This window comes from Paenibacillus monticola, from assembly GCF_009664975.1.
Taxonomy (GTDB): Bacteria; Bacillota; Bacilli; order Paenibacillales; family Paenibacillaceae; genus Paenibacillus_AQ; species Paenibacillus_AQ monticola.
In genome coordinates this window covers 173,015-226,013 of sequence record NZ_WJXB01000008.1, presented here as the reverse complement: position 1 = coordinate 226,013, position 52,999 = coordinate 173,015, and the positions used below count along the sequence as shown (strand labels likewise).

The 52,999-nt window shown below is 47.3% G+C and carries 36 protein-coding genes, 1 tRNA gene and 2 riboswitches (1 of these 39 only partly in view); of the genes, 14 read left to right on the top strand and 23 right to left on the bottom strand.

Annotated elements, in window-relative coordinates; genetic code table 11:
- Positions 1-402: 402 nt before the first annotated feature.
- From GJB61_RS20815 to GJB61_RS20765, 10 genes are all read right to left on the bottom strand, one after another.
- On the bottom strand, positions 403-1,287 hold the full coding sequence (locus tag GJB61_RS20815; RefSeq protein WP_154120938.1) for a UbiA-like polyprenyltransferase: 885 nt from the start codon (positions 1,285-1,287) through the stop codon (positions 403-405).
- A gap of 18 nt (positions 1,288-1,305) precedes the next feature.
- Positions 1,306-2,628 (bottom strand): aspartate aminotransferase family protein, encoded by a 1,323-nt coding sequence (locus tag GJB61_RS20810; RefSeq protein WP_154120937.1) that lies wholly within the window; start codon positions 2,626-2,628, stop codon positions 1,306-1,308.
- A 101-nt stretch (positions 2,629-2,729) separates the two neighbouring features.
- Positions 2,730-4,655 (bottom strand): peptidase U32 family protein, encoded by a 1,926-nt coding sequence (locus GJB61_RS20805; RefSeq protein ID WP_154120936.1) that lies wholly within the window; start codon positions 4,653-4,655, stop codon positions 2,730-2,732.
- Between the two features lie 183 nt (positions 4,656-4,838).
- Positions 4,839-5,630 (bottom strand): energy-coupling factor transporter transmembrane component T family protein, encoded by a 792-nt coding sequence (locus tag GJB61_RS20800; protein ID WP_154120935.1) that lies wholly within the window; start codon positions 5,628-5,630, stop codon positions 4,839-4,841.
- Positions 5,623-6,498 (bottom strand): energy-coupling factor transporter ATPase, encoded by an 876-nt coding sequence (locus tag GJB61_RS20795; protein WP_154120934.1) that lies wholly within the window; start codon positions 6,496-6,498, stop codon positions 5,623-5,625. Before GJB61_RS20795 ends, GJB61_RS20800 begins: the two co-directional genes overlap by 8 nt.
- The gene (locus GJB61_RS20790; protein ID WP_154120933.1) at positions 6,489-7,346 is read right to left on the bottom strand and encodes an ATP-binding cassette domain-containing protein; all 858 of its coding nucleotides are present in this window, start codon (positions 7,344-7,346) and stop codon (positions 6,489-6,491) included. Before GJB61_RS20790 ends, GJB61_RS20795 begins: the two co-directional genes overlap by 10 nt.
- Before the next feature lie 29 nt (positions 7,347-7,375).
- On the bottom strand, positions 7,376-7,927 hold the full coding sequence (locus tag GJB61_RS20785; protein ID WP_154120932.1) for a Gx transporter family protein: 552 nt from the start codon (positions 7,925-7,927) through the stop codon (positions 7,376-7,378).
- Positions 7,911-8,300, bottom strand: coding sequence for a NusG domain II-containing protein (locus GJB61_RS20780; RefSeq protein ID WP_154120931.1), 390 nt, complete (start codon positions 8,298-8,300; stop codon positions 7,911-7,913). The genes GJB61_RS20785 and GJB61_RS20780 overlap by 17 nt, the downstream gene beginning before the upstream one ends.
- An 873-nt stretch (positions 8,301-9,173) precedes the next feature.
- Entirely contained in the window at positions 9,174-10,115 is a 942-nt protein-coding gene (locus GJB61_RS20770; RefSeq protein WP_154120929.1) for an alpha/beta hydrolase, read from the bottom strand.
- 237 nt (positions 10,116-10,352) lie between these two features.
- Entirely contained in the window at positions 10,353-12,245 is a 1,893-nt protein-coding gene (locus GJB61_RS20765) for a choice-of-anchor A family protein (RefSeq protein WP_154120928.1), read from the bottom strand.
- An 82-nt stretch (positions 12,246-12,327) separates the two neighbouring features.
- Positions 12,328-12,417: riboswitch (cyclic di-GMP riboswitch) on the bottom strand.
- 777 nt (positions 12,418-13,194) lie between these two features.
- On the opposite strand from GJB61_RS20765, the gene GJB61_RS20760 reads away from it, so the two are divergent.
- Complete coding sequence (locus GJB61_RS20760) at positions 13,195-14,040, top strand: alpha/beta fold hydrolase (protein ID WP_154120927.1); 846 nt, start codon at positions 13,195-13,197, stop codon at positions 14,038-14,040.
- A gap of 71 nt (positions 14,041-14,111) precedes the next feature.
- The gene (locus GJB61_RS20755) at positions 14,112-14,630 is read left to right on the top strand and encodes a hypothetical protein (protein ID WP_154120926.1); all 519 of its coding nucleotides are present in this window, start codon (positions 14,112-14,114) and stop codon (positions 14,628-14,630) included.
- 30 nt (positions 14,631-14,660) lie between these two features.
- On the opposite strand, the gene GJB61_RS20750 is transcribed toward GJB61_RS20755, so the two are convergent.
- Positions 14,661-15,593, bottom strand: a complete 933-nt coding sequence (locus GJB61_RS20750) for a ketopantoate reductase family protein (protein WP_154120925.1) — start codon at positions 15,591-15,593, stop codon at positions 14,661-14,663.
- Between the two features lie 161 nt (positions 15,594-15,754).
- Between GJB61_RS20750 and GJB61_RS20745 the strand changes: the two genes are divergently transcribed.
- From GJB61_RS20745 to sigJ, 3 genes are all read left to right on the top strand, one after another.
- Positions 15,755-16,348, top strand: coding sequence for a TetR/AcrR family transcriptional regulator (locus GJB61_RS20745; protein ID WP_154120924.1), 594 nt, complete (start codon positions 15,755-15,757; stop codon positions 16,346-16,348).
- A 246-nt stretch (positions 16,349-16,594) separates the two neighbouring features.
- A complete protein-coding gene (locus GJB61_RS20740; protein ID WP_154120923.1) occupies positions 16,595-17,782 on the top strand; it encodes an NAD(P)/FAD-dependent oxidoreductase in 1,188 nt (395 codons plus the stop codon).
- 43 nt (positions 17,783-17,825) lie between these two features.
- Positions 17,826-18,692 (top strand): RNA polymerase sigma factor SigJ, encoded by an 867-nt coding sequence (gene sigJ, locus GJB61_RS20735; protein WP_154120922.1) that lies wholly within the window; start codon positions 17,826-17,828, stop codon positions 18,690-18,692.
- A 69-nt stretch (positions 18,693-18,761) separates the two neighbouring features.
- On the opposite strand, the gene GJB61_RS20730 is transcribed toward sigJ, so the two are convergent.
- The 5 genes from GJB61_RS20730 to GJB61_RS20710 all read right to left on the bottom strand — a co-directional run bounded on the left by GJB61_RS20730 (position 18,762) and on the right by GJB61_RS20710 (position 22,364).
- A complete protein-coding gene (locus GJB61_RS20730) occupies positions 18,762-19,160 on the bottom strand; it encodes an aminotransferase-like domain-containing protein (RefSeq protein WP_195724419.1) in 399 nt (132 codons plus the stop codon).
- A 327-nt stretch (positions 19,161-19,487) separates the two neighbouring features.
- The gene (locus tag GJB61_RS20725; RefSeq protein WP_154120920.1) at positions 19,488-20,048 is read right to left on the bottom strand and encodes a hypothetical protein; all 561 of its coding nucleotides are present in this window, start codon (positions 20,046-20,048) and stop codon (positions 19,488-19,490) included.
- Positions 20,049-21,040: 992 nt separating this feature from the next.
- Positions 21,041-21,112 (bottom strand) — tRNA-Thr (locus GJB61_RS20720).
- Positions 21,113-21,218: 106 nt separating this feature from the next.
- Entirely contained in the window at positions 21,219-21,992 is a 774-nt protein-coding gene (locus GJB61_RS20715; protein WP_338115994.1) for a sugar phosphate isomerase/epimerase family protein, read from the bottom strand.
- Between the two features lie 63 nt (positions 21,993-22,055).
- Positions 22,056-22,364 (bottom strand): MTH1187 family thiamine-binding protein, encoded by a 309-nt coding sequence (locus GJB61_RS20710; protein WP_154120919.1) that lies wholly within the window; start codon positions 22,362-22,364, stop codon positions 22,056-22,058.
- Positions 22,365-23,023: 659 nt separating this feature from the next.
- Positions 23,024-23,255, top strand: a riboswitch (cobalamin riboswitch).
- A 187-nt stretch (positions 23,256-23,442) separates the two neighbouring features.
- Between GJB61_RS20710 and GJB61_RS20705 the strand changes: the two genes are divergently transcribed.
- From GJB61_RS20705 to GJB61_RS20690, 4 genes are all read left to right on the top strand, one after another.
- Positions 23,443-25,428: an anaerobic ribonucleoside triphosphate reductase gene (locus GJB61_RS20705; RefSeq protein WP_154120918.1), complete on the top strand. Its 1,986-nt coding sequence runs from the start codon at positions 23,443-23,445 to the stop codon at positions 25,426-25,428.
- A complete protein-coding gene (nrdG, locus tag GJB61_RS20700) occupies positions 25,425-25,940 on the top strand; it encodes an anaerobic ribonucleoside-triphosphate reductase activating protein (RefSeq protein ID WP_154120917.1) in 516 nt (171 codons plus the stop codon). The genes GJB61_RS20705 and nrdG overlap by 4 nt, the downstream gene beginning before the upstream one ends.
- A gap of 55 nt (positions 25,941-25,995) precedes the next feature.
- A complete protein-coding gene (locus GJB61_RS20695) occupies positions 25,996-28,329 on the top strand; it encodes a ribonucleoside-diphosphate reductase subunit alpha (protein WP_154120916.1) in 2,334 nt (777 codons plus the stop codon).
- A 234-nt stretch (positions 28,330-28,563) separates the two neighbouring features.
- Positions 28,564-29,595: a ribonucleotide-diphosphate reductase subunit beta gene (locus tag GJB61_RS20690; protein ID WP_154120915.1), complete on the top strand. Its 1,032-nt coding sequence runs from the start codon at positions 28,564-28,566 to the stop codon at positions 29,593-29,595.
- 87 nt (positions 29,596-29,682) lie between these two features.
- On the opposite strand, the gene GJB61_RS20685 is transcribed toward GJB61_RS20690, so the two are convergent.
- Together GJB61_RS20685 and ssuE are read right to left on the bottom strand one after the other, a co-directional pair.
- Positions 29,683-30,090 carry a GNAT family N-acetyltransferase gene (locus GJB61_RS20685; RefSeq protein ID WP_154120914.1) on the bottom strand — a complete coding sequence of 136 codons (408 nt, stop codon included), beginning with the start codon at positions 30,088-30,090 and terminating at the stop codon, positions 29,683-29,685.
- Positions 30,091-30,114: 24 nt separating this feature from the next.
- Positions 30,115-30,669 (bottom strand): NADPH-dependent FMN reductase, encoded by a 555-nt coding sequence (gene ssuE / locus GJB61_RS20680; protein ID WP_338115992.1) that lies wholly within the window; start codon positions 30,667-30,669, stop codon positions 30,115-30,117.
- A 431-nt stretch (positions 30,670-31,100) separates the two neighbouring features.
- Here ssuE and serS point away from each other — a divergent pair, with 431 nt between their 5' ends.
- The 5 genes from serS (at position 31,101) to GJB61_RS20655 (ending at position 42,752) form a co-directional block, all read left to right on the top strand.
- Positions 31,101-32,387, top strand: a complete 1,287-nt coding sequence (gene serS, locus GJB61_RS20675; protein ID WP_154120913.1) for a serine--tRNA ligase — start codon at positions 31,101-31,103, stop codon at positions 32,385-32,387.
- A gap of 420 nt (positions 32,388-32,807) precedes the next feature.
- Positions 32,808-39,059: a 5'-nucleotidase C-terminal domain-containing protein gene (locus GJB61_RS20670; RefSeq protein WP_154120912.1), complete on the top strand. Its 6,252-nt coding sequence runs from the start codon at positions 32,808-32,810 to the stop codon at positions 39,057-39,059.
- Positions 39,060-39,282: 223 nt separating this feature from the next.
- Positions 39,283-40,317 carry a zinc-binding alcohol dehydrogenase family protein gene (locus tag GJB61_RS20665; RefSeq protein ID WP_229522121.1) on the top strand — a complete coding sequence of 345 codons (1,035 nt, stop codon included), beginning with the start codon at positions 39,283-39,285 and terminating at the stop codon, positions 40,315-40,317.
- A 213-nt stretch (positions 40,318-40,530) separates the two neighbouring features.
- Positions 40,531-41,436 (top strand): ArsR/SmtB family transcription factor, encoded by a 906-nt coding sequence (locus tag GJB61_RS20660; protein WP_154120911.1) that lies wholly within the window; start codon positions 40,531-40,533, stop codon positions 41,434-41,436.
- A gap of 41 nt (positions 41,437-41,477) precedes the next feature.
- Positions 41,478-42,752, top strand: a complete 1,275-nt coding sequence (locus GJB61_RS20655; protein ID WP_154120910.1) for an MFS transporter — start codon at positions 41,478-41,480, stop codon at positions 42,750-42,752.
- A gap of 26 nt (positions 42,753-42,778) precedes the next feature.
- Here GJB61_RS20655 and GJB61_RS20650 read toward each other — a convergent pair whose 3' ends face one another.
- From GJB61_RS20650 to GJB61_RS20630, 5 genes are all read right to left on the bottom strand, one after another.
- Positions 42,779-43,579, bottom strand: a complete 801-nt coding sequence (locus GJB61_RS20650) for an AAC(3) family N-acetyltransferase (RefSeq protein ID WP_154120909.1) — start codon at positions 43,577-43,579, stop codon at positions 42,779-42,781.
- 199 nt (positions 43,580-43,778) lie between these two features.
- Complete coding sequence (locus tag GJB61_RS20645; protein ID WP_154120908.1) at positions 43,779-49,826, bottom strand: hemoblobin-interacting domain-containing protein; 6,048 nt, start codon at positions 49,824-49,826, stop codon at positions 43,779-43,781.
- Positions 49,827-49,866: 40 nt separating this feature from the next.
- Positions 49,867-50,085 carry a hypothetical protein gene (locus GJB61_RS20640; RefSeq protein ID WP_154120907.1) on the bottom strand — a complete coding sequence of 73 codons (219 nt, stop codon included), beginning with the start codon at positions 50,083-50,085 and terminating at the stop codon, positions 49,867-49,869.
- 95 nt (positions 50,086-50,180) lie between these two features.
- Positions 50,181-51,764 (bottom strand): response regulator, encoded by a 1,584-nt coding sequence (locus GJB61_RS20635; protein ID WP_154120906.1) that lies wholly within the window; start codon positions 51,762-51,764, stop codon positions 50,181-50,183.
- A protein-coding gene (locus GJB61_RS20630; protein WP_154120905.1) for a cache domain-containing sensor histidine kinase crosses the window boundary here: on the bottom strand, positions 51,761-52,999 show its 3' portion. The gene runs 660 nt beyond the window's last position; 1,239 of the gene's 1,899 nt are visible here — the last part of the coding sequence; its start codon lies beyond the right edge, outside the window; the stop codon is at positions 51,761-51,763. The genes GJB61_RS20635 and GJB61_RS20630 overlap by 4 nt, the downstream gene beginning before the upstream one ends.

Here is a 52,999-nt window from a genome sequence, read left to right as displayed (position 1 = left end):
CTTTATCTTTATCTTTATCTTTATCTTTATCTTTATCTTTATCTTTATCTTTATCTTTATCTTTATCTTTATCTTTATCTTTATCTTTATCTTTATACGCTCTTACGCTTTTTATGCTCTATACGCTCTTTACGCATTTAGGGAAAGCAGCATAGCGTACTTTCCCTTGCTCTTTCCAGCCCACCCCCGTTGGGTAGGCTGGTTGTCTTTTGTTGTTAGCCCTTGCTTGTCAGGTTAGGACGGAACGGAGAGGAATTTTGGAACTGGAGAAGCGTCAGCGTTCGCCTTTATCCTCGGAATCCTACCGCGAAGGCGGTTTAATTCAGGGATTCCGAGGATAACAGCGATCGTAAGTCCAAACATTCCGCGTAGTGCAGCCCTCTCCTAACCTCCCATCCTCTTTTAGCTAACATAAAAATAATCAACCAGCGTACACAACAATATCACCATACTGATCACCTGATTCAGATTATAAGAAGCCACCTTCATCATCTTGCGATTTGAGGGCTTAATAATCTTATGCTCCGTCATTAGGAGCAGCGTAGCGATGCCGATTCCCACCAGATACATCCAGCCAAGATCACGCCATAAGTAGAGGAATAGCAGCAGCATTACCATAATAAAATGCAGGCCCTTCGAGATTAGCAGAGCATTCTCCAGACCGAAGAAACTCGGGATGGACCAGAGGCCATGCCGTCGGTCAAAATCAATATCCTGTGTGCCGTAAATAATATCAAAGCCAGCGATCCAGAGCATCACGACAGTACCAATAACAAACGGTGTAAAGGCGATGTTGCCCGTCACGGCAAACCAGGCACCAATCGGTGCTGAGGCAATGACAAAACCTAAGTAAAGATGGCTAAGAAAGGTAAATCGTTTCGTGTAGGAATAGCTGGATATCAACACGATCGCCACTGGCGACAGCAACAGGCAGAGCAAGTTCAGCATGCCAGAGGCTACAATAAACAAAGCATAGTTGATGATGACAAATAGGACGACTTCTTTCTCAGCAAGCAGCCGTTGCGGCAGATGCCGATGTGCCGTACGTGGATTCTGTCCGTCAAAGGTCCGATCAACCAGGCGGTTAAAAGCATTGGCACCATTACGCGCCCCAATTAGGGCTATGAGTCCCCACAACATTAGATGGCCTGATGGCCAGCCTCCTGCCGCCCATACCATCGATATGATCGCAAATGGCAGCGAGAACAGGGTGTGTGAGAACATGACCAGTTCGCTGAACATTTTTAGTTTAAGAGCAGTGTGTTTAAAAGCATTGAATATAGCCATAGCAATCTTCCTTTATATTCATTTCCTGACATCTGCAGAGGCTTGAAGCAGCACTTCATTCAGTACAGTAATCATACCATCAATATCTGCTGCTGTAATGATCAACGGGGGCTGAAAGGCCAGCACATTGCGGTTGATCCCGTTTTTGCCGATCAGGTATCCACGGTCCTTCATCTCTTCCAGTACGTAATCAGTAAGCAATGCTGCATCAGAAGTACCTGTACCTATTAATTCCATGCCCAACATAAGGCCGGTTCCCCGCACATCGGCAATCAGTACCGGATAACGTTCCTGAAGAGACTTCAGGCCTGCCTTTAGCCGGTCCCCCAGCTGTGCTGCACGCTCTGGAAGGTGCTCATCCCGAATATAATCAAGCACAGCGAGTGCCGTAGCCGCAGAGACAGGATTTCCTCCAAACGTAGAGGCCGATGGCCGGTTTAAGGAGAGGGCAATTTCATCCGAAGTCGCGAAGGCCGCAACCGGAACTCCGTTGCCCAGAGCTTTTGCCATACTTATAATATCTGGAACTACATCGAAATGCTCCATGGCGAACATAACGCCTGTACGACCGAAACCAGTCTGGATCTCATCCGCAATGAGCAGGACACCATATTGGTTCAGCAGCGCCTTTACCTCACGGAAGTACCAGGACACCGGCATGATCATGCCTCCATTACCCTGAATCGGCTCCACGATCATTGCTGCTATAGTATTACCTTTTTCTTTTAGGACGCGTTCCAAGCTCTGCAAAGACTGGGTGGCAGCCTCTTCTAACGTAAGCCCAGGCTGATACGCCCGCTCGATAAAGGCAACATCCTCATCCAGATACTTATCTGTTCTCCACATTGGCAGCCCAGTTACACTCATCGTAAGATTCGTTCGTCCGTGCAATCCACTCTCCAGCGCGATAAAACCTTTACGCCCTGTATGCATTCTCGCCAGCAGCAGAGCACCTTCATTGGCCTCGGAACCGCTATTCACAAAAAAAGTCCGGCGCAAATCTCCAGGCAGTAACTCCGCTAGCCGCTCGGCTAGATCCACACTTGGCTGGGTAAGATACACAGTCGTCGTATGTTGTAGCTGCTGCAGCTGTGCTATTGTCCGCGATGTAATCGCAGGATTACAGTGGCCACAAGCCACTACTGATACCCCAGCAAAAAAGTCCGTATACTCCTTACCCAGTTCATCATAGACAAACTGCATACTTCCACGTACCAGCTGTGGCGAGTTTTTGTAAAAGTGTACGGTACAAGGATAGAAATATTGCTTACGCTTGGCGGCGACTGCTTCTCTTCCAATGAATTCTTGTTGTTCCAAAACGGTTCCCTCGCTTTCTGGCATAAAAGATATTAATCTGTCCGATACTTTGTGAAAATAATAACTTATAAGTGCAACAATTACTGCTGGCTCAATTATATACTGCTTATTTTAAATTTAAAACATTAATTAAATTGTAGCGCACCTAAGGTATAACCCGCATATACAGGCTTCAATCCGCCCAGCATATCCTCTTGATCATTAGATCCATTAATTGCATGCTGATAAGAAACAATAATAGAACGCAGCTGCTCAGCACTATAAGTTGCTCCTTCAATACGGAAGCTAGAAATGCCCAATCCACTCATCTCAGCCAGCATAGGCAAATAACAAAGCTCCTTGGCGAACAACAAATGGTTGCGGCCGTATTGGTCACGATAGACCGGATTCTCACCCTTATCTGTTTTTAATACCAATACCTCATTGCTTACAAAAAGATTATCTTCCTCACCAATCGGCTCCATCACCTCGGTATTCTCATACAGGTCATGCTCCATATACATCAGCGCCGGTGTGCCATGAACGATAACTTCCAGCGGTAGATCGGTCAGCGAGGTAAAAGCAGCAAAATGCTCCATTGTCATCTCTGGTGATACTGTAATTTTGCTCAGCCCTAGATTCGCATATAGTGTGGCAGATAGATGATTATATACGTTCAGATTGGCATCCCCGATCATAGGGTACCCTGCCGTTTTGTAACGACGAAGTGCACCCAGATTGGTAACCAGCAGCCCGTCAATCGGCAACCGTTCTCCACCCAGTAATTGATCATATTGTTCGAAGTGCAGTTCTGTCATCATCCGCGGCATCCCGAGGTATAGCTTGGTATTCCCTTTTAGGTTTCCTAGTATTTTAATATCCCGCTTCGTAAAAGGTTGGTCTGGTTCGTACACATCACCCGGCAGGTATAAATGTTCTACTCCCAGCTCCAGCACCAATCTAGCCTGCTCCATGTTATTCACACGTACCGCCAGCTCAGGCTTCACTCTCTCTGGACGTTTTTCTTTCCCCAGCCGTTCCCGCAGCTGCTGTACACGACCCTCAGACAACTCGCGTTCTTCTGTTGGTGTACTGAACACTTTTCCCGTACTATAGAACTTGCCTGTACCCTCGTAACGACGGTTAATGTTGCTTAGTCCAGGCTTTCCAAAAGCATAGGCCGTGGAGAAGTCACGCTTGCGGTTATTAAAGAGCTCCTTGGAACCAACGGTACGGTCAAAGCCCAGGGGATCTTCAATGTAACGGTCAATCGCCTCACTATAGCTGTTAGCCAGCGAAACCATAAATTCCTTTTCACGCATCCGGCCTTCAATTTTGAAGGAAGTAATGCCTGATTCAATCAGCTCAGGAAGATATTCGTACATGTTCATATCCTTTACGGCCAGCGGATATTCCGCCGGGAATACATAGCCTTCTCTCTTAATCCGGTAATCCCACCGACATGGCTTCATACATTTGCCCCGGTTGCTGCTCATGCCGAATACCTGAGAGCTAAAATAACAATTTGCGCCGTGCACAGAACACATATCGCCATGAATGAAATATTCCAGTTCCATTCCGCTCTGCTGCCCCAGCATTTTCGCAGTCTTCAGATCCATTTCGCGTGAGGTTACCACCCGGCTAACGCCCAGATCACGAAGTGCATGCATCATCTCCAGGTTGTGCACATTCATCATTACCGAGGCGTGGATAGGAACGGAAAGCTCCATCTCGCGAATCAGTTCAAGCACTGCCATATCCTGCACAATCAGCGCATCCGGACGAGCCCCATCGAGAAAACGCAAATACTCACGCGCCTCTTCCACATCATCCTCACTGAACAGGTTGTTGACGGTGACATATACTTTCTTATCTAGGCGATGGGCGATATCAAGTGCCTCTACAATTTCCTCATGAGACAAGTTATACCCCTTGCGCATCATTCTCATATTAAGTACTGGACCCCCAAAATAAACGGCATCACAGCCCGACTGTACAACTTCCTTAAAAATATCAAATGTGCCCGCCGGAGCAAGCAGTTCGATCTCTTTGCCATTAAAATAACGTGCCATTCTTGTTGCCTCCCAAAAGTTTTGTAAAGCATAGGCTTCACTGTTCTCACTTCGTACAAAACTACTTCGTAAGCAATCGCTAAGTTTTGTAGCATACGCTACATGGATTACTTCGCAAAACTACTTCGTAAGCAGTCGCTAAGTTTTGTAGCATATGCTACATTGGATTACTTCGCAAAACTACTACACTAACGAAACTGCAACTCCCATAACGACAAACATGATAACAAAAACAGTATCAGCAGCGCCCCACCTTAAACGGTGATACTGACTGCGCGGTGCATCCATGCGGAAGCCACGGGCCTCCATGGAATAGACCAGATCCTGTGCGCGCCGAAACGCGCTGGTAATAATGGGCACCAGCAGCGAGACGAGCATTCGCCCCTTTTCCTTCAAGGGCAGCTCATTCAGATCGGCACCGCGTGACGCCTGTGCCTTCATAATGATCTGCGCCTCATCGAGAATCGTAGGAATGAAACGAAGCGCAATGCTGAGCATAAGCGTAATCCGGTCCGGCGACAGCCCAAGTTTTTTGAACGGAGACAGTATGCCCTCCAGACCCTGATTCAGCTTCCCAGGCGTTGTCGTGAAGGTGAGCAGCGCCGTAAAAGTAATGAGGAACAGCATGCGAATGACCGCAAATGACCCCAACCGCAATCCCCCATCATGAAGCGAGAGTGAACCGATGGACAACCAGACTGAACCTTCTTTAACAGATAGCAGCTGCACGATAAAAATAAATAACATCAAGTAACGCAAAGGCTTAGCCGCTTTGAGAAAATATTTAAGGGGAATCCGTGTAGAAATCATCACAGCAATTGAAAATAGGGCCAGTAGCGCCATCGCCATCCATGAACGGGACAGTAGTATAACGGCTACATATAATAACATTCCGGTGATTTTGGCTCGGGCATCCAGCTTGTGCACCCATGAGCCAGTCTCGATACTGCGGCCCAGCAGCAGCTTATCATTCATGCGCATCCCTCTTTCCTGCGGGCAGTGAAGCTATAAGCTCGGCCAAACTCTCCGCGGTCAGGCGGGGATTCTCGCCGTCCAGACCGAAGCGATCAGCAACTGCCCTCCAGTAGCGAAGAGACTGCGGCACGGTTAACCCGCACCGCTCCAGAATCGCAGGATCAGCAGCAAGCTCTTTGACGCTCCCCTGAAAGGCAGTGCTGCCTTCATTAAGCACAATCCAACTGTCTGCGTAAGGCAGCAGCTCGTCCATCCGATGCGTCACGATAATAATCGTCCGGCCTTGCTCCCGGCACAACCTCACCAGCAGCGCAATTAGCTCTGCGCGGCTAATCGGATCAAGCGTTGCAGTGGGCTCGTCCAGCACAACAACGTCTGGTTCCATTGCAAGCACTGAAGCGATTGCCGCCTTGCGCATTTGACCGCCGCTTAACCGAAACGGGTTGCGGTCCAGCAGTTTTAAATCCAGGCCCATATCATTCATAGCCTTGCGAGCCCGTTCTTTGGCCTCATCCAGACTCATACCGAAATTAAGCGGCCCAAAGCAGAGGTCCTTCTCTACTGTCTCTTCGAACATTTGCTGCTCCGGAAATTGAAAGACCAAGCCCACCCGGCGCCGCAGCGGGAACAGTTTGGGAGACTTCTCACCAGCCTTGATAGTAACATCGAGTACTCGAACCGTGCCTTGTGTCGGCTTGAGAATTCCGTTAAATAGTTGTAGCAGAGTCGATTTGCCGGAGCCCGTTGCACCGGCAATACCCACGATGGAACCCTGCTTAATGCTGAGATCAATGCCATGCAGCGCGGTCTGCTTCCATAGACTCCGCTCAGCGTAGGTATAGCTTACTTGCTGTAGTTCTATGGCCATAACGTGTCTATTAGCTCCTTTTCACTGGCGGGGACATCAATCTGTATACCCCGTTTCTGCAATTCATGAGCAAGGCCCCAAGCATAAGGCTCCTGTAGGTGACAACGCTCCAGAAGCTCCGCATTCAAGAACAGCTCCGCCGGCGTAACATCTGCAACCAATCCGCCCCCTTGCAGCGCAAGCACCCGATCCGTTGCCAGAATCTCATCCGCATCATGGGTAATCATCAGGATCGTATACTTCCCTTCCGCACGCATATCGTGCAGGATACCCATCAGTTCATCACGGCTCCCTTCATCCAACATGGAAGAGGCCTCGTCAAAGATGACGATGCCTGGCTCCATGGCTAGAATAGACGCGATTGCTACACGCTGTTTCTGACCTCCCGACAGTTCTCCCGGGTGTTTAGCCAGCAGATGATCTATTCCCAACCGCTGTGTGTAAGAATGCAGACGACTCTCCATCTCCGCATGTGATAAACATAGCCCTTCCAGACCAAATAATATATCTTCCTCAACGGTCGCTCCGATAAACTGATTATCAGGATTCTGGAATACCATCCCAATGCTCTGTCGAATGTAACCGATCGTTTCCTCTTCCAGCTTTTGACCACAGACTACGATCTCTCCTGCGCTTTTAGGCAGCAAGGCGTTAAGCAGCTTAACAAGCGTAGACTTTCCACAGCCATTAGGGCCCACAAGACATACCCACTGTCCCTGCGGTATGGTTAAAGTAATATTCTGGAGAATGGGGTGTTCTGGACTATACCCAAAGGATACCCCCTCCAGAGAGATTACTGTTTGGTTCTCTCCAGCTTCCTTATCTTGGTCCTTGGACGTTTCATTCATGCTAGTCATCCTCCCGCTGCTGTGACCGGTCAGTCCAGAAATTCTTCAAATATCGCTATTTTGGACAGAGATGCTACCAGATAACGAACGGCGAAGCCGACGGCAATCCCTGTTACCACCCCAGTGATGAGCAGAATTGGCAAATAGTATAAAATACTCAGTGAATTAAACACTAGGGATGCCGCCAAAAGCTGGCCGGTATTGTGCGCCAGTCCACCGGCGATACTGATACCGATGACGCTGAACTTCTCGCGTCCCCACCGAACCAGCAGGAACATTACGACAAAGCTGAGTAACGAACCGGACAAGCTGAAGAGCAGACTGGAGAAAGTACCGAGCAAAAATGCGGTAAGCAAAGTCTTCAGGATAACCAGCAGAAATGCGTCACGTCCGCGCAAGAAGAAAATACAAGTCAGAATCATAATGTTGGCAAATCCCAGCTTTGCGCCAGGCATCAGCCCCATCCCCACTAATGGTATCTGTGCTTCCACAATACTCAGTACTACAGCCACTGCGGCAAAAATGGCAATGATTACTGTCCTTTTTAAGACTGTTGCTGATTCACTACTGGACATAGGCATCTACATCATCCTCCCCCGATACACTAGCGATCTCCACTAATACTCGGTGCGGCAAACAGACAATCGTCTGTTTAGGCAGGGTAATAAAACCAAAACCAAGGCATATCTTATCAGGGCAATCGGCATCATACATTTCAATCCCGTAATCATGCACCTTCAAAATGTTATAGCCACGTTCTGTGCGGATATCAACTGTTTGTTCTTCTTCTGTAAGTTTTACTGTTCGAAATAGCTTGCCATCTACCATCACATTGGCTACACGATTCTTGCCAGCCCCATCTTTATCTTCATTGCCCGAAAACCACTTCGGTACGAGAAAAGCGAGCGCAGCAACCAGGACGATAGAAATCAGCAGCACATCTGCGCGTTTCATAGAAATCTCCCTTATTTTTTAATTAAAATCCAGACTTATTAATTATAACGGTCTGCATTCAATCCTTCAATGAATGTAGTCGTTAATTGTCGTTTTTAAAGACCAGTTCACAAAATAGGCACGCAAACTCCCCCCAAAGTGGAGCTCTTGATTATGAGCTCTTTCTTAAGCACTTTGCGGGGAGCACGCAAACCTATAATACCTTACATTTCATCCAGCTTGTCCCGGATACTCCGTTTTGTTTGATTTATAATTTTTCCCGAAATACCCTAAGAATAATCCGGCAAATTCAGGGATACACTTCCTACCGCGATTACAGCGACAATGGAGCCGAACAAATAATTACGAATTTGTTTCTTCAAAAATGCTGCGTATAAATTCATCCGTCCCTCCGTTTCCAGCCTCATACTAGTTAATATAGAATTTGTATTTTGAATATAGTTGTGCTATAATTAATTAGTATTTGATTTTCCGTATATTTATCCCCATCAAGAAGATGTCAAGCCGATTGTTATCTTTAATACTTTTATCGGCATTTTGGACACAGAATCTTACGTTTTCTTGCAGTACTCTTCCTTTTTATGAGATTAAATTCAAACATAGCATTCCGATTCACACTGGCGCGGTCAATGGAGCCGCAAGGGCAAAAGAGAGGTAGGGCTTTTGTCGTATTGGAAGGATTATTCTCGCCACACGGCTGCTGGAAATAAACTAGGAATTATTACACCCGTTATCACGAACGGCGGGGGATTAAATATAACGAGAAAACTTGGTTGAGCTGTTCTTTATTAAAGGAAGCTAACCATGTGTGGAAAATATAAGAGCCCGATAACCGCTTTATAGCGGATATCGGGCTCTGTCTACGTTTCAGAGCTATACTACATAACGGACAACAAAACTACTCACTTTGCTTACATAACCTGCCTTATCCGTATCATACGCCAGACCGTGCCCTGCCTGTGGGACTATGAATTTCTCCTTTGGACTGGGGCATGCCTCGAACAACTTATCCAGCATCGTATACGGCACGAAGGTATCCGTATCCCCGTGAATAAACAGAATGGGCACCTTTGCCTTCCGCACCTGCTTCAGTGCAGACGCTTCACCGAAGAAATAACCGGCCTTCAGCCGGGTGACCAGACTAGCGCTGTGTACGAACGGAAAACTAGGCAGCCGGTACATGCGTCGCAATTGGTAAGACAGCTGCTCTTTCACCGAGGTATACGCACAATCGGAAACTATGGCTTTTACTTGTGGCGGCAAGGCTTCACCGGAGGTCATCAGTACCGTAGCTCCACCCATGGATACTCCGTGCAACACAATCTGTGCATCCGGACCTGTCTCTTCTATAACATATTGGATCCATTGTAAATAATCATGGCGCTCCGGCCAGCCAAATCCAATATAATTCCCTGCACTTTCCCCATGCCCTCTGGCATCGGGAATTAGCACATTAAAGCCCAGATTCTCGTAATATAATTTCGCACAAGCACCCATATCTTTGCCTTTACCGGAATAACCATGTGCAATTATAGCTGTACGACCTGCTGCACGCTCAGAAGTTAGTAAATAACCTCGCAGCTTGAGGCCTTCATGTGAAAGGATATCTACATTTCTGAAGTTCTGGCGGGAGACCCACTCCTGCCCTTCTCCCCAAGAAGCACCGGCAACCGGAGTCTCTACCTTTAAATCTGATGTTTCACTCAGAAATTTCTTGGGCGCCCGCTTAATTGCAATCCCGTAGAAAAAAAATCCAGCGTACGTTACCGCCCCGGCAATAATGATAATAACCGCAATAATATCCACGAGCCACATCTATACTATCACCTGTCCTTCCTCTACAAATCTGATACCATTTAATTTCAGCATAGTATAACACGACATTAGCGCGAAACAGAAATAATACAATGTCTGAATAGTTCCGATCCCGCTTATACTGAATTCACGTTCAATATGCCGTCCATTACAATTCGAAAAAGAGCCACTCCCGGAAATTGTTACTCCCGAAAGCAGCTCCTCATTTAAGCAACTAGTGTCTGCTAGGCTCACTCTTTAACGTTTGTGCTTGGTTCTTCTCGCCACTCTGCTGAGCAGTAAACCTACACCCGTAAGCGTCAGACCTGCAATATAATAAGGTGCTGGGCTTGATTCCCCCGTTTGTGGCAGCTTTTCTTCAACAGCTACATTACCCAGCGGAATCTCATCATCTATGATGATCTCATTCCCAGGCGTTGGGCCTGCTGTGGGTTTAGGAGTAACCGTAGGCTGCGGCGATTTGGGCGGCGAGGCTGTTGGCGTCACAGGTGAAGCCGTAACTACGGGTCCCAAAGGAACAGGTTCCTCATCAATTACTGTATCATTATCCACAATCGTACCGATAACTGTAGAGGTTGTAGGGGTTGGCAGTATAAAAAACGGACCTACGTTCGGTGTTGGCGTTGGCGTTGGTGTTGGCGTCGGCGTCGGTGTTGGCGTTGGCGTCGGTGTTGGCGTTGGCGTCGGTGTTGGCGTTGGCGTCGGTGTTGGCGTCGGCGTCGGTGTTGGCGTTGGTGTTGGCGTCGGTGTTGGCGTTGGCGTTGGCGTCGGTGTTGGTGTTGGTGTTGGCGTCGGCGTCGGCGTCGGTGTTGGCGTTGGTGTTGGCGTCGGTGTCGGTGTTGGTGTTGGCGTCGGTGTTGGTGTCGGTGTTGGTGTTGGTGTTGGTGTTGGTGTTGGTGTTGGTGTTGGTGTTGGTGTTGGTGTTGGTGTTGGTGTTGGTGTTGGTGTTACTGTCGGTGTTACTGTCGGTGTTGGTGTCGGTGTTTCTGTTGGCGTTGCTGTTGGTGTCGGTGTTTCCGTTGGCGTTGCTGTCGGTGTTTCTGTTGGCGTTGCTGTCGGCGTCGGTGTCTCTGTTGGCGTTGCTGTCGGCGTCGGTGTCTCTGTTGGCGTTGCTGTCGGCGTCGGTGTTTCTGTCGGTGTTGCTGTCGGCGTCGGTGTTTCTGTTGGCGTTGCTGTTGGCGTTGCTGTCGGTGTCGGTGTCGGTGTTTCTGTTGGCGTTGCTGTTGGCGTTGCTGTCGGTGTCGGTGTCGATGTAGGGGTTGGCACAGGATCATCACCAGTGTAGAGCCCCAAGTGCATTTCTACTTCCCCATTAAATGATTTGGCGATTAAAGTGCCGTAAAGCTCAGCACTGCCATAGGTAACTGTTGCTTTAGGAGCTAGGATTGTACCTTTAAATGTGGTGTGCTCAATATTGAGCGAAGTGGCCTCATAGAAATTAAATATGACCTTACTTGGTTTGCCATCCCACATTTGAAAGCTGGGCACGTGAACCGAATTACCACTTATATTGATAATAAGCGTTGCATCATTAGCGATATTGAATTGTATACCCGTGGCACTCCCTAAAACTGAAGCATCCAGATGAACAATATTAACTGCATCCGGGGCGTTAATATGAAGAGTCCCATAATTATTTACGACGGGATGTGTCTCTGATAAAGCTCCATACTCTGCAGAGCGGTCAAGCAAGAATTGCTCTTCGGCAGCAAAATTGATTGGCTGTGCCTTTCTTGTTCCCCCCATAAAGTTAACACTTGGGGTATTAGCTACGAGATTCCCCCCATAAACCGCAGTTCCATGAACCTGGCCGCTGTTAATATAAGTGAGATTGTTACCCGCAATCAATACATCGCCACTTGTAGCAGAGTCATACGCACGACCCACTCCGTAATTCTCCAGCTTAATATTTCCTCCTGCCGCAAGACGCCCCTCAATCTGATCATTCTTTTGCTCAAAATCATTAAATATAAATGCATTAAAATTACCCGCGATACCTAATACAGGTGTAGATGTGTAGGGCATTACAAGTGCATCTGCCCTGATGATTCTGTTAAAAATAACTAGATTCCCCACAACCAATGTCCCTGCCAGTACCACTGAAAGCGCCGCTGTTAATCTCTTGTTCAAGACATCCTACCTCCCATTCATTCATAGAAGTTTACTGATGATAAACAACAAAAAGACCACCAAGAAGGAGAATTGCTCTCTTCATGGCAGTCGGACGATCATTGCGCTTCGCAGCGCTTTAGATTCCTGGACTTTGCGTCCCGCCCTTTCGGACAGTTTGCTATTATACATGACGGTATATATTATGGTAAATCGAGTTATAGAACTATTACTTTTGAACTAATTTTAGTTTATCGTGCTTCTCCAACACATGTCAATACTTTCCTTTTTAAAATTATTTCGACAACACAATTAATTTCCTGCGTATCCTATCCGACAAACCTAATTAAAACCTAAAAAAGCGCCAAAAGGCGCTTCCCGTAAGGCTTTTATATTATTCTATAACACCTGTATCCAGCCGAGCATGGACACCCATAATGGAATACTTAAGAACAAACCAAAGATCAGACCGCGTTTAAGACTTCCCTCATGATTCATTACAATTCTCCCCTTCATTAGGTCAATAGAATCATTTTTATTATTACAAATTTAATATAAATTAATTCTTTTAAATACGTTGTGAATAATGTCACACTTGATCCTTTGTTTATTAACTCCATTGATTAATTTTTGAACATTAAGTTACAACGCGAATATACGTTCCTATTTTGGGTGGTGAACAAACAGGCCTTGCCATGGGAGTTAGCAAGACCTGAAAATTGTATACAAAACACCGGGGGGTGTTTGATTTATTAAATATAGCCCGCTAACCTGAAATTCAGCTGATTATTAAATTAAAATCACATAAAAATCACGAATTAATATTTTTTTACCGCGACCGGTTGAATAAATGGATTATATATGTAATATATGGTAAATTTATTATGTTGTCATGTCCTATTGAATAACTATTTATAGGGGCAGTTTAATCCCAGCAAAGGACAAATAAAACAATGGAGGGAATTTTGTAATGAAGAGCAAAGTATCTGGCCTTATGTTTTTAGTTGTTATCTTAATTGTATCAATGTTTGCAAGTATAGCGGGTGCTGAGACCAGTACAGTAGGAACCACAGGCAAATATGACCTGGGAGACTATTCTTTGTATGCAAATATACAAGGCGTATCGAACGGTAAACCAACTGTCATTTTTGAAAGTGGATATGGTGATGACTCCAGTATATGGGCAGGTATTCAATCTGTTGTTGCACAGCATACACTGACCGTATCGTATGACCGAGCTGGCCTTGGCCAAAGTGATAACGTATCTGAAAACAAAAAGGATGCAAAAGATCAAGTAAAAGCTTTACACAAGCTTTTGAACAGAGCTCATATTCCAGGACCCTACATAATTGTTGCTCATAGCATTGGTGGGACAAATGCCCGTGTTTATGCAGACCGTTATGGTGAAGATGTCGCAGGTATCGTATTCGTAGACAGTTCCTTCGAGAACCAAGAAGAAGCCCTCTATGAAGCACTTCATGAAGCCTTCCCTGATCCAGTAGATTATGATGCTTTCATTGCTGCATATACAGGTCAATTCACGGTTGAGGGAAGTCATGAAACCGTCTTGGAAAGTTTAAATCAAGCAGCGGATACGGTGAAGCACGATCCATTGCGGAATATTCCAATTTCAGTAATAACGGCATCTCAAGAACAAATTTCGGAAGCTTTCAAATCGGTATGGTTTGGATTCCATGCTACATTAGCTTCTTATTCAGACTTTTCCAAATCTGTAACAGCTGAAAACTCTGGACATTATGTAATGTTAAGTGAACCACAGCTGGTCATTAACGAAATTTTGAATTTACTGAACTAATTTTGTGCTCCCGCGGCAGTTTGCCTGCGGGAGCTCTTTATTCTGTACTACTTTTGGAGGAGGAATCTTGTATGAAGAGAATTTCCATGGTTGCTAAGTGCATTATTCTTTCGTTCGTGTTAATTACTGGCTGCAGTCAAGCTGCGTCAAATACTGCAGAGGTTGACGATGCTGTTAAAGCAGCAGAGAACTACAAAAATGTGGAGTATGACATTAAAGCTTCCGCGGATATACTCTCCGAAACATCCATTCAACAACGTAATGAAGAGATGAAACCCTTTTTTACGGAATCCTTTTATGAAAAGGCAGTCAATTACCGGTACACAACTTTACCTCTGGAAGCCTCCCAAAAACAGAAGCTTTCTTTAAAACCGGAAAACCTGCAATTTAAGCTGGAGGAGCAAAAGAAAGATATTGTCGAGTTGAACTATACCGTGGACCTTGTATTGTTGGATCAAGAAGGCAAAGAAAGTCAACGTATCCCTATGGAGGGTATATTGACTCTGTTTGAAGTGAATGGGGAATGGCTTGTACAGGGGGATCGATTTGATAATCCTGCATTTAAGAAACTCATTGAAACAGTGGAATAATATACCGTCCTATTAACAATCAAACAGCGACTATTTATTAAACTTAGCCATCGTTCGTTGTTCAAATTCATCCCAATTGGGAGTCGCAAGGTTTGATTGTTGTTTCAACTTAGCGAATGAATCAAACAAAGCTGCAATCTCACCGAAAGATCCATCCACCAAGTTTGCAAACGGTAAACTATGATAGATTTTTAGACCATAGTATACAACTTGTCTGTGTTTTTGGATAACCTTAGCCTGATTTGCAGGAGCGAGCGTATAACCTAATTTCTCTAATAGCTGAAACCCTTCGTCCATTACGGTAATAGCTTGCTTCAATAGCTTCTTGTCCTTAGCTACCTTTTTTAAATCACCGTCATAAAGATAGCTTGCGGAGTTCAAGGGCACAATGAGCACGATATGACTTTTAAGCCACGCGTCCATATCTTCTTCATAAGCTAATTTATACTTAACATGCTTGAAAGCATTTTCTAGTAAAGGCTTGATTGGAATCTCGCCGTCCAGACTGCCAAGTACCATTTGTCCACCTCCACGTATGCAGATAATGCGACCACCCGCTTCGCGGAGACCTCCACTAAGCTGAAATCCGAAGAGCACATTTTTCTCCACGGCGCTCTTCTCCAGCAGAAAATCTCGCATCCCATGGGCATCAGCATTGTTACCGACCAGAATAATATTCCGACTCTGATTCTCTGCTAGAATAGGCAGAACGGCTGGAAAATCATTATATTTCATCACAACGAAGACGAGATCATAGAGATCATCTGATTGAAGCGTTTCGATGACTTTCACCTCATCTACAGTGGTTTTACGCTGAAAATAATGGCGAATGACAAGTCCGTCTTTCTTCAATTGTTCGGCTCGCTTCCCCCTTGCTAGCACTGTGACATCATTTCCTCCGCGCACTAATGCATGAGCAAGATAACCCCCTAAAACTCCCGCACCAAAAATTAATATTCTCATAGCTATCCTCCCGCATATTCGTACAAATGTTGTTTTTTAGGCATTTGTTCAATATAATCAGGTTAGCAGTATACCCCACTTGAAACAATCGCTAGATTTAGCAGTTTTGTTGGTTTTTCAACAGATTCCAATCAATAGTCTAATAAATAAGGAGCCTCTCCATGGACAGAAGAATAAAAAAGAACCAAACAGCCATTATGGATGCCTTAATTCAGCTGATGGCGGAAAAAGATTTCGAAAAAATAACAATTCACGAAATAGCAGAGTGTGCGAATGTAAACCGGGGCACGATTTATTCGCATTATTTGGACAAATATGATTTATTGGATAAATGCATAGAGACTCAACTAAAACAATTAATCGAAAGTTGCTTACCAGTTGATGACAAGGGAACTTACTCCTCTAAGGCTTCATTGCTGCGAACGTTTGAGTTAATGGAGAAGAATGCGCTCTTTTTCAGGACTTTACTAACGAACAAAGGCGTTCCGTCCTTCAGAAATCACCTGCAGGAAATGATGAAAGAGGGCATCCGAGAACAAATCGATGAAAACAACTTAAGCCTAGACGATTTACGCAAGGAGATTTTAGTGCAATTTTTGAGTTCGGCGACCGTCGGAGTGATTGAATGGTGGTTTACTCATACGATGCCCTGTTCTGCACAAGAGATCACGGAACAGTTATGGGCCCTTCTCCAGCTGAATCAAGTGCTGCCCTTTATAAAACAGTCAGACCTCGTAACACAAATTTCAGATTGAACCCAGTAATAGAAAAAGCGCCCGCCATGTACGAGAAAACAAAGTCCTAGGCTGTCTCTTTTTTTTGAAGCATCATTGTTCGTTAGTGGAATGAGTTCTCAAAGGATTGCTCTGAAAATGGTCTGCCACTCCTCATCCTCTTGAAGTTACTCCTTTTTATACAGTGCGTGACCCCCTTTTATTACTGTCACAAAATCATACTCTATCTCGTTTTATGTGCAAACGAAGATAAAGGAGTGGCGATTCATGAAAGAGTTTACTTGCATTGTTATTGGAGGCGGATATGCCGGAATCCATGCAGTGAAAGAAATAAAGAAAAACTGGAAGAATGATGAAAATCATGACACTTTGCGGCTTATTCTTATCGACAAAAACCCCTTCCATCTTCGCAAAGTATTATTGTTTAAACCCGCTGCCGGAAACGAAGATATCCGCGTACCTTTCGAAAGGCTGCTCCCCGAAGGGGGAGAGTTCGTACAAGGAAGTGTGACCAAGATTGACCCCGGGCAGAAGCAAGTTATATATCATGATGCCGAAGGAAAGGAACAGTCACTGGACTACGAGTTGCTTGTTCTAACAGTGGGCAGTGTAGTACGTCGGCCTGAGCCAGATCAAGGTGGAATAGCGCTTACGAATCTAGATGCCGCGCAGAAAATAAGGGAAGTATGGCGTGGGAATTTACAGAAGGCTGTAGCTGAAACTAATGAAAAAGAGTGCCGTCGATTGATGACGATTGCCGTTGCTGGAGCAGGCATCAGTGGCATTGAAACCTCTGCCGAGTTGGCCTATTGGGTTCATGAGGATGCAAAGCGGTTAGGCTTAGACCCCGCTGATGTGAAGATTATTTTGGTTAATGCTAACAAGCGACTCTTTCCAAATGGGCCGGCCAAGGTCGGACAGAAGCTGCAGACCTCTCTGGAAGCCTTCGGGGTAGCCGTTGTTCATGAGAGCAAAGTATTAAAGGAAAAGGAAGGCGTACTGGCTTTATCCAACGGTGACAAGATTCCCGTCGGGCTTTGTATCTGGACACTAGGGCTTATGCCCAATCCCATGCTGCCAAGCATCGGGGTGCCGGTTAATTCAAAGGGCTATGTCAGCGTAGACGCGAGCTACCGGGTGCAGGGCGTCAAAGGAATATACAGCATCGGTGATTGCGCTCGTATTGAGGACCCTGTAAGTGGAAAAACGGATGGAAAGACATGCAAGGAGGCCATTGCACAGGCGGTGCGACTAGGGAAAATCATCTCGTCGGATCTTGCTGGACGTCCGGCTCCCTCTCATAAAGCCTATATGGATTTCTTCTGCTTTGGTTTGGGTCCGGAGCAGGGGATGGTCTGGACACGCCAATGGGGTATAGATCTGCTTATTACCGGAAAGCTAGGCCATAGATTAAGAAAATATACGTGGGATATGGCCAGTATGATAAATAGATAACACCTGAAACTAGCTGAGCAATGCATAAGGATGGGAACCTGAAATGGAAAATATATATATGCAATATAAAAATCTACTGTTTACCCTTGCTTATCAACTTACAGGCTCTGTCGCCGATGCGGAAGATGTAGTTCAGGACGTATTTTTGAAAGTGAAAGCTCTTGATCTGAATTTGGAGTACATGGCTGAACCGAAGGCCTACCTCTGCAGAATGACTGTAAACCGCTGCCGGGATATGCACAAGTCAGCTCGTAAACGGCGAGAACAATATTTTGGAGAGTGGCTTCCTGAGCCGATTTCGACTGCTGGTGATGAGCTATTTGAATCGGTGGCCCGTGAAGAACTGCTCTCTTATGCCATGTTGGTACTGCTTGAGCGACTGTCGTCTGCTGAGCGTACGGTCTTTGTTCTACGCGAGGCACTCGACTTTGATTATCAAGCTATAGCTGAGCTCATCGATAAAAGTGAGTCCAATTGCCGCAAACTTTTCAGCCGCGCCCGGAGCAAGATGGGGATCATAAACGATGAGACTTTCTTAAAACTCGAAGCGGAAAGCGAACAATGGGTTCACCGATTTCTGAGTGTTCTGGAACGGGGCAACGTAGACGGAGTGATATCTATGCTCCACAAGAATGTGGTATTGGTCTCCGATGGAGGTGGCAAAGCAAATGCCGCTGTCCACCCTATCGTTTCCCGTGATTACGTAGTCAGATTTCTTTTTGGCCTAAGTGGCAAGAAACCTCTTTACGAGCAAGGAATGCAAGTGGAATTGAAAATAATCAATGGGCAAACCGGACTGACCATCCATTCAAATGATGGCCTCACAACAGTTGTGCTAATGCATGTGGAGCGTAATCTGATTCAAAACATTTATTTCATCAGGAATCCCGATAAGCTTTTGCATATATAAGAGCGGTCAACATCAAGCTCGCTGGGCACTAAAAAAGAGGACACTGCTTTCCGTATCCTCTTTTCCCCCTTATATCTCCCAGGCCTTAGCCAATTGTCTTACTCCATCAACAATATTTGCTTCCGGTACATTCCCAAATCCCAATAGAACCATATTATCGGAATACCTTTTTTCTTCCAGCCAAAACGTTGACACAGGATAAACCAACACTCTGTTTACTTTTGCCCTTTTTATCATATCGCTTTCAGATAGACCTTGGCTGGATTCCAACAATATATGCAAACCGGCATTCCCTCCATGGATAGTGACTTTATCACCCATCCATTCTTGAATTGTTCGAATCAGCAAATCGTATTTTCTTTTATTGGCGACAGTTATTTTTCGCAGGTGATTTTCCCAATGCCCTGAAAGAATAAATTGGTGAATAATCCGCTGCTGCAGCAGAGAAACCGGAGACCTCTTTTTCATTCAAAATATAGAGGACGACGGAATAAATCGATGTTACAAAACGGTAGAATGCGGCCTCCACACTTCTATCATATCATTTTTCGTCGTCCTTTATAGAGAGAAGACGACAAGTTGGTTTCGGCCCCTTCCCAGCCGAAGTTAGAGACCGATGGCAATGAGCTTTGCTCACTCAATTCAATAGAGGCTGCAATCGCTAGGATGGGAAATCGAGGTCGGCGCTACTTTTTCAATTACATATCAAAAAACGGTTTTTCTATCGAATCACGTGAATAGAAAAACCGTTTTTTATGCTTCTATTAAAAATGGTTATGCCCCAAGTTGATGGTGTTAATATTTAACTTGCGCATAAGAACTGATTAAATAAGCTGGATTTCCTGGTAACGGCGCTTGTACTGTATCTCTCATCCCGTTCCAATATTGTGCTGATCTCGTAGTAATGCCGTACGCGGTATCCTTTACAATAGTAACTTCAACACTTTGATTTACATCCGCATATCTTCTAATGCTGCTTACAAAAGCGGCATCTTGTATCTGACTTAATAATCCTAAACCACCAATATAATTTCCTGCATACGGTATGCAAGATACTGCAAACCATGCAATACCCTCCCAAAGGTTTGGTTCGCTTTTCGTGGCGTATACTCTTGCATCTTGAGGATTTAAAAAGAAACTATGTAATTCAACATCCACTCTACCACCAGAAGCATAGTAACGTGCATAACCATATCCTCCGTTAACTGCTACGTCTGGATTTGCAAATGGAGTTACTAAATTTTCTGCTTGATCTACTGCAACAGTTGGAGCTACTGGCGCTGCTGATGCCCCAACGGCTCCAAAAAGACCAGATACAATCATCAACGATGATACAACTGCAAACACTTTCTTCATTAAAATTCCTCCTAATCTATTATATTCCATAAATAATATACCACGACTATACTATTTTTGTATATATTTTCTATAAAATAGCCCTATTATATGGATTGCTATTCCTATAGCAAACACAATTAACGCTGTACTAATACTTCCCCATTTAAAGACAACAACTAAAATAGAGAAGCCAATCATAATTCGACCTAATAAATGGATGTATTTGAGCATTTTAAATTAAGCCTCCTTTATTATTAGAATATACTTTGAACAAACCATGACGGATTTTAGGAAACACCAATTTAGTGGGAAATCCTATAGTGGTTATAATCAATCCCCCTTTCAATTCTCCAATATCCTCCAGATCCAAATTTTGGATTTATTCATTATAATTGTATCAAAATAATAAGAGTAATCACACCCATACCGGGGGAATATTCTTCCTAAGCTTCTGATCTTGACACATCTTCAATCCATCTAATCATCTCGAACACCCCTCATGTCAGTTATTTCAGCAATCTACTCTTACATTTCTTTCTTAATTCCTTTTTCTTTCATTGCAATTTCACAACAAACTATTACAAAAGTAATCATTACCAGCACCCAGATCGGATGTGCGTATATAAGGAATAGTGTTTGGCCACCTTATGCCACGATCAACATCAGCGGAAAACTAAGAATACACATAGCTAAAATAAATAAGTACATAATACTAATTGATCCCCTACTCCTAAAGGCGGAGTTCATCCCAAGATCGTCCAGAAGAGATTTGGGTACTCCTCTATCAATGTTACCTTGGATACTTACTCTCATATACTGCCAAACCTACAAGGAACGGTCCTCCGGCCATTGGTGACTACAGCATAGGAAGCCGCCACGAGTGCAGAAAGAAACTGAAACAACCACTTTACTTGAGTAAAGGTTAGAAGAATGTTAGAGGTCCCAACAAAAAAACAAAAAAGCGCTGCCCCGAAAATCCGGAAAGCCGCGCCATACATGGTATTTATGGATGCTGGTGAAGGGAATTGAACCCCCGACCTACGCATTACGAGTGCGTTGCTCTACCCCTGAGCCACACCAGCTTGAACAAGGTGTTTTTCTGTCAAACAAGCTAATTATACTGCGTTCAACAGAAAAAACAACCCTATTTCAAAAGATAAGAATTACTTTAAGCATTCAATATCCGTCTTAGAGCAGGTTACGCTTACGGAAAAAGTCCAGTGACTCCTTGGCGCTCTCTAGTGAAGAGGAAGCGTACGTTTCCTGCTCTACCAGATAATAAAGAATTCCGGCTTGATCGGCAATTTCGAAGATGCTGTTGAAATCGACTGCACCCAGTCCCAGATCGGTTTCCTTATGATCGGCTCCGAAATCTTTAATATGGACCAGTGGTACGCGGCCTGCGTAACGGGAGACATACTCAGCCGGACTGGCTCCGCCCACCTGCACCCAGCCCAAATCGAATTCCGCTATCATATGCTCCGCTGGTATACGTTCCAGCCATAGGTCGATAATGGCTTGGCCGTTTACCTTTTTAAATTCAAAATCATGGTTATGATAGCCATATTTCATTCCTGCCGCCCGAACTAGCTCAGAAGCCTTCTCAAAGAAAGGAATCAGCGCAGTCACGTCGTCAAGGGTAGGATTCTCTGGCACAGGAGAGCCTGGGGTGATGATATATTGAAGTCCGACCTCTTGTGCATATTCAATTTCCTTGGATAATGCAGATTGCATGTTGTCCAGACTGCTGAAGTCCAGACCCACATGTGCAGAAGGCGCAGCCAGTCCAATCTCATCAAGGGTTTCGCGTAATTCCTTAGCAGACACACCAAAATATCCGGCAAATTCAACCGCTTCGTAGCCCATAGCCGCCACCTTACGCAAGGTACCTAGAAAGTCCTTTTCGGCTTCGTCCCGCAGAGTGTACATCTGAATACCTACCTGTTGCACTTTCTTAGCCACGCAAGACCACTCCTCTATTGTTAAAAAGTCTGAATTTCTTCACTTTTAGACTGTGATAGAATACTAGTTCTCCAGCAACTTGCGCTCCACGGACTCCAGCTTTCCGCGGCTTGTCGAAGCCTTATCTCGGCGGTCGTCAATCTTGAGTGAGGTAGAGACACGCTGTGCACCAGCTGTAAAAGGCGACTCGTGCAGCGCTTCTACGGCTGCCAGAATACGTGAAAGCGGCCCCTCGATAATCGTACCCATAGATGTAAGCTCATACGTAATGCCTTCTATCGTCTGCAACACACGCTGCATATCGGCAACATAACTGCTGAGACTGGTGCTGCCTGTTCCTATCGGAATAACGGTCACTTCAGCAATAGCCATTGGATAACCTCCTTCGCAGTAAAACTAGTTTCGAAAGCATACGCTTAGTTTTATGGAGCATTTGAACTACTACCCTCTATTGTAACAACTCCTAGGCTCACTCACAAATTACGCAACAGCTATCCCCGCCCTACTCTTCTTCTGCGCCTGATCATACGGTAGATTTCGGTTAAATCCTGTATTTTACACAACTTTTCTCTCAAAAAAAGCCTGATCCAGCTAAATTCATGGATCAAATCCATCATTTCAGATCAGAAGAGACTCCACAGCTAGCGAATGTTGGATTTGATCCAACATTTACGTTCTGAGAGTATATTGAATAGATTAATGTTGGATTTGATCCAACATTAATCTATTCAATATAGAGTTAGCAAGGGTGGGAGCAATGCTTTACCAAAACAACTTCCTTTCTTGGCATCCCTGTAAATTTCCCCATTTGAGATATCCAGTGCCAGCCGCACTGCAATTATGGACTCTTTGTGGCATATTTTCGGACAATTCATGAATCATTTCAGCGGTTTTTGTGGATCAATTGTGGATGGCCTGTGGACAGCCTGTGGATCAATTGTGGAGTACTGGAGATGAAGTCGCTTGCGGCGCGGGTTTCCTAAAAAATTGTTTACAAACACTATATATTGGGTTATCTTTATCAAACGACAACAAAATATAGTGAAACAGGTGCTTTGATCCTCTATGAGAATCAGAGCTTAATAGGGAAGTGCGGTGCGAATCCGCTGCGGTCCCGCCACTGTAACCGGATTGTCCCTGAGGCTTTTAACAGCCTCAGAGACAGCTTCTACCGGCATTCGCCACTAAGGGGCAACACTCCCTCGGAAAGGCGCCGGAAGGTATGCCGGAAGCCAGAAAATCTGCCTGTTTCTATCGACACCAACTATCTATACCTGCGAGGAACAGGAATGGTGTCCGCATGCGGCCTACATAATGAAGACCACTGCAAATATCCTTTGTGAGGATATTTACGCTACGCATACGGGCATTTTCTGCCATCCTCGGCAGGAGATGCCTTTTTATAATGTCAGAAGGTTTTTCTTATATACCGAGGGGAGAGAGCAAAATAATGACGCTGTTGGAGAAACGGTTAGGCGGTGCGCAACATGCACAGGAGGTTCTATTGGAGGAAGTTATTCATTTAGGACGTGACATCATCGACAGCTCGGATTTGGATATGCTGCGTGAGAATGCCAATTTGAACGGGGAGAGCTTCTCCGGTAAAATGAGCAAGTTCGGCAGTGAATATTCCAAGTGGTATGCTCGAAACTTCACTATGCCACCACAATTGGTACAGGCGATTGAAGAGAATGTCGTATATGTGCACGATCTGGATCAATACGCCATCGGAACGACCAACTGCATATTCATCCCGTTTGAGCGGCTTCTGCGTGAAGGCTTCAATACGGGAAACGGCAGCGTCCGCCCTCCGAACTCCATTATGACGGCTATGTCATTGGTAGCTATTATTTTTCAGTCCCAGCAAAATGCCCAATATGGCGGCGTTTCCGCCAATAAGCTGGATTACGATCTGGCTCCTTATGTAACCAAAACCTTCACGAAGCTATTCCGCAAGGGACTCGGCTACTTCGAAGAAGGTCAAGCCGGTGATCATCTCGGCGAAATTACCATGAACCGAACCGATTTGGCCGAGATGTATCCAAGAACCTTCCGCTATGCGCTGAAGGAAACGGAAAGCGAAACCCTTCAGGCTGCTGAGAGCATGATTCATAACCTGAATACAATGTCCAGCCGCTCAGGCGGGCAGATTCCGTTCACCAGCATTAACTACGGTACCTGTACTTCTCTAGAAGGTCAGCTGGTGATCAGTTCTTTGCTGACAGCGACCATGAATGGACTGGGCAGTGGCGAAACACCCGTATTCCCGATTCAAATCTTCAAATGCAAGCAAGGCGTTAATCAGCAGCAGGGCGATCCCAACTACGAACTGTTTCTCAAAGCAGCCGAATGCTCGGCCCGCAGACTTTATCCTAACTTTGCTAATCTGGACGCCCCTCTCAACATGCAATATTACGATCCAAGCAATCCGGATACTGAATTTGCTACGATGGGCTGCCGCACCCGGGTGCTCGGTGACCGCTTCGGCCGCAACCGCTGCTCCGGCAAAGGCAATTTGTCCTTTAATACATTAAATCTGGTCCGACTCGGATTAGAATATGGCATAGCTACTAATCGCCGCACCGTGGCTGACGAAGCTGGTTTCTATGACGATCTCAATCATTATATGGAGATTGCCCTTGAAGGTCTTCTCCATCGGTACCGTATCCAGGCCGCACAAATGGCTAAAGCTTCCGACTTCATGATGCGTGAAGGGGTCTGGGAAGGCGGCGAACTGCTTGCTCCCGAGGACACCGTAGGTGATCTATTGAAGCACGGTAGTCTTTCGCTCGGCTTCATCGGCATGGCTGAATCCATGAAGGCCATGTACGGCAAACACCACGGCGAGGATATGGATGTTCATGCCAAAGCGCTGGCTGTTGTGCGTCACATGCGGGAATTCTGCGACCGGAAGAGCGAAGAGCTGAATCTCAATATCACTCTGTTCGCTACACCAGCCGAAGGTTTGTCCGGTAAATTCACTAAAGTTGATCGCAAGGTACTCGGTACCATTACTGGCGTAACCGACCGCGAATATTATACGAACTCGTTCCACATCCCTGTATATTACACACTGGCTGCTGCTCAGAAGATCAGCCTGGAAGCTCCTTTTCATGAGTATTGCAATGCAGGTGCTATTTCTTATGTCGAATTAAACGGAAATGCCCGCAGCAACCCAGCAGCTTTTATCAAAATCATAAAATACGCGCTGGAGCAGCAAGTTAGCTATTTCAGTATTAACCACCCGATCGACCGCTGCTCTGGCTGCGGCTACGAAGGCGTCATCGGCACCAACTGCCCTTCCTGCGGTGTGCATGAGAGTGCAGTACATATCCGTCGTTTACGCCGGGTTACCGGATATTTAACAGGGGATTATCAGACCCGTTTTAATGCTGCCAAGCAAGCTGAGGTGCGCGATAGAGTTAAGCATCTATGAACATTTGCGGCTATTACCCAGAGTCGATTAACGAGGGAGAAGGTATGCGTGCCGTGCTCTTCTTCAGCGGCTGCCGCCACCGTTGCCCCGGCTGTTTCAATCCGGAGACATGGAATTTCAACTACGGTGAAATCTTCACTCTGGTGCGTCAAGATGAGATTATTGCGGAGATCGCCGCGAACCCGTTGCTCGACGGCTTAACCTTGGCGGGTGGCGACCCTTTCTTTTCGGCAATGGAGGCCGTGGAGTTCATTCATAGACTCCGCGCCAGACTGCCAGCTTTCCCAATTTGGATTTACAGCGGCTATACGTACGAAGAAATCACAGCCCGACCCGATTCACCAGAATGGACGCTGCTCCAGCAGTGTCAGGTGCTGATTGATGGACGTTTCGTCGAAGAATTGAAAGATACTACCCTTCCCTACAGGGGAAGCACCAATCAACGCATTATTGACGTTCCGGCCAGCATAACTGGCCCGGAGGTCATTCTTTGGCAGCCGTCTGCGCTCTAATACATCAATTTTTGATATTGAAAATTAAGCCCAAATCAGAAAGGATGAACTACCTATGCCACAACTCGTAGTGAAACCCGATAACCGTCAACTGGCTTTTGATGAGATCCGCCTCTCCGTGTACGCCGACCGGGTCTTGTCCGGTCTCGATCACCTAAGCAGAGAAACCCTGCTGCGCGGTGTGCAGTCGAAATTGCGCCGTGAAGAAGTCAGCGGAGAAGACATCAGCAGTGCTTTTACGATGAGTGCGCTTGAGCTGGTAACGAAAGAAGAGCCGGACTGGAAGTTCGTCGCTGCGCGTTCCCTTCTAACTACCCTTTACAAGAAAGCAGCCGTCAACCGGCGCTATAAAGCCTATCCGGAAGAGCCTTATGGTGAGCTGTACCCGCTAATTACCGATCTTGTCAAAAAAGGGATTTACCGCGAAGAATTACTCTCCCACTACACTAAAGAGCAGATTGCTGAACTGGGCAGCTCTATCGACTATACACGCGATTTGCTGTTCGATTATATCGGACTGCTTACATTGTCTGACCGTTATCTGGCGCATGATTTTGAAGGACGCGTGATGGAGCTTCCGCAGGAACGTTATATGATTATCGCCATGTACCTGATGCACCGCGAGCCGGTAGAGAAACGAATGGATCTGGTAAAAGAAGCCTACTGGGCCATGAGCAACATCTATATGACCGCAGCTACACCAACCATGTCCAACGCTGGTAAAAAAGTTGCCGGCCAGCTATCCAGCTGCTTTATCGATACAGTGGACGATTCACTGGAGGGTATCTTTGACTCCAATACAGATGTTGCCCGTCTCAGCAAAATGGGCGGAGGCATCGGTGTCTACCTCGGTAAAATACGGGCCCGTGGCTCCGACATCCGCGGTCATAAGAATACCAGCTCCGGCGTGATCCCATGGATTCGCCAGCTGAACAATACCGCTGTCAGCGTGGACCAGCTTGGCACTCGTAAAGGTGCGGTCGCAGTCTATCTGGATGTGTTCCACAAAGATATTCTCGCCTTCCTTGATCTCAAGCTGAATAACGGCGACGAGCGGATGCGTGCGCATGATGTGTTCCACGGCGTCTGCCTGCCCGATCTATTCATGGAAGCGGTGGAGGCCCGTGCGCACTGGAATCTTTTTTGCCCACATGAAGTGAAGAAGGTTATGGGTTGGACTGATGAGAATGGCCGTCCGCTGGGTCTCGAGGATTTCTACGATGAAGCGCTTGGTCAAGGCTCCTTCCGTGACAAATACGCCGAAGCTACCGCTAATCTGGATCTGTCCCGGATCACTGTTCCGGCTATCGATATCATGAAACGGATTATGAAATCGCAGTTGGAGACCGGTACGCCGTATATGTTCTACCGCGATACCGTCAACCGCGCCAATCCGAACCGCAATCAGGGGATGGTCTTCTCCTCCAACCTGTGCACAGAAATTATGCAGAATCAATCCGCTACCGTTATCGAAAGTGAAGAACTTGTCACAAAAGACGGCCAGACTCGGATTGTCATCTCCAAGATCCCTGGTGACTTTGTCGTCTGCAACCTGAACTCCATCCATTTGGCTCGGGCGATTCCGGCTGGAGTGCTGGAAAGACTGGTGCCAATTCAAGTCCGCATGCTCGATAACGTCATCGATATTAACAATATTCAAGTGCTGCAAGCGCAATATACGAACAGTCAATACCGTGCTGTCGGTCTCGGCACCTTCGGCCTGCATCATTTGCTGGCGCTGAAGGGTATCCGCTGGGAATCCGAGGAAGCCGTCGAATATAACAATCATCTGTATGAGCACATCAACTACCTGCTGGTCCGTTCGAGCATGGAGTTAGCCCGTGAAAAGGGCCGTTATGCGAAGTTCGCCGGTTCCGATTGGGAGACGGGGGACTACTTCACTTCACGCGGCTACACCAGCGGCGAACAGGAAGGCAAATATGTGACTACAGAACAATGGCGTGAGCTGCAGCAGGAAGTGGCAACAGACGGCGTTCGTAACGCTTGGTTGTTCGCCATTGCTCCCAATGGTTCCACTTCGATCATCGCCGGCTCCACCGCCAGCATTGATCCGCTATATGAGCTGCTGTCCTACGAAGAGAAAACAACTTACAAGATCGCCAACCCTGCACCGGATCTGTCGGAGAAGACGATCTGGTATTATAAAACAGCATTTATGATTGACCAGAACTGGTCGATCCGCATGGCCTCTGCCCGTCAGCGCCACGTTGATCAAGGCCAAAGCTTTAACATATATGTGCGCCCTGACATCAAGGCTACCGAGTTTCTGGAGCTGCATATCAACGCCTGGAAGGGCGGCTTGAAATCCACTTATTATGTGCGGAGTCGGGCTTTGACGATAGAAGAGTGTGATTCTTGCGCTAGCTAAAAGCCTCATAGATTTCCAGTGATATAGCCGCCATTACGAGGAATATTTGGACTTCCGATCGCTGTTATCCTCAGATTTCTTGATTTATACCGCGTTTGCGGTGGAAATCCGAGGATAAAGGCGAACGCTGCGCTTCTCCAGTTCCAAAATTCCTCTTCATGGCTCCATCACTAATTGATAATCAACATCTACCGAAGCAAATTAGCTTCGCAAGAATATAAGGAGTGAGCAGAAATGCAACTGCAAAAAATATTTAATACTGAAGCACCGAACCAAAGTACACGCATCATCGACGGCGAATGCTCGGGGATATTGAACTGGAATGATATCCGTATGCCGCATATGTATAAGCTGTACAAGGTGCTGCTGCTGAACCACTGGATCGCAGATGAGATTCCGATGTCCAAGGATGCCCAGCAGTTTCCGATGTTGGATGCGGAAGAGCAACGTGTGTTCAAGATCAATATCTCGCTCTTAGCGGTACTGGATTCGATGCAGACGATGTTCGTCGGCGATGTGAAGCGTTATTTTACCGACTCTTCTTTGGAAGCCATCTCTGCCATCATAGGGCAACAGGAAGTGGTGCATAACCAATCTTATTCCTATGTTCTGTCCTCGATCGTCTCGGATAGCGAGCAGAAGGAGATTTTTGAGTATTGGAAAAAAGATCCGGTGCTCTTGGAGCGCAATCAGTTCATCTCCGATATTTATCAGGAGTTCCGCGACAACCCGACCCGCCAGACCTTTTTCCATGCGCTGGTGGCCGATCTTATTCTGGAGGGAATCTTTTTCTACAGTACCTTTGCCTTCTTCTATAATCTGGCCCGTGACCAAAAGATGATGTCCACCAGCCAGATGATCTCATATATTCAACGTGACGAGAACCAGCATTGCTACTTTTTTGCCGAGGTATTCAAGCAGTTGCTTGTCGATTGCCCGGAGCTGAACACCAAGGAGAACATGGACTACGTCTACCGGACCATCGACCGCGCGGTCGAGCTGGAAACCAACTGGGGCCACTATACGCTCACCAATGTGCGCGGTATTGATATGAACGAGCTCAGCGACTACATCAAATATACGGCGAACAAACGCCTGACCCTGATGGGTATGGAAAAAGCTTATACCGGCGTCGACGTCAATTGCATGCCGTGGATTAAGCCTTTCTCAGACGATGCGCTGAACTCCACCAAAACTGACTTCTTCGAAGCCAAGTCCCGCAACTACGGCAAGGTGGGCGAAGATAACGGGTTTGATGATTTGTAAGAACTGGACTTGATATAGCAACAAGCAAACAGGCCGCTCTCACCTTTTGGTGAAAGCGGCCTGTTTGCTCTTGCTGTACGGGATACATCAGATTGATTTTGTGAGAATGATTTCTAAAGGCTCATTGTCTAACAATAAACATCCGGCGTCTTTAAAGCCTAGTTTCCGGTAAAAATGCTGTGCATCTTCAGTTGCCAGGGTAGAGGTCATAAGCAATTCACAGCCCTGCTGTTTCATTTCTTTTGCCCAAAATGTAACGACTTGCTCACCTATCCCCTTACCTCGATACAACTCATCGATCCAGATCAAATTCATAAATGGTGTATTGTCCCAAAAGTAACTGTATCTCATGAAGCCAATATTGCTATCTTCAGCCTCACGCAGGATATATATTTCTTTGGCGTTTATTTTGCTCATTATGAGACGTTCTAATAGATGATGGTCACGTTCCACGAGATAATTGTAATCTCTCTCCGTTGCCCAATCGATCCTCATCGTATCGCTCCTGACACTCGAATACTAACCCTGTACCTTACGCGCCGCCTTATGGTTGGTTTCTAGCACAAGCTCTTCCAGCACTTCGTTCAGACGCAGCTTCAACTCGTCCACTAGCTCGACTTCACCTTGATCGTTACGGACAACCTGGGAATCCACGGCATATACGCCGCCCAAAATATGACGTGCGCCCAGCACGGACAGCACTGGCTTCAGCGCGTAATCAATGGAGAGCAGATGGGCTAAGCTGCCGCCCATGAAGAGGGGAAGCACGATTTTGCCGGCCAGTCCTTTTTGTGGCACCAGATCGAGAAAGGTCTTCAGCACGCCTGTATAGGACGCTTTATAAACGGGGCTGACCACGATTACCGCATCTGCTTCGGCCACTAGTCCATTCGCTTTGACAATCGACTCGCTCTCAAACTTGGTATGAATTAAATCCTCTGCTGGCAGCTCGGCGACATTAATGCGATCTACCTCAAACCCGCTCTGTCTTAAGCTGGCCTCTGCATATTCGATGACTGCATTGATGCGTGACACCAGGGATGGCGTTCCGTTAATGACTACAATTTTGGCCACTTCTACACCTCTTCCGTCCGGTTAACAGCCAACGCTGTTAATTCCGACTAAAATACTTTAAATTAGTTATAATCCTAACAAAGGAAGCTCATTATTGTCAAACTGACCTTAGCTTAGAAAGGTTAGTGCGTGCTTATGATTACCACGCGCCTGCCCCCTTGCACTCGCCATTTTCTTGCGCTATACTAGCAACAATATTACATCCCGATCAAGCCAATGAACGGCATCCAACCGTGAGGCGTCTGCGACCGGAGCAGCAGCTCCCTAAGTTTACCGGGTTTCGCCCGTTATAGCGATGACCAAAGAGGATCGATTTCATTTGTTGTTTATGCGAAATCGGTCAACCTGGGTGGCACCGCGAGCTGACGCTCCTCGTCCCATGGATGAGGGCGTTTTTTGTATTTTTTTAAGACAAAAGGAGCGAAACGCGGATGCTGGACATGAACTGGATCAGGGACAATGAGGAAATCGTTAGAAAGACAGCTGCATGGAAACAAGTGGATTTCCCGCTAGATGAGTTGCTAGAATGGGATGACAAACGGCGGAAGCTGCGCCAGGAAACCGAAGAGCACAGAGCCGCGCGGAATGGGCTGACCAAAGAGGTCGAGAAATGTCTGCGGCAGGGTGAAGCTACAGCTGGGGAGGCTGCCAAGGAACAAGTGCGGGAGATTAACCGCCGCTTAGATACATTGGAAGTTCATCTGGCCGAGGCGGACAGCCGAGTGGCGGAGCTGCTGCTGCTGGCTCCAAATCCGATATCGCCGGATACCCCCATCGGCCGCGATGACAGCGAGAATGTAGAGCTGCGGCAACAAGGAATAGTCCCGGAATTTGGCTTCGTGCTGCGCGACCATGTGAGCTTGGGCGAGTTGCATGATATCATCGATATTCCGCGCGGCGTCAAAGCAGGTGGACCCCGCAGCTATGTGCTCAAGGGTGCCGGCCTTTATCTACACCTCGCCGTGCAGCGGCTGGCGCTGGATGTATTGGCAGCACGCGGCTTCAGCGTGCTGGATGTGCCGGTGATTGTCCGCCCGGAATCGCTGGTGCGGACAGGATTTTTCCCTGGAGGGATGGATCAGACCTATGAGCTGAATGGGGAGAACCGCTGGCTGGCCGGAACGTCGGAGGTTTCGCTGGTCTCGCTCTATAGCGATGAGATCGTCGAACTCGAAGCACCGCTGCGACTGGCCGGGATGTCGGCTTGCTTCCGCCGCGAAGTGGGCTCGGCGGGACGAGATGTCCGCGGACTGTACCGCGTGCACCAGTTCTCGAAGATCGAGCAGGTGGTGTTATGCCGGAATGATGCTGGGGCATCGGAGAATATCCTGCAGGAAATTCTGGCCAACGCCGAGCATATTTTGCAACTGCTAGAGCTACCCTACCGAGTCGTGGCTGTCTGCAGTGGAGACATGTCGCTAAAGACACATAAGCAATACGATATCGAGACCTGGATGCCGAGCAGAGAAGCATACGGGGAGACTCATTCGGCCTCGAACTTGCTGGACTTTCAAGCCCGCCGGTCGAACATCCGTTACCGGGATGCGGATGGGCGGCTGCAATACTGTCATACCCTGAATAATACCGCAGTGGCTACGCCAAGAATTCTGATCCCGCTGCTGGAGAATCATCAGTTAGAGGATGGCAGCATCTATATTCCCCAGGCTTTGCGCAAATATATGGATGGCAAAGAGCGGTTAGAGCTTCCACAGAAGTAGATGTCATAACCACTTGAAGCCTGAAAGAATAGTATGACTTTAAGACAGCGATACTTGCTGTCTTTTTTTATTATTGCTCTAATAAAAGCCATAGACGTTATTGACCACATTTATTTTATCCAGAGATAATCATTACATTGATAGAGTAAATTTTTTAACACTTCTATCGTTCAAACATAACATGGAGTTAACAAAGAGGAACAATCGGTCATCTTTGTTAACTAAATATTTACTTTATATGTGGAATTATTACAATATCCTCTCTTCCTTTTGTGCAATGTGTATAAATTTACATAGTTTTGATTTTAATAATTTCAATTTTACTATATATTCATGTCAGACAACCTTTCATTTTACAATGAGATGATATATTTTAGTAGGTTGTAAATTATAGATGTGAGAGGGGTAGATTTCAACAATATGGATATTTCTAAAAAAATCAGGAAATTGTTGGTTTCAGGACTTGCACTATTAATGGTTGTCGGCAACATATTGCCAGCTACCTACACTGCCCAAGCAGCAACGAATAACAGTGAGGTTGTGATTTCACAGGTTTATGGCGGTGGTGGCAACAGTGGGGCTGAGTTTAAGAATGATTTCATTGAATTATATAATCCTACAGATGTAGCAGTAGATTTGACCGGTTGGAAGGTTCGTTACGCCAGTGCAACTGGTGCCTTCAGCGAGGTAGCAAGTGATACAACAAAAGTAACTACACTAACCGGCACCATCCAAGCTAAAAGCTATTATCTGATTCAACAGGCCACAGGAAGTGGCGGAACTAAGGAATTGCCTGCGCCTGACCTCATTGGAGCACTGGCTTTGGGAGGAACAAATGGCAAGGTTGACCTGGTCAACACCTCGAATCAATCCATTGATATTGTCGGCTTCGGTACGGCCACCGGCGTTGAAGGAACTGCAACCGCAGCCTTATCGAGCACGACCGCTGCCATCCGCAACGCTTCGACCCAAACTCCGGCAGACAATCGCGGACAAGATACAGATAACAATTCAGCAGACTTCCAGGTACAGGCGCCAGATCCACGCAACAGTACCTATGGCCACGCGCCAGTCACAGCAAGCTCCGTAACTGCTTCACCGACTCCCAACGCTTGGCCGGTTGGCACAGAAATTTCACTCAATTCTCCGACAGTAGGAGCGTCCGTGTATGCAGCCGTTTACGGATCGGGTGGAGCGAGTGGTTATACTCCTTACAATGCACCTATCCCGTTAACCGTAAATACAACCGTTTATGCTTACGCCTCAGAACCTAACCTGGCGGATAGTCCAGTGTCTAAATTTGACTATACGATTTTGTCCAAGACAGATATCGCAACTGCGCGCAGCGCAGCTAAATCACAGAATGTCTGGACGCAAGGTATCGTGACCCACATCGACGGATCAAAAATGTATATTCAGGATGATTCGGCCGGTATTGTACTTTATGGATTCCCGACATTTGCCAATATCGGAGATTCTGTGGAAGTCCGTGGGGCTATGGATATTTACAGTAACCTACAGGAAATCAAGACGCAATCCGGCCTTGAATCCACTGTTATTACAGAAAATGTAGGTGTACCTGCACCAAAATTGCTGACCGCAGCCGATTTGTCTGCGGCAAATGGTGAGAACCATGAAGGCGAGCTTGTGACCATGAATAATGTCACTATCATTAGTAAAAGCGGCAGCACAGTCACAGCAAGTCAAGGCGACCAGACTTTTACCATTTACTCGAGCTTGTCTCCACTGGTCGTGGGGAAAACCTTTGACAGTATTACAGGGGTTATTGAGCAGTTTAATGCTGTATATCGGTTCATTCCACTTAACGAGAGCGCATTAATAGAAGAAACTTTTTCCGTCATGGCCAGCCCTGCTGCAGGCCGGATCATTATTGGCAGCTCGGTAAGCCTCTCCAGTCCTACTGTCGGAGCAGGCATTTACTATACCCTTGATGGAACAGAACCGACGTCGGCAAGCACACTGTACTCCAGCCCGATTTTGGTCAACCAAGATGTTACCATCAAAGCCATTGCCGTAGCAGAAGGTCAAACCAGCAGTATTTACACTTTTGCCTATATTGCTTCGGAAATTCCGCGGATTCATGATATCCAGGGTGAGTCTCACACGTCAGAGTTTGCGGGTCAAACTGTGACTGATGTAGAAGGTATTGTCACACAATATGGCTACACATTCGCCACCGGAGCCTACAAAGGTTTCTTCCTGCAGGACAACAACCCGGATGAGAATGTGAATACCTCTGAAGGCATCTTCGTTTACAACACCAACACATCATTGAAACCTGCTATCGGAGATCTCGTTTCCGTCACAGGTTCTGTATCTGAATATAATGAAGGAAGCAGCACTAACCTGACATCTACACAAATTACTCTGAGCGCCATATCATTACTCTCTCCCAATGCCCCCCTGCCGGATCCAGTCGTTCTTGGCAAAGATGGACGGATAATACCCTCGTCTATTATTGACAATGATGAGATGACTAATTTCCAACCGGCGGAAGATGCTATTGATTTCTATGAATCCATGGAGGGCATGCTTGTTAAGCTGCCTACACCAACCATTCTTAGTCCTTACTGGACTAGCGGCGGTGGGAGCTCTCTTCTCTACAACATCCCGACAAGAGTCGACAATGGAACTGGAGAACTTATTACGCCAGCCGGCGGGCTTGTCCTGAAGGGACTCAACAATCTCAATCCTCAGCGGCTATTGATCGCTTATGGAGATCCTGGTAAGGAAGTAAATACCGGTGATACTTTTGTAGCAGACATTACTGGCGTCATCGGATACAACAACGGCAACTTTAAAGTCATTCCTGAATTCGGTAAACTGCCAGCCATTACCACAAACACCTTACAACAGGAAACATCCTCCCTTGTAGTCAATGAGGATAAACTGTTAATCGCATCATACAACATCGAGAACTACTATCCGGGCGTCGGAGCAACAAAAATCCAAAAGCTCGCCGAGTCCATTACCAACAATATGAAGAAACCAGATATTATCGGTGTAGTCGAAATGCAAGACAGCGATGGAGAAACCGATAATGGCATCGTTGAAGCGAGCGCTACGGAGCTGATTAATGCCATTGCACTTGCTGGCGGTCCTCTCTATCAATACATTGACGTAGCTCCTGCGAACAATCAGGACGGAGGCGCACCTGGCGGCAACATTCGCGTAGGTTTCCTCTATAATCCGCAAAGAGTCCAACTAGCAGACAGCGTAAATGGAATGAAAGGCACAGCTACACAAGCTATCGGCTACGATGCCACGGCAGATCAATTAACTTACAACCCAGGAAGAATCGATCCGACAAACTCCGCATTTGCGAGTTCACGGAAACCTCTTGCGGCCCAGTTTGTATTCGGCGGTGAGAAGGTGATTGTGATCGCCAATCATTTCAATTCCAAATCTGGAGACAACGGCCCATTTGGGAACGTTCAGCCTGCAGTGCTGTCAAGTGAAACGCAGCGACATCAAATTGCGGCGATCGTAAATGGCTTTGTCAAAGAAGTTCTGACGGTAAACCCAGATGCCAATATCGTCGCGCTTGGCGATCTTAACGATTTCCAGTTCACCCAAACAGCCACATTGTTAAAAGGAAATGAGCTTGACAATCTGATCAACAAACTGCCATTAAACGAGCAATATACGTATACCTATGACGGCAACTCTCAGGTGCTTGACCATATTCTGGTCAGTAAGAACCTGACTGCTTCATCCGAAGTGGACGTTGTCCACCTGAATGCTGATTTCTCGCCATCCAAAGGGCGGGTTTCCGATCATGATGCGGTAATGGCCCAGATTGATTTCACTCTGTTCCCGCTGACGATCTTGCACACGAACGATACACACGCGAATCTGGATACTACAAATTCACCGAACAACATCCTGCGCCGTGTAACGGCCATCAAGGATGCTAAGGCAAGCTCGACGAATCCGATCCTTGTGGATGCAGGCGATGTGTTCTCGGGCTCACTCTACTTCAACAAGTATCTCGGTCTAGCGGATCTTGAATTTATGAATCTGGTCGGTTATGACGCTATGACCTTCGGTAACCATGAATTTGACAAGGATTCCGATATTCTCTCTAAATTTATTGGCAAGGCTGAATTTCCTTTTGTCTCTTCCAACGTGAACTTCTCGGCAGATGCCATTCTGAGCAACATGTTCACGAATGAAATTGGCCAACCGGGCGCCGATGCAACTATCTACCCCGCGCTGATTATGGAAGTAGCTGGAGAAGAGGTCGGCTTGATCGGCCTGACAACCGAAGACACCGCTAATATTGCTTCTCCAGGTGCTGTAACCTTCGACGATGCCTTCGCTAAAGCCGAAGCAACTGTCGCGATGTTGCAGGCAGAGAATATTAACAAGATCATTGTTCTCTCACACCTTGGCTATGAAGAAGATATCAAACTGGCCCAAGCGGTTAATGGAATTGATGTCATCGTCGGAGGACACAGCCACACGAAATTGGATCAGGCCGTGGTCGATCACACCGACCCGAACGCACCGAAGCTTATTGTACAAGCCGGTGAGAAAGGATTGTTCCTCGGCAAACTGGAAGTGTTATTCGACCAAGCCGGCGTTCTGACTCAGTGGGAGGATCAATTGATCTCTATTGATGCGAAGACAGGTACGGTCTACAATATTGCCGAAGATCCTGAAGCCAAGCTAATCCTCGATACGGATTACAAACCGGGTATTCAGGAGTTGTCCAATACACAAGTCGGAAACACGGACGTTATCCTGAACGGTGTTCGGACTGATGTTCGCTCCAAAGAAACGAACATGGGTAACCTGATCGCTGACGGCATGCTGGATGCCGCCAAAGCAGCCGGCACCAACGCCGTAATTGCGTTGCAAAATGGCGGAGGTATCCGTGAGTCTATTAATGTGGGACCAATCACCCAAGGCGAAGTGTTGACAGTGCTTCCGTTCAACAATGATCTGGTCACGATCACCCTGACGGGACAAGAAATCAAAGATGCGATGGAGAACGGGGTCTCTACCATTACAACGACCAAAGACGGACGTTTCCCGCAAATTGCAGGTATGCGATTCTACTACGACTCGACGAAACCTGTGAATGAACGCGTTCTGCGTATTGAAGTGAAGAATGGAACCAACTACGTTCCGATTGATTTGAACACTTCCTATGAAGTAGCTACCAATGCATTTACAGCCAAAGGCGGGGATTTCTATGCCTCTCTGGAGAAGGCTTATAAAGAAGGCCGCGTAAATCTGTTGTATCTGCCAGATTATGATGTGTTCACGAAATATATCCAGAAAATTGGAACGGTTACTGCGACAACCTCCGCTGTCGAAGGCCGGATTGTTGATCTGTTGGGTGCACCGTTGCCGGATACGGCTATGCCTACTCCAACACCAACACCTGTAGGAGGATCTACCCCAGTTGCCACACCGACACCAAGTGCCACAGCAACGCCAGCACCAACTGCTGTAGCAATGGCAACGCCGCAAGTGACTACAATTACCGCAGCTGATCTGACCGCACAGCTGGCAAACCTGCCAACTGGCAGCAACGAGTTGGTTATCCCTGTTATAGCTTCTCAAGGCGGAGCTCAGATCAGTCTGCCGGGTAGTGTGCTCGTCTTGCAAGCCGCTGCACATCCTGATACAGTTCTTACCTTTACTACTACTGAAGGGATTTCCTATTCATTGCCACTCAGCATAGTGAACGGTGCCGCTCTTGCCGCTCAATTAGGCAGTAGTGATTTTACAATTACCCTATCTATGCTACAAGCAGATTCCGGAACGATCAGCACTGTGAACCAAGCTATCGCTTCTCTGCAAGGCTCTGTTACATTAGCTGCTCCGGTAATCGAATTCAGCATTACAGCTCAGGCTGGGAATAATAGCATGCCGCTGAACAGCTTTGGCAGCACTTTTGTTAATCGGACTATTAATGCCCCTGCCGCATTGAATCCGCAAAATGCAACAGCTGTTGTCTTCGATCCTGCTTCCGGCAAGCTTTCCTTCGTGCCTTCCGTGTTTATTACCAAGGCAGATGGAACGACCAATGTAACGATCAAACGAAACAGCAACAGTTATTACACAGTAGTGCAATCGACCAAATCTTTTGCAGATATTAACGGACACTGGGCCAAGTCATCCATTGATCTCCTGGCTTCCAAGCTGATCGTTAGCGGAACCAGCAGTACTACGTTCTCTCCTTCACAGTCGGTCACTCGTGCCGAGTTCGCGGCTCTAATCACACGCTCTCTGGGGCTGGCGACTGTAAACGGAGGAACAGCCTATAGTGATGTGAGCTCAAGCGCATGGTATGCCGATGGCATTAACACAGCCATGGCAGCCGGCCTAATCTCCGGTTACACCGATGGCAGCTTCAAACCGAGTAGTCCAATTACCCGTCAGGAAATGGCTGCTGTACTGGCCAGAGCCATCAAGTACACAGGTAAAACATTAAATGCCGATCCTGCCGCGCTGGCTAAGTTCAGTGACGCAGCCAGTCTTCCTGTTTGGTCCAAGACCGCAGTAGCTGAAATTGCTGCTGAAGGTATCATTCAGGGAGCAACAGATGGCTCCTTCGCTCCACAGAAGATGGCAACCCGCGCGGAAGCCGTGACCATGCTGGAGAAGACTCTGAAAGTACTGCAGTTTATTAATTAATCACAAGACTCGTCCTAGCTGTAAAGAATAAAGAGGCGATTCCCGGGGCAGCATAATGCCCCAGGGAATTGCCTCTCTTTTGCTAATGGAGCGCACACCTACAGTATACAACTTGATACTACATAACATTAATGTGCGTACTTACTATATTGAATGGAAACGAATAGAATGACTATATAGAAGTATAGAATCTATTACATTACATTGATAAGGAGCTTAAGATATGACTACGCAAAATACCATGAAAGCAATAGGTTTGTATAAATACTTATCCATCCAGCATACCGAAAGTTTAATAGATCTGGAACTGGATAAACCTGTTCCTACCGGTAAGGATCTATTGGTTAAAGTTAAGGCTATCTCCATAAATCCGGTGGATGTAAAAGTGCGGGCTCCGAAAGATAAGATTGAGTCCGCGCCAAAAATTCTGGGTTGGGATGTTGCCGGAGTTGTTGAGCAAGCAGGACCGGAATGCACATTATTTAAGCCTGGGGATGAAGTGTATTATGCCGGCAGCATTACGCGCCCTGGTGGCAATAGCGAATATCATCTAGTCGATGAACGAATAACTGGACAGAAGCCGGCTACGCTGGACTTTGCACACGCGGCGGCGTTACCTCTAACGGCAATAACCGCTTGGGAGGCGCTGTTCGAACGTCTGGGAATTTCTCTACACACATCCGAGTACGCCAATAAAACGATTTTGATTATCGGAGCTGCGGGAGGTGTAGGTTCAATAGCCATCCAATTGGCTAAATATGCCGGGCTAACGGTTATCGGTACGGCTTCACGTCCGGAGTCTACCGAGTGGGTTAAGGAGCTAGGTGCCGATCATATCATCAACCACTACAATGCCTTTGCTCCTCAATTAAAAGAGATCGGTGTGCAGTCTGTTGAATACATTCTCTGTTTGAACAGCACGGGTGAACATTGGGAGAACATGGCCGAAGTCATTGCTCCGCAAGGCAAGATCTGCTCGATCGTTGAAGAGGCTGAACCCCTGAATCTTACCCTACTCAAAAATAAAAGTGTAACGTTTGTCTGGGAATTTATGTTCACCCGTTCCATGTTCCAGACTGCAGACATGATTATACAGCATGAACTGTTGAATGAGGTCGCCCAGCTAGTCGATTCGGGTATCCTTCGCACCACCTTGACCGAAAGGCTTACACCGATCAACGCTGCTACCCTGCGTAAGGCACATGCTTTGCTTGAATCCGGCCGTACAGTGGGCAAGGTTGTTGTAGAAACCTTCTAATCCTTTCAGAAATAGATACATCCATTTGGGTGGAATATAACCGGCATTGATACGGAAGCTTAAAACCTCCGCGTCAATGCCGTTTTTTTCTATTCCAGTATTCAGGCTTGATTTATGTTGATTAATGAGATGTGTTCCATTATAATCGAATTATGAGTAAGTTCTATAAACATAGAACAAACTTTCTCTTTGAAAAAGAAAGGTGACCCCAAGATGAATTATAAAGTGGAAGTAGATTTCGCCCCCATTTATGAATGTGTGACCAGCGTGACATTATTTCTAAGCAAACAGAACCATAATGCCATGGATGCGGGCAAACCCTGGGTCCGGGAGGTTCAAGATAAATTTCAGCCTGCTGGACTTCAGAAATTGCAGGAAGCCGGGAAGATACTCGATGACTTCAACCTATTCCCCTATATCTGGAGCTGCACAGAGGAGCGTTCCGTTAGCGGATTTCTGGATTGGCTAGACGCTTTATCCTCCGGTCAGTTGTATGAGATCGCCGCCCGATTTGCACAATCCGTTCCAGCCCATCTTACCGATCTGCGGAACCTGGCATCTGAAGTCCTGCGGGAATGGGACGCGCGCTATTTCAAAGATATTAATTCCGAGATAATCACAGGCCTTCAACGAGAGGCCGAATCCAGGCAGTCTGTACTGAATGACACCAATGATATGGAAGTCTACGAGCAGGCGACAGAGGGCATGCGGCTTTATCCTACTGACCACCTAAAGAAAGTCATTATTATACCTCAATATCATGCCCGTCCCTTGGTTACAACTTCACAATTTGATGAGTTTGTGTTTACTACCTACTCCTGCGATGTCCTCCCTCCAGAAGCGGGACGTCCCACTCCTAGTCTGCTGCGCCTTACACGGGCTCTTTCGGATGAGACGCGTCTGTACATTCTTCGTTTGCTCACGGGTAAACAAATGAACTTTACGGAGATCGTAAGAAATGTGGGGATATCCAAAAGCACGATTCATTACCATCTTATCGCGCTGCGCGCAGCTGGGCTTGTGATCGTACATTCTCAAGGCAAAAGTACAGAATATAGCCTGCGATTAGAGGCGCTCGATGGACTCCCTCATCGGATTGGATCTTATCTGAAGAGTTAAATAATGACGGATCAAAAATGAAAAGATAAGGAGAGAAATTTGTGCTGAAACGGGGATATTATAGTCTGCTGGTTACGATTTCTCTGAGCTCCTTCGGGGATGCTTTTGGACTACTTGCCATGGAATGGCTCGTTTATGATCTAACCGGCTCCAAGCTCGCCATGGGGGCGTTGGCACTCAGCTCCGGCATCCCTGAGTTACTCCTGCGCCTGCTCGGTTCACCGCTGTCCGACCGACTAAACCGTGGTCGCATTATGGCCAGCTTAGCGGCAGTACGCCTGCTTGCTTTGGCGCTTCCACTGGTCATGGGCCTCACTGGGCAGCTGCAGTTGTGGCATTTATTCCTCGCTGCAGCACTTAGCGGAGCCTGTGCAGCCCTGTTCATGCCAACGGCGATGGCCGTGATTCCCGGTGTTGCTGACGGTCAGAAGCTGGTCCGTGCTTTTGCCATTATCGACGGCTGCAAGAACGCCGCCGCTCTGCTCGGTCCCGCTTTGGCTGGCGCTATGACAGCCGCTAGCGGAGCACTGCCAGCGCTGGGCATCAATACGATCTGTTATACAATTGCCATCGCCACCCTGCTGCGCCTACCGAAAATGCAAAAGCCTCCCAAAGTCCAGGCCTCCTTCTCTATTGCTGCTTACGTGCGGGAAATCGGTGAAGGTTTCTCCTTCTATAAGCAGTTCCCGGCGATGCTAGCTATTATGGGAATGGTGTCCATTAGTAATATGAGCTCTATTGCGATGTGGACGATGATGGTTCCTTATGTCCGAGAGGTGTTGCATCGGGATGCCGTTGCTATGGGAACCTTAACGACTGCCTCTGCATTTGGCGCTTTAGTTGGACTCGGCGTTATTTCCTGGGTGGGCGAAATCAAGCGGAGGCGGACCGCTATGCTATGCAGTCTTGCGGCAATCGGTCTCTTCAATTCACTGCTCGGACTGATCCCGAGCTTCCCGCTTGTGCTAATTGCGCTATTTGCTGCCGGAGTTGCATCACCCTTCTTCGGCTCACTAAGCTCATCATTGCATGGAAGGCTAGTTCCCGGAAATCTACAGGGACGTGTCAACTCGATCCGTTTTCTGATCGGCGGTGGTCTGCAGCCTATCGGTGCTTTTGCAGGCGGAGCTATAGCCCAGCTCTACAGTGTGCCGGTTCTGTTTGTGGTCATGGGCCTCCTGCCTGTTGTTTGCTCAGGAGCAGCCCTGTTTCTTCCCAGTCTGAGGGAGTTGAATGGCGATCTATCCTCCTTGGAAGCCAGAAATCGGCTAAAAAACAGTGGTACTCCAGCACAAATAGGTGATGTCCCGGTTTAAACCATCACCTATTTGTATCTCTTTTATTACCTGTTCCGCTCCATCCAGTTTACCGCATAGTCCACAATCTCCCGCTGCGGGATTAACTGGGCTGAGGCAGCAGCTATATGCCCGTATGTAATTAAACCCGTCTCCCCTTGGAACTGCTCCGCAAGCTGCACGAAATCATCAGAATCCCATTCCTGCTCCTTGAACTCTACCCATTGTCTGCTCCCTTCGAGCATCATCGGCGCTCCGGCAATCCCTTCCTTCTTCCCTGCAAAAGAAGCCCGGCATTCCGCCAGATGAAGCGAAGTATTGTTAAGATTACCTACCCCGAGCAGCAGAATCCTTCCTTCCAGCTCATAGATACGAGCCAGCGGTGAGTCTTCACCGAGGGAATGATCAAGTCCATGATCCTTTATAATCACATCCCTGTACTTGCCCCAAGCCGCGAAGGAACTGAGCGGATGGCTGCTGCGTCGCACCCCTTTTTGCTTACGAAAGCAGTCCGGAATAACGCCCATCCCTCTCAAAAGAGTCAAATCCGGATCATATGCGGGCATCTGCTCACGAATACTCTGCCACCAGTCTTGGGGTACCGGAGGATTACTCCAGCCTGCCGGATCGGACAGATCACCAGAGTGGGTCGGCATAATTAAGGTCCCCTCTTCTCCCAATACCTCTTCAAGGGCAAGAATAACAGCGACAGGGCCGCCTGCCACCCATTCACCCAACGATTTGAAGGAAGAATGCACCAAAATCGTCATCCCTGACCGTATACCCAGTCGCCGGAAATCTTCTGCCAATGTTTGTACCGTGATTAATTTCCCCTGAACCTCTTCCATCCTGCATTCCTCCACACTCTCATACTACAATCTTACATATATTATAGCATTCTGAGGTTAGTCTCATTATTAGAGAAATAAGAAGGATGATTTATGGCGTGGACATATTAATTCTTATCTTTGCAAAAAAAACGCCCCAGTCAGCCATTCACATGGCCGACTGGGACACCCCTAAATTCAGAACTAGAATAAGCGTACTTTAGTAGACGGAAAGTTCAAAGAGTGAAGGTCCATAAGGCGGAAAATGTTTTCCCGTCATGTACAAGCGAACATATCGGCCGCTAACCTCTTTGCTGCTTAAATCCACCGTTTCTGTCCAATTCGTGCTCTCTGTATCACGATCCAGTGTTTCCACTGTTCTCCAGTCTGTGGTACCCTCTTCAGTGATTATATCTGCTACCTGAATCTCGAGCTGGGAGGCATAAGCCCTTTCCCAGTTGATCACAAGACTCTCGATATCCTGCTCGCTTCCCAGATCAACGTAGATCCATTCTTCCGGAAGCTCAAGATTCCAATCGGCCTGCCAGCGTGTATTAAGATTTCCGTCCGTAATGAAAAGCGGACTATACTCGAAGAAGCTGGAAGCTACAACAGGTTTATGCAGAGCCAGATTAACATCCACATCGGCTGCCACCACAACTTGCGTAACAAGTGCATCTTCGTAACCTGCTGCTTTGATCACCACAGGATAGCTTCCAGCCTCGGTAAATACGCTTGCTTTCAGGGTCGCAATACCGGAGGTAACCAGGTAATCGGTAGCCTTGACCAGCTCTTTAGCACTAACAGTAATGCCGGAAATCGCATTCTCCCAGTCACCATTCGTTAGAAAGGTCAGATCAAGATTGCTGCCCAGTTTATTATCGCTTGTGTCAGCCGTCACAGCTGGAGCTGTCAGCTTTGTTGGATCGGGCTCAGGACTTCCTCCACCTTCCTGACCGCCCAACAGTATACCGTGCACTTCAACTTCCCACAATGAATAGCCGTAAGTTGTGCCTCTTGCCGAGCCCAACATGCGTACATGGCGCGCTTCAGCATTGTTTAACACGATCGTATCGAACCCGCCATTGCCTGCCGCTTCCGTGTAAACGTCGGTCCAATCGCTTTCACTAGGAACTGCTGCGGTAGCGACCTGAATTTTGTAGGTTTTGCCGAAGGCTCCTTCCCAGTTCAGCACAAGGGTATCTATGCTGTAAAGCGCGCCGAGATCAACGGCGACCCACTGCGGATCGTTCGCTTCAGACTCCCAACGTGTAGATCCAATGCCATCGAAAGCTTTACCGGCGCTCTGCGAACCTGTTGAAGCCGTCGCAGTTTTGCCGATAGCAATGTTCGGAGAAGCGGTCGTTACTTGTTGCGTGACCTCATTAGCACCATAACCTTCAGCCAGAACGGAGACTGTATAGGTATTAATAGAAGGGAATAGTACTGCATCTAGTAAAATCCTCCCCGCTTCGATCACAACTTTATCCATAGGAACCGTCACACCATTGATTTTGATGGCACTGATGGCATTGCGCCATGCCTCTTGATCAGCGAAATTCACTTCGATGTTGTTGCCGATTTTATTCTCAGTTGTATCATTCGTCAGCGCCGGACCACTTTTGACTTCCTTAAGACTGATGTCATCGATACGGATCAGATGTTCTACATCCGGTGTTGTTGCTGTAGCGGTGATGACATTGCCAAGTAAATACTTCAACGACAGTGTCGTTGCAGCTGTTGGCTTTATTACAGTGGTATAAACTGCTGTCGGATCGCTTGTGATCGGGAACGCAACTTGTTGATTGTTATTATAGCCGCTTAGCTCAATCAGAATCGGGCGGTCGACGGTTGACCATGCACGGAAGTTAAGCTCATAGGTCTTACCCGCTTCCAGCTTAATCCCAGATTGCGTCAGTTGCGTGTACCAGCTCACAGGAACTCCCGGTGGGCCCCACTCTAAGGTGATACCGCCAAAATAATGAATGTTAAGATTTGCGGTTTGGTCGACAACTTCAAAGGTAGAGTCGCCCTTCGTACCTACCCAATGCTCCCAACTGGCGGTTCCTTTGTCGAAGCTACCGTTAGTAACCAGATTGCCATCGCTCGCAATCAAGGATTGGCTAAGCGTCACATCGGCATAGCCGGTTGCCTTCACCGTAATTTGATGCGTACCTACGGAATCGAATGCATCTGTAGCAAGCACGATGACTCCCGGTAGCACGGTGAATTTATTGCTTGGGAGCGGCTGTCCATCCACAAGGACGGAAGTTATAGCTGTGCGCCATGCTTCATTATCTGTAAAGCTTAGTTGAATGGGTTGACCCACTCGAACATCTGTACTGTCTGCACTTACCGTCTGTGGACGCTTTAACGGTGCATTTTGCACCTCCAGTACAACATTTCGGAAGAAGACATCATGTGCACCGGCAGGAGCCTGCGGTGTTTTGCCAAGCAAGAACTTCAGCGCCACATTGTCATCGACCGACGGCTTAAACGTATACTCAAAATGCTTCCAATCCGTACCGAGCGTTATTGCATTCGAATCAAAGCGTCTGGTGTACGCCGCATTCTCAAGCGTCGCCTGGGAATCGCGGGCGACAGATGCCTTCGCATCAAATGCGAGTACGTACGTAAAGCCTTTGGTTAAGTTTAAATTGGATTGGTTCAGCATTACATTCCACGCCTCGGTGCCAACAGTACTCACCGCTACCTTCGCCACACCCTCTGAGGCGCTGAAGTTCGCGACAGCACCTTGTGTGAAGGGCTCCCAGCCGGTCAGCCCAGCGGAGAAATCACCATTATTCAGTGGATACAGACTGACTTTACTGTAATCGGCGTTGTTGTTCGTCGTACGAATAAGTCTTATGTTATCCAAGGTGATGGAAGCGCTGCCTATGCCAAGATCAAAAATCAACTGGCCTTCTGTATCGCTGATCTGTGAAGGCATCTCAAATGTTACCGTTTTCTTATCGGAGGGGGTACCCACTGCGATATTGCCTTTTTGATAGTAGATGGTAGCTCCATTCTTACTCACGAACTGTACGCCGATCGTCCGCTCCATAGCGGCCTTAGCGTCAAAGGTTAGCTCGTAAGTATCCGATTGCAACAGATTGATTCCTTGTTGTGCCAATTGAATCGATTCGGGTGCAGTTCCTGCATCCTGAATATCGACTGTCAGCTTCTGCGTTGAAGGGTCTACAATAGCTGTAGCTGCCGCTTCGGTTGTCTTGAAGCTCCAGTATTTCAGACGATCCATCGTACCCAGATCGAAACCGCCATTATAGATATGATTGCTGTCTTCAAGCGGTGTCTTCGCTCCGTTCGGATCGATGATTTGGTCGGTTTCCTCCAGTCGCACATTGCCGATCCAGATCGTATTCGTATTCAAACCCACATTGAATTCTAAGCGCGCTGCCAAATCGGTTGTGTTTGCCATTTGGAAACGGTATTCGTAATGCTGCAGCCCTGTCTTCAGTGCCACATCGAAATTGTCTGAATACGCCGACCAGGCGTTGTCTCCGTCTCCGCCCATCTTGACCAACATCGAACGAGCTTCAGAGGCCTTGGCATCAAAGCTCAGCTTATAGATATGACCTCTAACGAGTGGGGCATACTGAATCATTTGCAGTGCATACGACTGGTTACCGCCGTTCGTAGGTTTTATTTTGGCATAATTATGACCATTAATGGCTTCAATTGAAGCGCTGCCCGCACCACTGTAGTCCGGCGTATGCAGGAAGTTCCACTTGTCCGCCGAGAGCGTCTGAGTGCCGCTGTTAATATCGGTCAATCCTTTATCAAAGTTTGGATCGGCAATATAGCTGCCATCCACCGGCTGCCGCGCTTCTGCAGGAATTGGTTCATTCGTCAGAACGGGTTCGACCGGCTCATGATAAGGCTTACCGGACAGTTCATATGCCCGGACATAGTCTACTTGCATGTCAGCAGGCACCTTGGAGTCAGGTGGAAGCAGATTGCTGTCAAAGACACCGCCGACCGCCATGTTCAAAATGATATAGAAGGGCTTGTTAAACGGCGCCGGGAACGCATATTTATCCGGTTGGCCGATCCCTTCGCTGCTCCACTCTTTAACAGTTTTAAACACAATCCCGTCCACATACCAACGGATTTCTCCTGGTTCCCATTCCACACCATACGTGTGATAGTTGGTTATCGAATCACCTTGCGGAAATAAGTAATCACCACCAGTAGATTTGTTATTCGGCCATTGCTTACCGAAGTGAATCGTACCCGCGACTTGATCCGTCAGTCGTCCGCGCGCTTCCATAATATCGAGTTCACCCGAGGATGCCCATGTTCCATATTCGCTGTCTTTAGGCATCATCCAAAAAGCAGGCCACAGACCCTGACCCTCTGGCAGCTTGATGCGCGCTTCAAACTTGCCGTACTGCTTCGTAAAGGTTGGCGATGTCCAGAGACGGCCGGACGTGTACGGTTTGCCACTCACGGTCTGCTTCTTCGCCGTAATCGTAAGTTTGCCGTCTTGAACCTTCAGGTTATTCTTCGAATAGTACTGCTGCTCATTATTGCCCCAGCCATCGAGTCCATAATCCGCTCCGGTGCCTTCCTGATAAGCCCATTTATCAAGGTCTACACCGTTTGTATCCACATTGGAACCGCTTCCAGTGAATTCATCACTCCAGATTAGATCCCACTTCCCGATCGTCTGTAGCAGCGTAGCATCCGTGTATCCCGTTGCCTTGATCGTAATAGCGACATCACCAACCGCCGTAATGGCTGCTGTTTTAATCGTTAGTACACCAGAGGTGATCACGTAGTCTGTATCCTTTACAAGCTTTTTGCCGTCCAGAACAACGTCTGTAATGGCTTCCCGCCATGCCGGGCTGTCTGTGAATGTAATCTTTACGTCCTTGCCCAGCACGTTGTCCGTTGTCTCCGCTCCCAACTTCGGTGCGGTCTGCGGTTGGCTCGGGGTATTCGTCGGAGTACTCGTTGGGGTGCTTGTCGGAGTACTTGTCGGAGTACTCGTTGGAGCGCTTGTCGTACCGCCACCTACGCTTACGACCGGACTCGGCGATGATGTCGCCGTAGCTACCGGAGTGCTATCCTTAACCACACCCCCAACACTTACTACGCTTGTGCTGCCTTCAACCAATGGTTTATCATTCAGCGTTGTTCCGCTTGAGGCCGTTTGTAACTCAGTAATGCTGCCTTTAACGCTCAGCGCTGTGCCCACCGCCTTCTCTTCAACAATCAGCTTGGCGACAACAACCTGTTCACCAACCTCGATAGTAGCTCCGCTCTCTACATTCATTTCACCAACCTGAGAGTTTCCACCAAGAACAATGCGTACCGGCCCCTCAGATTTGCTTACGATAATAGAACCGACCTGTGAGTTATTGACATGTACCGAATGGGAACCGCCGCCATTTACATAGAGCGTACCCTTGATATTCATATGCTCCAGCGTAACATCTCCCTCACCAACACCGATCGTCACTAGGACATCTCCATTGACCTCTGCGTCCTTGATCGTAGCTCCGGAACTTGCAATCAAAATATTGCCGCTTGCCTTTAAGTTCTTATATGTGCCAGGCGAGTGCACAATTTCACCGGCCAGCCGGTCCAGCAACACAATCGCCTCAGCACGTGAAATCGGCTGCAGGGGGCGAAGTGTCTCATCTGCGAAGCCCTTTATATATCCGCCTGCGACGAGGCTTGCCAAAGGAGCTTCGGCGAATGCCGCGATCCTACTCTTGTCTGCAAAGCCTGACAATAAATTTGTATCCGCTTTCACAAGTGGGAAAATTGCTGCGACCATCTTCGCCGCCTCTTGCCGGGTAACCGCTGCCTCCGGCTTGAATTGCCCATCTGGATATCCAGCGATATAACCTGCCTGTTTGGCGATCGCTACCTGATCGGCATACCATTTACCCGCAGCCACATCGCTGAACGACTGCTCTGACTTGGCACTGAAACCGAACAGCGTATTGACCAGCTTCGAGAATTCAGCTCGGCTGACTTCGTCCCCTGGCCGAAATTCCCCCTCACTGCCATTCGCCAGTCCAAGCGCCGACCATTTGTCGATCTGCGCCTGCGCCCAATTCCCCTGGACGTCCTCGAATAAGGATTGCGCAGCTGGTTTATCTTCAGCTGCTGACACCGTAAGCGGCTCCCTCGTTGCAGATCCCGCCCAGCCGGTTCCAGCCGACCCTGCCAATAGCACAGCACTGAGCAGAATGGAAACACATTTCCGTTGCAGCTTGAATTGTCTCTTCGTCATTTATATTGCTCCCTTCAAATGAGAATGTCCGTGTTAGGCTCTACTCCACGGCAATAATTACATCTAGCATTTTTTCACCCCAGAGCATGAGACGAAGCTTCATTTTATAGGCATCATTAGCGGAGCGATGTATTTGCTTGCTACCCCAACCGGTTTCGATAACATTGCTAGACGCATGGGTTCCACTGTTATAGCTGGTATTACTCCTATTGTTCGTCCCTGTAACTAGCATTTCGCTCCCCCTTAGTTTAATTTGCATATCTTCTTTCCCCCTACAACGCAATTGATAGCGCTTACTATTCTTATCAACATCATTATGAAACCGGTTTCGATTCGAAAGATATGCCTCTTCTTCTAAAGTTCTTTATCCTCATGGAGAGAATATCTAGCCAGCATGGACTTTGCTCTATATTCACCGGGGGATATACCCTCTAGCTCCTTAAATACACGGGCAAAATGCTTACTGCTCTCAAAGCCAACTGCCACAGATACCTCCTCCAGCTTGCTGCGGCTCTCAGATAATAGCTTTTTGGCATGGCTAATGCGAACTTTTTTCAGGTATAGAACAAAGCTCTCCCCCGTATACGCCTTGAATGCTTCACTGAAATAGGAATAATTCAGTGATACATGATTACTAACCATCGCCATATTAATCGACCGAGAAAAGTTGGCTTCTATATATTTTAGCGCTTCATTCATATCCGCATGCTCCGTGTGAACAGATCTCACACGCAAAATATAGTCGTTTACACCGATAAGCAAATGCTCAAGTGAGCGATAATAGTCGTGAAAATGACGAAAATTATACATATTTCCAACCATACGGTACAACTTCAATACCTCTACAGAAGCTTCACCATGAACGCGGAACACTTCATCAAGCACCCGCTCATTGATTTTCCGGCCCACTGTCTCCAGGTAGGACAAATCCAATTGCTTAAGCTGTTCAGTCTGAAAAATAACCATCAGGAGTCCTTTCATTTCTTTCTCCCGATCCGTGCCCAGCATATTAAGCAGTTTACGCAGCTCCTCCTCCGGAGCCAAGGGATTCACTCGTCCTTCGTTGATATTCGAGAAGTCGATAACATTCGCTTGTGGATACAGAAAAGTGTATTGCAGCGCCCGGCAGGCCTCTTTGTAGCAGGGTCGAATGTCAGAATACGACCGACCTTCTCTGCTGATTCCAATTAACAGACCCTTTTGCTCGCGGGCTTCGGCCTGCTTCGACAGATCCTCAAAGCACTGCTTGCCACTCCCGATCAGTACCAACTTTCCTTCCCAGTCGGTTAAGATCTCTGCGAATGTCTTTTCAAGCGGCCCGATCAGCCGTTCAACCAATCCCTGCACTTCCCCCGGTTTCATTCGCGTACCATCGTTGTAGTGGTAATCCAGCACGCCCACCGTAAACGGCACTGCCAAGCTACACAATTCCTCCTGTGCTTCATGGTCCAACTGTACATCTCCTTGCATTAACAGACCCCGTAACCGTGTCGCTCGTAACTCCCTGCGAAAACTTTCTGTTTCCTGCTCCAGCTTACGGGTATTATGCTCCTCTTCATGCCATTCCTCGTTAATGCGCGTCAGTATTCCAAACAGCTCATCACGACGAATAGGCTTTAACAGATATTCCTTAACGCGATAGCGTATCGCACTTTTAGCATATTCAAAATCATCATAACCGCTTAGAATGACAACGGCTGGTCCCTTTCCACCTCCGGTCTCCGCGGTTATCTGTCCCAAAAGTGTAATCCCATCCATCACGGGCATACGGATATCGGTAATCATTATATCTGCCCGTTCCTTCCTGTACATCTCAAGTGCCTCTGCACCATTGCCCGCCATTTCAATAACATATTGATCTGGGAATTCCCGCTCTATCATTGTCTTTAGTCCATTGCGGATATTCTTCTCATCATCTATAATCAGCAGCCTCATCATAGTTGCTTGTCTCCCGTCAAAAGAACTTTTGGCAAGGTCATGAACACTGTCGTTCCCCTCCCTATAGAACTCTGTACCTCAAGTCCATATTCTTCGCCATAGAACAACTGCAGACGTTGATGTACATTTCTTAGCCCGATTCCTCCAGCTCTGCGCGTGTGATCTCCCGGCTCGGAAGCGAATTCGCTCACTTCCTCTTTGGCATAAAGAGCTTCGTGCAAAGTCAATAATCGATCCGTTGTAAGTCCGCTGCCATTATCACGTATCGCTATAAAAATATCCCCATCCCCTTCCGAAACATCAATGTGGATGGTTCGATTCTCCGCTTCCTCTTGTTCCCCGTACCAGGCATGCTTCACACTATTCTCAACTATGGGCTGCAGCGACATTTTCAGCACCTCCAGCTCAGCATAGGAATGCTCAATATTCAACATCAGCACTATGGGGTGCTCGAAGCGAATATTCATCACTTCAATGTAATTCTCGATATGGCGAATTTCATCACGCAGCTTAACATACTCACCAGACCATTTGAAATTATAACGCATCATCCCGCCGAGCGAGGTTAATGCATCCGAAATGGTCCGCTGGTCCTCCATTTCGGCCAACATCTTAATATTCTCGAGCGTATTATACAGGAAGTGCGCATCAATCTGATTGTGCAGTGTGCGCAGCTCTGCTTCTTTCGATAATGCCTGCTTGTATACGGCTTGGGCTACCAGCGTATTAATCGTATTCATCAGCTTAGAGAAATGATGCGCCAGCTCGCCGACTTCCCCTCCACCCCGAACAGTGATTGCAGTGTAGGCTTCGCCTCTGCGCACTTTTTTCATCGTTTCGGTCAAGACACGTAGGTTCTTAAGAATAAATGCATTCAGTACATAGGCAATTGCGGTTACTAATATAATAAAGCCGATATTCACTCCAATAATCAGGTTGCGTGTGTGTGAAATGTCCTTCATAACGCCTTCCATAGAAACTACATTGAGCAGATACGCATTAATTCGATCCAGCGGTGTGTTTATAAGCAGAAATGACTTTCCATTCTCTGTATAGTTAATATCCCAATTCCCTGTCTTCCTGTACGCCTCAAGGCGATCTGCGATGGCAACGGCCATTTCCCCATTCTCCTGCAGAAACGAGTGGTCTGGACGCGTAAACAGCTGCATTTCCTCATCGACAAGAAACATTTGAGACTGGCTGTCCTGCACAGTTGTATAAGTCTTGGGTGTAAA

What these genes read in the sequence shown, in the direction of transcription:
- GJB61_RS20815 (WP_154120938.1), bottom strand. Translation starts at nt 1,287, where the DNA reads ATGGCTATATTCAATGCTTTTAAACACACTGCTCTTAAACTAAAAATG.
- GJB61_RS20810 (WP_154120937.1), bottom strand. Translation starts at nt 2,628, where the DNA reads ATGCCAGAAAGCGAGGGAACCGTTTTGGAACAACAAGAATTCATTGGA.
- GJB61_RS20805 (WP_154120936.1), bottom strand. Translation starts at nt 4,655, where the DNA reads ATGGCACGTTATTTTAATGGCAAAGAGATCGAACTGCTTGCTCCGGCG.
- GJB61_RS20800 (WP_154120935.1), bottom strand. Translation starts at nt 5,630, where the DNA reads ATGAATGATAAGCTGCTGCTGGGCCGCAGTATCGAGACTGGCTCATGG.
- GJB61_RS20795 (WP_154120934.1), bottom strand. Translation starts at nt 6,498, where the DNA reads ATGGCCATAGAACTACAGCAAGTAAGCTATACCTACGCTGAGCGGAGT.
- GJB61_RS20790 (WP_154120933.1), bottom strand. Translation starts at nt 7,346, where the DNA reads ATGAATGAAACGTCCAAGGACCAAGATAAGGAAGCTGGAGAGAACCAA.
- GJB61_RS20785 (WP_154120932.1), bottom strand. Translation starts at nt 7,927, where the DNA reads ATGCCTATGTCCAGTAGTGAATCAGCAACAGTCTTAAAAAGGACAGTA.
- GJB61_RS20780 (WP_154120931.1), bottom strand. Translation starts at nt 8,300, where the DNA reads ATGAAACGCGCAGATGTGCTGCTGATTTCTATCGTCCTGGTTGCTGCG.
- GJB61_RS20770 (WP_154120929.1), bottom strand. Translation starts at nt 10,115, where the DNA reads ATGTGGCTCGTGGATATTATTGCGGTTATTATCATTATTGCCGGGGCG.
- GJB61_RS20760 (WP_154120927.1), top strand. Translation starts at nt 13,195, where the DNA reads ATGAAGAGCAAAGTATCTGGCCTTATGTTTTTAGTTGTTATCTTAATT.
- GJB61_RS20755 (WP_154120926.1), top strand. Translation starts at nt 14,112, where the DNA reads ATGAAGAGAATTTCCATGGTTGCTAAGTGCATTATTCTTTCGTTCGTG.
- GJB61_RS20750 (WP_154120925.1), bottom strand. Translation starts at nt 15,593, where the DNA reads ATGAGAATATTAATTTTTGGTGCGGGAGTTTTAGGGGGTTATCTTGCT.
- GJB61_RS20745 (WP_154120924.1), top strand. Translation starts at nt 15,755, where the DNA reads ATGGACAGAAGAATAAAAAAGAACCAAACAGCCATTATGGATGCCTTA.
- GJB61_RS20740 (WP_154120923.1), top strand. Translation starts at nt 16,595, where the DNA reads ATGAAAGAGTTTACTTGCATTGTTATTGGAGGCGGATATGCCGGAATC.
- sigJ (WP_154120922.1), top strand. Translation starts at nt 17,826, where the DNA reads ATGGAAAATATATATATGCAATATAAAAATCTACTGTTTACCCTTGCT.
- GJB61_RS20730 (WP_195724419.1), bottom strand. Translation starts at nt 19,160, where the DNA reads ATGAAAAAGAGGTCTCCGGTTTCTCTGCTGCAGCAGCGGATTATTCAC.
- GJB61_RS20725 (WP_154120920.1), bottom strand. Translation starts at nt 20,048, where the DNA reads ATGAAGAAAGTGTTTGCAGTTGTATCATCGTTGATGATTGTATCTGGT.
- GJB61_RS20710 (WP_154120919.1), bottom strand. Translation starts at nt 22,364, where the DNA reads ATGGCTATTGCTGAAGTGACCGTTATTCCGATAGGAACAGGCAGCACC.
- GJB61_RS20705 (WP_154120918.1), top strand. Translation starts at nt 23,443, where the DNA reads ATGACGCTGTTGGAGAAACGGTTAGGCGGTGCGCAACATGCACAGGAG.
- nrdG (WP_154120917.1), top strand. Translation starts at nt 25,425, where the DNA reads ATGAACATTTGCGGCTATTACCCAGAGTCGATTAACGAGGGAGAAGGT.
- GJB61_RS20695 (WP_154120916.1), top strand. Translation starts at nt 25,996, where the DNA reads ATGCCACAACTCGTAGTGAAACCCGATAACCGTCAACTGGCTTTTGAT.
- GJB61_RS20690 (WP_154120915.1), top strand. Translation starts at nt 28,564, where the DNA reads ATGCAACTGCAAAAAATATTTAATACTGAAGCACCGAACCAAAGTACA.
- GJB61_RS20685 (WP_154120914.1), bottom strand. Translation starts at nt 30,090, where the DNA reads ATGAGGATCGATTGGGCAACGGAGAGAGATTACAATTATCTCGTGGAA.
- serS (WP_154120913.1), top strand. Translation starts at nt 31,101, where the DNA reads ATGCTGGACATGAACTGGATCAGGGACAATGAGGAAATCGTTAGAAAG.
- GJB61_RS20670 (WP_154120912.1), top strand. Translation starts at nt 32,808, where the DNA reads ATGGATATTTCTAAAAAAATCAGGAAATTGTTGGTTTCAGGACTTGCA.
- GJB61_RS20665 (WP_229522121.1), top strand. Translation starts at nt 39,283, where the DNA reads ATGACTACGCAAAATACCATGAAAGCAATAGGTTTGTATAAATACTTA.
- GJB61_RS20660 (WP_154120911.1), top strand. Translation starts at nt 40,531, where the DNA reads ATGAATTATAAAGTGGAAGTAGATTTCGCCCCCATTTATGAATGTGTG.
- GJB61_RS20650 (WP_154120909.1), bottom strand. Translation starts at nt 43,579, where the DNA reads ATGGAAGAGGTTCAGGGGAAATTAATCACGGTACAAACATTGGCAGAA.
- GJB61_RS20645 (WP_154120908.1), bottom strand. Translation starts at nt 49,826, where the DNA reads ATGACGAAGAGACAATTCAAGCTGCAACGGAAATGTGTTTCCATTCTG.
- GJB61_RS20640 (WP_154120907.1), bottom strand. Translation starts at nt 50,085, where the DNA reads ATGCAAATTAAACTAAGGGGGAGCGAAATGCTAGTTACAGGGACGAAC.
- GJB61_RS20635 (WP_154120906.1), bottom strand. Translation starts at nt 51,764, where the DNA reads ATGATGAGGCTGCTGATTATAGATGATGAGAAGAATATCCGCAATGGA.